Source organism: Allobosea sp. AK1 (assembly GCF_006714945.1).
Classification (GTDB): domain Bacteria; phylum Pseudomonadota; class Alphaproteobacteria; order Rhizobiales; family Beijerinckiaceae; genus Allobosea; species Allobosea robiniae.
This window is the reverse complement of record NZ_VFMG01000001.1, coordinates 333,460-389,739: the sequence shown is the minus strand read 5'-3', so window position 1 is coordinate 389,739 and position 56,280 is coordinate 333,460. Positions and strand designations below refer to the sequence as shown.

The window sequence follows — 56,280 nt, the reverse complement described above, 5'->3', positions numbered from 1 at the left end:
GGCCACCAGGACCGGATAGGTCGCATTCGGCGGACCTTGTTTGCGTTATGTCAAAGACGGCTGCGAAAGGGCAGCGCAGTGTGGCCCTTGACATGGACAGCACCCGGGAATCCATATTCTCTTTAGTCAATCTCTCAACACGAGCCGGTGCGATATGCGGCCGGCCGAAAGGGGTGGAGATGACGATCGAGACCGCGAAGACGGGCGGCCCGGAGGCCGCGCCCGAGAAGCCGACACGTCGCGCCGAACTCCTCGCCTTCCTGACGCTGGCTGTGCTGATCTGGCCGGTCGTGGCGGTCGGCGTCGTCGGCGGTTACGGCTTCCTCGTCTGGATGTCGCAAATCGTCCTCGGCCCGCCCGGGCCTCCGCGTTGAGGAGGCGGGCATGGGCGAGAATGCCATCGATCTCGGGCGGCGACGTTTCCTGACAGGCCGCTCCGCGCAGCCGCAGCCTCAAGGCGTGCGGCCGCCGTGGTCGCGCGCGGCTTCGGTCGCGGCGGCCTGCACCAGCTGCGGTGCCTGCGTGCCGGCCTGTCCGCAGCACATCATAGCGCAGGATGCCGGAGGCCGGCCGATCCTGAGCTTCGCCGAGAGCGAGTGCAGCTTCTGCGGCGCCTGTGCGGAAGCTTGCCCCGAGCCGGTCTTCGATCGCCTGCTGCCCGCCTTCGAGCACGTTGCGGCGGTCGGCGCCGATTGCTTCGCCGGACGGGGCATCGTCTGCCAGAGCTGCGGCGATGCCTGCCCGGAGAGCGCGATCCGTTTCCGGCCGCGGCTCGGCGGCCCGGCCTTGCCGGAGATCGCGGCCGATCGTTGCAATGGTTGCGGCGCTTGCATCGCCGCCTGTCCGGCACAGGCCATCGCGGTCAGTGCGCATTCGGCGGAGGCCGCCCATGCCTGAGCGTCCGCGCCAGCGCTTCCATCACATTTCGAGCGCCGTCGTCTCGGCCCTGCCGGCCAAGGTCGAGGTCGTGCTCGCCAGCATCGCAGAGCTTCCCGAGACCGAGATCCATCGGGTCGAGAACGGCAAGATCGTCATCGTGCTGGAAGGCTCCAGCACCGGCGTGATCGGCGACCGGCTGGCCGCCATCAGCCTGATCGACGGCGTGCTCTCGGCCAACATGGTGTTCGAGCAGATCGAAGACCTCGAAACCCTCGACGACCCCGGAGTGACCCCATGACCCTGTCCCGTCGCGAGATGCTGAAGGCGCAGGCGGCCGGCGTCGCCGCGCTCGCCGCCAATATGAGCGTGCCCGCCGAGGCCCAGCCGGTTGCGGGCGGCGTCGGCAGCCTGCAGATCAAATGGTCGAAGGCGCCGTGCCGCTTCTGCGGCACCGGCTGCGGCGTCATGGTCGGCGTCAAGGAAGGCAAGGTCATCGCCACCCATGGCGACATGAAGGCCGAGGTCAATCGCGGCCTCAACTGCATCAAGGGCTATTTCCTCTCCAAGATCATGTACGGCAACGACCGGCTGACCCAGCCGCTGCTGCGCAAGAAGAACGGCGTCTACGCCAAGGACGGCGAGTTCACGCCGGTGTCCTGGGAGGAGGCGTTCGACACCATGGCCGCCAAGGCCAAGGAAACGCTCAAGGCGAAGGGGCCGACCGCGCTCGGCATGTTCGGCTCCGGCCAGTGGACGATCTTCGAGGGCTATGCCGCGACCAAGCTGATGCGGGCCGGCTTCCGCTCCAACAATCTCGACCCGAACGCCCGCCACTGCATGGCCTCGGCGGCCTATGCCTTCATGCGCACCTTCGGCATGGACGAGCCGATGGGCTGCTACGACGATTTCGAGCATGCCGACGCCTTCGTGCTCTGGGGCTCGAACATGGCGGAGATGCACCCGATCCTGTGGACGCGGGTGACGGACCGCCGGCTCGGCCAGCCGCATGTCAAGGTTGCGGTGCTCTCGACCTATACCCACCGCAGCTCGGACCTCGCCGACATCCCGATCGTGTTCAAGCCGGGCACGGACCTGGCGATCCTGAATTACATCGCCAACCACATCATCTCGACCGGGCGGGTGAACACCGATTTCGTCGAGAAGCACACCACCTTCGTCAAAGGCGCGACCGAGATCGGCTACGGCCTGCGCCCCGATGATCCGCGCGAGGTCAAGGCACGCAAGGCGGAGGATGTCACGGCGACGACGCCGATCGACTTCGCGGCCTTCGCGGCCTCGGTCAAGGACTACACGCTGGAGAAGGTCTCTGCGCTGACCGGGGTCGAGCCCGGCTTCCTGCAGCAGCTCGCCGAGCTCTATGCCGACCCCAAGCGCAAGGTCATGTCGCTCTGGACCATGGGCTTCAACCAGCATGTGCGCGGCGTCTGGGCCAACCAGATGGTCTACAACCTGCATCTGCTGACGGGGAAGATCTCGGAGCCGGGCAACAGCCCGTTCTCGCTGACCGGCCAGCCCTCGGCCTGCGGCACGGCGCGCGAGGTCGGCACCTTCGCCCATCGGCTGCCGGCCGACATGACGGTGACCAATCCCGAGCATCGCAAGCATGCCGAGGAGATCTGGCGCGTCCCGCACGGGATCATCCCGGAGAAGCCCGGCTACCACGCCGTCGAGCAGGACCGGATGCTCAAGGACGGCAAGCTCAATTTCTACTGGATCCAGGTCAACAACAACCTGCAAGCCTCGCCGAACAGCAGCAACGAGGCCTATCCGGGCTATCGCAACCCCGACAACTTCATCGTCGTCTCCGATGCCTATCCGACGGTGACGGCGATGGCCGCCGACCTGATCCTGCCCGCCGCGATGTGGGTCGAGAAGGAGGGCGCCTACGGCAATGCCGAGCGGCGCACCCATGTCTGGCACCAGCTCGTCAATGCGCCGGGCGAGGCGCGCTCGGACCTCTGGCAATTGATGGAGTTCTCGAAGCGCTTCACCACCGACGAGGTCTGGCCGGCGGAGATCCTCGACGCCAACCCGAACTACAAGGGCAAGACGCTCTTCGACGTGCTCTATCGCAACGGCAATGTCGACAAGTTCGATGTCTCCGAGATCGATCCGGGCTATGAGAACCGGGAGGCGAAGGCCTTCGGCTTCTACGCGCAAAAGGGGCTTTTCGAGGAATATGCCGCCTTCGGCCGCGGTCATGGCCACGATCTCGGGCCCTATGACCTCTACCATCAGGTCCGCGGCCTGCGCTGGCCGGTGGTCGACGGCAAGGAGACGCTCTGGCGCTATCGCGAGGGGCTCGACCCCTATGTGAAGCCGGGCAAGGGCGTCGAGTTCTACGGCAACAAGGACGGCAAGGCCCGGATCATTGCGGTGCCCTACGAGCCGCCGGCGGAATCGCCCGACACCGAATACGATCTCTGGCTCGTCACCGGCCGCGTGCTGGAGCACTGGCATTCCGGCTCGATGACGATGCGGGTGCCGGAACTCTACAAGGCCTTCCCCGGCGCGCGCTGCTTCATGCATCCGGAAGATGCCCGCAAGCGCGGGCTCAACCAGGGCGCCGAGATCCGATTGATCTCGCGCCGCGGCGAGATGCGCACCCGCGTCGAGACGCGCGGGCGCAACCGCATGCCGCCCGGCGTGGTCTTCGTGCCCTGGTTCGATGCCAGCCAGCTCATCAACAAGACGACGCTCGACGCCACCGATCCCATCTCCAAGCAGACGGATTTCAAGAAATGCGCGGTCAAGATCGTTCCGGTCTCGGGCTGATGCGCTCGCGGACCTTGCTCGGGGCGGCCCTCGCGGCCGGCCTCGTCCTCGCCTTCGGTGCCGCCGTCTCGCAGGAGGGCGGTCCGATCAAGATCGTGCCGCGCCTGACCGGCACCGCTGATCCGATGGCGCTCGAACGCGTACCGGCGCTCGGCCGCCCGGTCGTCGACGATGTCCGGCGCATGCGCAACTATCCCGAGCAGCCGCCGGTGATCCCGCATGCGATCGACGGCTACCAGCTCACCCTGAACACCAATCGCTGCATGGACTGCCACAAGCGCGAGTTCACGGAAGGCTCGGGCGCGCCGATGATCAGCGTCACCCATTTCCAGGACCGCGACGGGCAGGTGCTCTCGGACGTGACGCCGCGGCGCTATTTCTGCACGGCCTGCCATGTCCAGCAGACCGATGTCCCGCCCCTGGTCCAGAATCGGTTCCAGGACGCCAAAGACATCGGCCGGAAGCCATAGGCGCGCATCATGGCCAGGCTCAAATCCTTCATTCTCTGGTGCTGGGGCGTCGTCGTCAGCTTCTGGCGCATCATCAGCCGGCCGAGCGCCTATCTGCCGCTCGGCCTGCTGACGCTCGGCGGCTTCGTCGGCGGCGTGCTGTTCTGGGGCGGCTTCAACACGGCGCTGGAAGTCACCAACACCGAGAAGTTCTGCACCTCCTGTCACGAGATGCGCGACAACGTCTATCAGGAGCTGCAGTCGACGGTGCATTTCTCCAATCGTTCGGGCGTGCGCGCGACCTGCCCGGACTGCCATGTCCCGCATAACTGGACCGACAAGATCGCCCGCAAGATGCAGGCCTCGAAGGAGGTCTGGGGCAAGATCTTCGGGACGATCTCGACGCGCGAGAAATTCCTCAACATGCGCCTCGAACTCGCCAAGCACGAATGGTCGCGGTTGAAGGCGAACGACTCGCTGGAATGCCGCAACTGCCACTCCTCCGTCGCGATGGACTTCACCAAGCAGACCCGCCGCGCCGCCGAGATCCACAGCCGCTTCCTGACCACCGGCGAGAAGACCTGCATCGACTGCCACAAGGGCATCGCGCATCTGCTGCCGGACATGACGGGAATCGAACCCGGCTGGAAGGACGCGCCCGAGCTGCAGGGCAAGGGCAGCGCCTCCTGGCATGGGCCGGAGCGCGCCGTCCGCACCTATCTCGCGGAGATCGAGACACGGTGAGATTCCGTTCCGCTGACGACCGCGTGGCGTGCCCTGCGTCAATTTTGCCTAGGGCATTATGTCCGATCTCCAGATCGGCAAATCAGGTATCTGAGATGATTCTTTTATGCGATATCCGTCGCGAAGGCACGGGGCCGTCGGCCCGCGCCAGTCATGGAGAAGGTGAGCGATGATTGCGGCACTCACTGTCGCTGAGCGGCAGCGCGCCATATCGATCTCGGCGCTTCTGGCGCTGTGCGGGTTTGCCATGGCGATCGCCGGCCGTGACGACCTGTTCGCCGTGCATGGCGCGATCATCCTGCTGTTCGGGCTCGGCTGCATCGGCCTTGTCATGTCGAGCTATTTCGCGCCGGAGCCGTCCGACGAGCGCCTGACGCGCTATTACGACGATCCGACGCGGGTCGGCATCGTGCTCTCGCTCGGCTGGGCCGTGGCCGGCATGTTCTTCGGCGTCTGGGTTGCGGCGCTCCTGGCCTGGCCGGATCTCACCTTCGATGCGGGATGGGCGAGCTTCGGCCGCCTGCGGCCGGTCCATACCTCGGGCGTGATCTTCGGCTTCGGCGGCAATGCCCTGATCGCGACCTCCTTCCACGTCCTGCAGCGGACAACGCGGGCGCGCCTGCCGGACCAGTTCAGCCCCTGGTTCGTGCTGATCGGCTACAACCTGTTCTGCGTGCTGGCGGCTACCGGCTACCTGATGGGCATCACCCAGTCGAAGGAATATGCCGAGCCGGAATGGTATGCCGATATCTGGCTGGTCATCGTCTGGGTCACCTATTTCCTGATCTACATCCGCACGCTGCAGCGGCGGAAGGAGCCGCATATCTACGTCGCCAACTGGTACTACATGGCCTTCATCCTGGTCGTGGCGGTGCTGCACATCGTCAACAACCTGGCGGTGCCGATCTCCTTCGGCGAGGCCAAGAGCTATTCGCTGTTCTCCGGCGTGCAGGATGCGATGACGCAGTGGTGGTACGGCCACAACGCGGTCGCCTTCTTCCTGACCTCCGGCTTCCTCGGGATGATGTACTACTACCTGCCGAAGCGGGCAGGGCGGCCGATCTACTCCTACAGGCTGTCGATCATCAGCTTCTGGGGCATCACCTTCATGTATATGTGGGCGGGCTCGCACCACCTGCACTACACGGCGCTGCCGCAATGGGTGCAGACGCTGGGCATGACCTTCTCGGTCGTCCTGCTGGTGCCGTCCTGGGCTTCGGCCGGCAATGCGCTGGCGACGCTCAACGGCGCCTGGGGCAAGGTCCGCGACGACGCGACGCTGCGCTTCATGATGGTCGCCGCGGTGTTCTACGGGCTCTCGACCTTCGAAGGCTCGTTCATGGCGATCCGGGCGGTCAACTCGCTCTCGCACTATACCGACTGGACGGTCGGCCATGTTCATGCCGGCGCGCTCGGCTGGGTGGCGATGATCACCTTCGGCTCGCTCTACGCGCTGGTGCCGTGGATGTGGAAGGTCGAGCGGATGTATTCGCCCAAGCTGATCGAGGTCCATTTCTGGCTCGCTCTGGCCGGGACCGTCATCTACGTCTTCGCGATGTGGAACTCGGGCATCATCCAGGGCCTGATGTGGCGCACCTATAACGACAGCGGCACGCTGGCCTATTCCTTCATCGACAGCCTGGTCGCGATGCATCCCTATTACATCGCGCGCACCGTCGGCGGGCTGCTGTTCCTGATCGGTGCGATCGTGGCCTCCTACAATGTCTGGATGACGATCCGGATGTCCCGTTCGCAGGCTGCGGCGGGCGCCGGCGACAGCGACCTGCCGGCGCTCCAGGGCGCTGCGCTTCAGGCGGGGGAGTAAGCCGATGCGCGAGTTCTTTCATCGTAAGCTCGAACGCAGCGCGATCGGCTTCGTCCTCGCCATCATCGGCGTCTCCGCGATCGGCGGTTTCGTCGAGATCGCGCCGCTCTTCACCATCGGCGAGACCGTTGAGAAGGCGCCGGACATGCGCGTCTACACGCCGCTCGAACTGGCGGGGCGCAACATCTACATCCGCGAGGGCTGCTATGCCTGCCACAGCCAGATGATCCGGACGCTGCGCGACGAGGTCGAACGCTACGGGCCGTATTCCCTCGCGGTCGAGTCGAAATACGACCATCCGATGCTCTGGGGCTCCAAGCGCACGGGGCCGGATATCGCCCGGCTCGGCGGCAAGTATTCCGATGCCTGGCATGTCGCGCATCTGATCAACCCGCGCGATGTCGTGCCGCAATCGGTGATGCCGAAATACGGCTGGCTGATGCGCAACGAGCTGAAGACCGAGGATCTCGGCCGGCATCTCAAGGCGCAGCGCGCGGTCGGCGTGCCCTATACCGATGCGCAGATCGCCAATGCCGGCACGGATGCCTATGGCCAGGCGAGCCCCGACAGCGCCTATGCGGGCGGCGTCAGCGAGCGCTATGGCGAGGCGACGAACGTGCGCGCCTTCGACGGCGAGCCGGGGCGCCTGACCGAGATGGATGCGGTGGTCGCCTATCTCCAGGTGCTGGGCCGCCTGACCGATGCTGCGCAGAAGCAGACCGCCGCGGCGGAGAAGTGAGACGATGGATGTCGATCACCACACGCTTGTCGGTTTCGCCAAGAGCTGGGGGCTGTTCTACCTCGTGGCCATGGCGATCGGCGTGCTGATCTACGCGCTGTGGCCGTCGAACCGGAAGCGCTTCGATCGGGCCAAGAAGAGCATTTTCGACAAAGACGATAGGCCGGGGGACTGAGCGATGGCAGATGCGAGGCGCGACCCCGCCACGGGGACAATCACGACGGGCCATGAGTGGAACGGCATCGAGGAACTCGACACGCCGATTCCGCGCGTGGTGCTGTTCTTCCTGGCCGTCACGACCCTGTTCTCGATCGGCTACTGGCTGCTGATGCCGGCCTGGCCGCTGGGCGTGACCTATACCAAGGGCTTGCTCGGCATCGACCAGCGCCAGGTCGTGGCCGAGCAGGTGCGCGATGCCGCCACTGAGCGGGCGAGCTGGACCGCGAAGCTCGACAAGGCCTCCTTCGCCGAGATCGCCGCCGATCCTCAGCTGATGCGCCATGTCCGCGATACCGGCCGCACGCTCTTCGAGGATAACTGCGCGGTCTGTCATGGCGTGCAGGGGAAGGGAGGCCCGGGCTTCCCCAATCTCGCCGCCGGCTCCTGGCTCTGGGGCGGCAGCCCGGAGGCGATCGCCGAGACGATCCGCGTCGGCATCAACGGCACGGCAAAGGACACCCGCACCGGGCAGATGATGGCTTTCGGCCGCGACGGCATTCTCCAGCGCGAGCAGGTCCTGGCCGTCGCCTCTTATGTCCGCTCGCTGTCGGGCCAGAAGCTCGACGCGGCCGAGCAGGCGCGCGTGCCGGCGGGCAAGGAGGTCTTCGCGGCGAATTGCGTCGCCTGCCATGGCGAAAACGCCAAGGGCCAGCATGATCTCGGCGCCCCGGACCTGACCGACGCCAACTGGATCTATGGTGGCGACCTGCAATCGGTCGTGAACAGCATCCATGGTGGGCGGCAGGGCCATATGCCGAGCTGGGAAGGCCGGCTCCCGCCGACCGATATCAAGCTGCTGGCGCTCTATGTCGGCACGCTCGGTGAGGCGAAGCGATGAGCGCTTCAGCAGACGGCGAAACACGGGGCCGCGGTGGGCGGAAAGCCTTCTGGCTCGCGCTCGCCGGGGTGCTGGCGGGCGGGCTGATCCTCGCCAACGCCCATCTGGTCTATGTCGCCATAGGCTCGCAGCCGGACTGCGTGCCGCATGCAAAATCGGCGGGCGAGGCGGGCGGGTTCCGCGCCGCGCGCCCGTCCTGCTGAGGGAGGAGAAGCACATGGCTGCGATCGGGAACGGCCAGGAGATGCCGCTGCCTCTCTCCGCCCAGCGGCGGCGCAACCTGCCGGCGGGTGCGGCCCTGTCCTGGCTCGGCGCGGGCTGGCGCGATCTCTGGCGCAATCCGGGGCCGAGCCTGCTCTACGGGCTCGCGGTCTTCGCGGTCTCCGCCGTGATCGTCTGGGGGCTATTCCGGCTCGGGCTCGACTACATCCTGTTCCCGGCGCTGGCGGGCTTCATGGTGATGGGGCCGCTGTTGGCGATCGGGCTCTACCAGAAAAGCCGCGCGATCGAGCAGGGCGAGCCGGTCAGCCTCTCCCGGATGATCTTCGTCAAGGCGGCCTCGGGCGGGCAGGTCTGGTACACGGGCGCGATCCTCTCGCTGCTGATGCTGGTCTGGATGCGGGCGGCCGTGATCATCTACGCGCTGTTCTTCGGGCTCAGGCCATTCCCGGGCCTCCACGAGGTCGCGGCCATGCTGTTCGGAACGCCGATCGGCTGGGCGATGCTGCTGGTCGGCACCGTGGTCGGCGGGCTGTTCGCGGCCTTCTCCTTCGCGATCAGCGCCTTCGCGATCCCGATGCTGCTGGATGAGCGGGTCGATGCCTTCACCGCGATGGGCACCAGCATCTCGATGGTCTGGCGGAACCTGCCGGTGATGATCGCCTGGGGGGCGATCGTGCTTGCCCTGTTCCTTGTCTCGGTCGCGACCGGGCTTCTCGGCCTGATCGTGGTCTTCCCGCTGCTCGGTCACGCGACCTGGCACAGCTATCGGGCGCTCAGGTGAGCTGCTGCGCGCCGCCGCTGACTCTGGACGGCGCGTCCGACCCGTCGGCGGCGCGGCAGGAAATCCGCCTCGCCAGCCGCGATCTCGGCAATGGCCTGCGCCAGAGCGACCTCTCGGTGCCCGGCCTGCATTGTGCCGCCTGCATCCGGGCGGTCGAGACCGGCGTTGCCCGGCTGCCGGGCGTGGCGCAGGTCAGGGTCAATCTCTCGACCCGTCGCGCAGCGGTGCAATGGCGGGGCGAGGAAGCGCCTGACCTGCTGACGGCGCTCGCCGAACTCGGCTATCCCGGCCATCTCTTCGAGAGCGAGGCGGAGGGCACGGACCCTGAGCGCGACCGGCTGATCCGGGCGCTGGCGGTCGCCGGCTTCTGCGCCATGAACATCATGCTGCTCTCGGTCTCGGTCTGGTCGGGGGCGGAGCCCGAGACGCGGCAGGCCTTCCACTGGATTTCGGGCGCGCTGGCCTTGCCCTGCCTGATCTTTTCCGGCCGCATCTTCTTCTCCTCGGCCTGGGCGGTGCTGCGGCGCGGCCGCACCAACATGGACGTGCCGATCTCGATCGGTATCTGCCTCGCCTTTGCTCTCAGCCTCTACGACACGATCCATGACGGTCCGCATGCCTATTTCGACGCGGCGACCTCGCTGATCTTCTTCCTGCTGATCGGCCGCACGCTCGACCACCTGATGCATGAGAAGGCGCGCGCTGCCGTGCGCGGCCTGATGCGGCTGGCGCCGCGCGGCGCGACCGTGCTCGATACCGATGGCGGGCGGAGCTATCTGCCGCTGGCCGAGGTGGCGCCGGGCATGCGGATCGCGCTCACGGCCGGCGAACGCGTCCCCGTCGACGGCATCGTGGAGGAGGGCGCTTCCGAGCTCGATTGCGCCATCGCCACCGGCGAGAGCGCTCCGCAATCCGTGTCGCCGGGCATGGCGGTGCAGGCCGGGACGCTTAATCTCTCGGGGCCACTGACGATCCTCGCCACGGCCAAAGCCGAGAGCTCCTTCCTGGCCGAGATGGTCCGGTTGATGGAGGCCGCGGAAGGTGGCCGCGCCCGCTATCGCCGCATCGCCGACCGGGCGGCGGCGCTCTATTCGCCGGTGGTCCATGCGACCGCGCTGATCGCCTTCCTCGGCTGGATGATGGCGACCGGCGACTGGCATCGCGCGATCACCATCGCGATCGCCGTGCTGATCATCACCTGCCCCTGCGCGCTGGGACTGGCCGTGCCGATCGTGCAGGTCGTAGCCTCGCGGCGCCTGTTCGAGGCCGGGATCATGGTCAAGGACGGCTCGGCGATCGAGCGCATCGCCGAGATCGACACGGTCGCCTTCGACAAGACCGGCACGCTGACCTTCGGCCAGCCGCAACTGGTCGATCCCGCCGCAATCCCGGCCAGGGATCTGGCCATCGCGGCGGGGATCGCCCGGCGTTCGAGCCACCCGCTCTCCCGCGCCATCGCGGCTGCAGCGCCGGAAGCCGGCCTGGCGCTGACGGACATCCGGGAGCATCCCGGCTTCGGCGTCGAGGCCGAGCTGGAAGGGCATTGCTATCGCCTCGGGCGTGCGGAATGGGCCCTTGCGGAAGCGGGCGGTCAGCCGGAAAGCGGGACGGTGCTGAGCCGCGACGGCGCTTTCGTCGCCCGCTTCGCCTTTGCCGAGACTTTGCGCCCGCAAGCGCGGGCCGCTGTCGATGCCTTGCGGGCCGATGGCCTTTCCATCGCGCTGTTGTCCGGCGACAGATCTGCAGCGGTGCAGCCGATCGCCGGTAGGCTCGGCATCGACGCTGTCTCAGCCGGTCTGCTGCCGGCTGGAAAGGTTGAGCGTCTCGCCGCACTGGCTGCCGAGGATCGCAAGGTGCTGATGGTCGGTGACGGCCTCAACGATGCGCCGGCACTGGCCGCGGCGCATGCCTCGATGGCGCCGGCTTCGGCCGCAGATATCGGTCGCAACGCCGCGGATTTCGTCTTCCTGCATGACGGGCTCGATGCGGTTCCCACGGCGATTGCCGTCGCGCGGGCGGCAGGGCGGCTGATCAGGCAGAATTTCGCCCTGGCGATCCTCTACAACGCGCTGGCCCTGCCAGTTGCCATCGCGGGTTACGTGACGCCGCTGATCGCGGCGCTCGCCATGTCGCTGTCCTCGATCCTCGTCGTGGCCAACGCCCTGCGCCTCGATGCGGGCAAGGCGCAGGTTCGTGCCGGGACCGATACGCGGCAGGCCGGAAAGCTTGCCCCGGCCTGCGAACCCGGCGAATGAGCAGCCTGGTCTTCCTCGTTCCGTTGGCGCTGGTGCTTGGCGGGGCGGCGCTCGCCGCCTTCCTGTGGTCGCTGCGTAGCGGCCAGTATGACGATCTCGACGGTGCCGCCGAGCGGATCCTGCTCGATGAGGACGAAGGTGCTCTGGATGCGGCCGGCCCTTCGGTGCAGAAGGAGCCGGAACGATCGACGCGCCGGAGCGAAATGCCATGACCACCGGTGAAGCCTTGCCCGAGCTTCCCTTCGTCCGGGATGCGGACGGCTCCTTCGTGCTCGATGCTGCGCGCTTGGCGAAGCGCTTCGGCTGGTCGGCGGAGGAATTGCGAGACCTGATGCGCCGCGGGCTGGTGACGAGCCGGGTCGAGCGCGGCGAGGCGGAGGACGAGGGGCGCTGGCGCCTCTCGGTCCGTTGCGGCAACCGCTGCTGGCAAGCCGTCGTCCAGCCCGATGGCACGGTTGCGGACGAGCAGCTTGATTTCGTTCCGCCGCAAGGCCGCCGCGAGCGGCGCTGACCGAAAGCCTGCGGCCCGGCTTATGCCCGGCGCGCGGGTCGGCTGACCGGAGCCTTGCTATACATTTCAGGCCGCCATCCCGATAATGACCGCTCAGCAGGGTGAATCGCATCGGCAGTCGCCGGTCTTCGCTGTCCCTGCGCTTTCTCGACGAGGGAACGATGCGTCTTCTCCACCTTGCCCCGGCCACGGCCCTCCTTGCGGCACTCGGCGGTTGCGTCTCCAGCGAGCCGGTCGCTTATTCGGAACCCCCCGTGGTGCAAAGCATGACCTTCCAGCCGCAGCAGCGCAGCTATCTCGATGCCGGCCCGGCTCCGGCACGCCTGAGCGGGCCCGGCAATACGCGCGATAGCCAGACGGGCTTCGCCGGACGTTCCGACAGCTTCGGCGGCGGCGTGCTGCCCTCGTTCTGAGGCGGCGGGCGAGCCAAGCTCCGCCGCGATCAGCCTGCCTCCTGCTTCGACGGCTCAGGGCGAGCCGATCGAGAGCAGGGTGCCCGCCATCTCCCTGATCATCGCGAGAGCTTCGGCCTGGGGGCCGTCCTGCGTGCCCGCGCGGGAGATCGCGTAGGCCGGCATGATGAAATGAGGCGCGTCCTCGACGAGATGCAGCGTTCCGGCCGCGAGATGCGGGGCGATGATGCGTGCAGGAAAATAGCCGGAGCCGCCATGCTCCAGGATATGCTGCAGCCCCAGCCAGCCGACATTGGCGCTGAGCAGCGCGCCGCCGAAATCGGGGAAGCTCGCGCTGTGGCGCGCCTGGAATTCCGAGCCCCAGTCGACGAGGACATAGCCGGACTGCGGCTCGGGCGCGGATTGCGCATCCGTCGCAATCATGACCAGGCGGTCGTCGAACAGATGCTCGACCTTCAGGCCCGGGCGGCTCTGCGGTGTGTACATCACGCCGATATCGAGGCGCCCCTCGATCAGCCCGTGCATCAGCTCCGGCTCGAGCGCACTCTCGATCCGGATCGACACGTCGGGCCGGGCCCGCTGCATCGACGGTAGCCAGCGCAGCAGGAACTCCTCCCAAAGGCCGATCCGGCCGCCGACTGCCAGCGTTCCGGCCGCGCCCTCGGGCAGCCCGATATCGTGATGCGCCTGCACCACCGTCTGGACCAGCGTCGCGGCATGACGCTGGAAGCGGTGCCCGGCCGCCGTCAAGGTCGTTCCGGCCTTGTTGCGGACGAACAGCCGGCAGCGCAATTGCTCCTCCAGCACGTTGATCCGCGTGCTCACCGTCGACTGGCTGACATGAAGCCGGTCCGCCGCGCCGCTGAAATTGCCGGCCGAGACCACCGTCAGAAAGGTTCGTGCCAGTTCCGTATCCATATCGGCCGTCTTTTAAATCTATAAACCCGATACGTAAGTTTATAATTATTCGTTTGTCAAAATCATCTGCCTGCATGAGCCTGCGATTCAAGCAGATCGTAGAGATCGCAGGGGAAAAGCATTGGAGCGGCATCTGGCCTGGGATGGCGATATCGCCGCCCGCATCATCTCGGAATGGAAATCCCGCGAGGGCGCCTTGCTGCCGATCCTGCACGCGCTGCAGGAGGAGTTCGGCTATATCCATCCGGCAGCCACGGCCCTCGTGGCGGATGCGCTGAATATCGGGCGCGCCGAAGTCCATGGCGTCATCACCTTCTATCCGGATTTCCGGCAGGCACCGCCTGCGGCCCATAGCCTGAAGCTGTGCCGGGCCGAGGCCTGCCAGTCCCAAGGTGCGGAGCGGCTGGCGCGACAGGCTCAGGAGGCGCTGGGCATCGGCTTCGGCGGCACCAGCGCGGATGGCAAGGTCCAGCTCGAAGCGGTCTATTGCCTGGGACTCTGCTCTGTCGCCCCATCCGCGATGCTCGACGGCCGGATCGTCGGGCGGCTCGACGACGGCAAGCTCGCCTCGCTGCTGACGGAGGCCGGACAATGACGCCGCGGTTCTTCATCCCCTGCGACGCGGCGGCCATCGCGGTCGATGCCGATCGCGTGGCGGAGGCTTTGCAGGTGGCGGCGAGTGCGCGCGGGGTCGCCATCGACATCGTCCGCACCGGCTCGCGCGGGCTGCACTGGCTGGAGCCGCTGGTCGAATACGCCACCCGCGACGGCCGCATCGGCTATGGCCCGGTCGCTCCGGGCGATGCCGCCGGCGTGCTCGATGCTGCCCTGGCCGGCACGAGCCATCCGCTGTGCCATGGCCTGACGGAGGCGCTGCCCTTCTTCGCGAAGCAGACCCGGCTGACCTTCGCGCGCTGCGGCACCGTCGATCCCCGTTCCCTGGAGGACTATATCGCCCATGGCGGCTATCGCGGGCTGGCCGCTGCGCTCGATGCCGGCCCAGCGGCGACCGTCGCGGCCGTCACGGAGTCCGGCCTGCGCGGACGCGGCGGCGCCGGCTTTCCGACCGGCATCAAATGGGACACCGTCGCGAAGGCGGAAGGCGAGCGGAAATACATCGTCTGCAATGCCGATGAAGGCGATAGCGGCACCTTCGCCGACCGCATGATCATGGAGGGCGACCCCTTCGTCCTGATCGAAGGCATGACCATTGCCGCCATCGCCGTCGGCGCGACCTATGGCTACATCTATGTCCGCTCGGAATATCCTCACGCGATCGCCGCGCTGGAGCATGCGCTGGGCGAGGCGCGCCGGAAGGGCATGCTGGGTGCGGCGATCGCGGGCTCGTCCCATGGCTTCGACATGGAGGTCCGGGTCGGCGCCGGTGCCTATGTCTGCGGCGAGGAGACCGCTCTTCTCGACAGTCTTGAGGGGCGCCGCGGCGTCGTTCGGGCCAAGCCGCCGCTGCCGGCACATAAGGGGCTCTTCGGCTGCCCCACCGCCATCAACAACGTGCTCTCGCTCGCGAGCGTGCCGATCATCCTCGACAAGGGCGCGGCGTTCTATCGCGATTTCGGCATGGGCCGCTCGCGCGGCACGATGCCGATCCAGCTCGCCGGGAATATCCGCCATCCCGGCCTGTTCGAGGTCGGCTTCGGCATCACGCTCGGCGAACTCGTCGACGAGATCGGCGGCGGCACGGCCAGCGGCCGGCCGGTGCGCGCGGTCCAGGTCGGCGGGCCGCTCGGCGCCTATTTCCCGCGAGAGCTGTTCGACACGCCGTTCGACTACGAGGCCTTCGCGGCGCGCGACGGCCTGATCGGCCATGGCGGCATCGTGGTCTTCGACGACAGCGTCGACATGGCCCGGCAGGCGCGTTTCGCGATGGAGTTCTGCGCGGTCGAATCCTGCGGGAAATGCACGCCCTGCCGTGTCGGTTCGACCCGTGGCGTCGAGGTGATCGACCGCGTCATCGCCGGCGAGCAGCGCGCCGCCAACCTGACGGTGCTCGAAGACCTCTGCCACACCATGAAGCTCGGTTCGCTCTGCGCGCTCGGCGGGTTCACGCCCTATCCGGTGATGAGCGCGCTCACCCATTTCCCGGAAGATTTCGGCGTCACGCCGCCCAGCCGCCAGGCGGCGGAGTGAAGGAGGTCGCCATGCAGCTCGTCCAGGAAACCGACTATGGCACGCCGGCTTCCAAGGCGAGCGCCATGGTCACCCTCACCATCGACGGCCGCAGCGCGACGGTGCCGGCCGGCACCTCGATCATGCGCGCGGCGATGGAGATCGGCACCGAGATCCCCAAGCTCTGTGCGACCGACATGCTCGACGCCTTCGGCTCCTGCCGGCTCTGTCTGATCGAGATCGAGGGCCGCAACGGCACGCCGGCCTCCTGCACGACGCCGGTCGCGGAGGGGCTGGTGGTGCATACGCGCTCGGAGCGGCTCGACCGTTTGCGCAAGGGCGTCATGGAGCTTTATGTCTCCGACCATCCGGTCGCGGCGCTCGACCCGGTCGGGCAGGGCGATATCGCGCTGCTCGACACGGTCGCGGAGGTCGGGTTGACGGAAGTTCGCTACGGCTTCGACGGCGCTCGCCACCGCGATACCGGGCTCGACGAATCCAATCCCTATTTCAGCTACGACCCCGCCAAATGCATCGTCTGCTCGCGCTGCGTACGGGCCTGCGAGGATGTGCAGGGCACCTTCGCGCTGACCATTACCGGCCGCGGCTTCGAATCCGTGATGGCGGCCGGCACCGACCAGTCCTTCCTGGAGTCGGACTGCGTTTCCTGCGGCGCCTGCGTGCAGGCCTGCCCGACGGGCTCGCTGATCGAGAAAGCCGTCATTGCCAAGGGCAAGCCGGAATGGTCGACGGTCACGACCTGCGCCTATTGCGGCGTCGGCTGCTCGTTCAAGGCCGAGATGCGCGGCGACGAGGTCGTCCGCATGATCCCCTACAAGGACGGCAAGGCCAATCACGGCCACTCTTGCGTCAAGGGCCGCTTCGCCTGGGGCTATGCCAACCACAAGGAACGCATCCTCAACCCTATGATCCGGGAGAAGATCACCGACCCCTGGCGCGAGGTGTCCTGGGAGGAGGCGATCGCCCATACGGCGAGCGAGTTCAAGCGCATCCAGGCCAAATACGGCACCGGTTCGATCGGCGGCCTGACCTCGTCGCGCTGCACTGATGAGGAGACCTTCCTGGTCCAGAAGCTGGTGCGCGCCGGCTTCGGCAACAACAATGTCGATACCTGCGCCCGCGTCTGCCATTCGCCGACCGGTTACGGCCTGAGCACGACCTTCGGCACCTCGGCCGGCACGCAGGATTTCGATTCCGTCGAGCAGACCGACGTGATGCTCCTGATGGGCGCCAACCCGACCGATGCGCATCCCGTCTTCGGCTCGCGGATGAAGCAGCGCCTGCGCGAGGGCGCCAAGCTCATCGTCATCGATCCCCGCCGGATCGAACTGGTGCGCGCGCCCCATGTCGAGGCGGCCTACCACCTGCCGGTGCTGCCCGGCACCAATGTCGCGATCCTGACCGCGCTTGCCCATGTCGTCGTCACCGAGGGGCTGGTCGACGAGGCCTTCGTGCGCGAGCGCTGCGAATGGGATGCCTTCCAGGACTGGGCCGCCTTCGTCGCCGAGGAGCGCAACAGCCCGGAGGCGCTCTCGAAGGTCACCGGTGTCGCGGCCGCCGATATCCGCGGCGCGGCGCGCCTGTTCGCCACCGGCGGCAATGGCGCGATCTATTACGGGCTCGGCGTCACCGAGCACAGCCAGGGCTCGACCGCCGTGATGGCGATCGCCAATCTCGCCATGGCGACCGGCAATATCGGCCGGCCGGGTGTCGGCGTGAACCCGATGCGCGGGCAGAACAACGTCCAGGGCTCCTGCGACATGGGCTCCTTCCCGCATGAGTTCTCGGGCTATCGCCATGTCTCGAACGATGCGGTGCGCGGCCTGTTCGAGGATGCCTGGGGCACCTGGCTCGACAAGGAGCCGGGCCTGCGCATCAACAACATGCTCGACGCGGCCCTGGATGGCTCCTTCATGGGGCTCTACGTCCAGGGCGAGGACATCATGCAGTCCGACCCCGACACGCGCCATGTCGCAGCGGGCCTGTCGGCGATGGAATGCGTCGTCATGCAGGACCTGTTCCTGAACGAGACGGCGAACTACGCCCATGTCTTCCTGCCCGGCAGCACCTTTCTGGAGAAGGACGGCACCTTCATCAATGCCGAGCGGCGCATCCAGCTCGTGCGCAAGGTGATGGAGCCGAAATCCGGTCTGGCCGACTGGGAGATCACCGCCGCGCTCAGCAATGCGCTGGGCTACCCGATGCATTACGGCCATCCCTCCGAGATCATGGATGAGATCGCGCGATTGACGCCGACCTTCGCCGGCGTCTCCTTCGAGCGTCTTGCCGAGCTCGGCTCGATCCAGTGGCCCTGCAACGAGCAGGCGCCGACCGGCACGCCGGTGATGCACATCGACAAATTCGTGCGTGGCAAGGGCCATTTCGTCATCACCGAGTATCTCGCGACCGACGAACGCGTCGGCCCGCGCTATCCGCTGCTGCTGACGACCGGGCGCATCCTCTCGCAATACAATGTCGGCGCGCAGACGCGGCGCACCGAGAATGTCGTCTGGCACAAGGAAGACCTGCTCGAGATCCATCCGCATGACGCGGAGGAGCGCGGCATCGCCGACGGCTCCTGGGTCAGGCTGGCCAGCCGCTCCGGCGAGACCGCCTTGCGGGCGCTGGTGACCGAGCGCGTCGCGCCCGGCGTCGTCTATACGACCTTCCACCACCCGGACACGCAGGCCAACGTCGTCACCACCGATTATTCGGACTGGGCGACCAACTGCCCGGAATACAAATGCACGGCCGTGCAGGTCTCGCCTTCCAATGGACGCTCGGACTGGCAGGAGCGCTATTCCGCCTTCGCCGACAACAGCCGGCGGATCATGCCGCCGGCGGCGGAGTGAGCGCGATGCAGCTCGACCGGCTCATCCACATGGCCAACCAGATCGGCAGCTTCTTCGCGAGCCAGCCCCGGGCCGAAGTGGCCGAGGCGGTTGCGACCCATCTCCGGAAATTCTGGGACCCACGCATGCGCAGCGCCATCTGCGCGCATTTCGACGACGGCGGCAGCGGGCTCGACCCGCTGGTTCGCGATGCCGTCGCGCTGATCGCCACTGAGCGGACGAAAACCGGCTGAAACTCGCCAAAGCGCGAAGCCGAAAACAGGGCAACGACCCGGCTGGAGGAGGAAACGCATGACGACGATCGACCGACGAAACGAATACGCCAAATCGATGATCCCCTTCCTGGATCGCGAGCGAACCATCGCCAAGCCTGGTTACAGCCGCTGGCTGGTGCCGCCGGCGGCACTCTGCGTCCATCTGTGCATCGGCCAGGCCTATGCCTTCAGCGTCTTCAACCTGCCGATGACGCGCCTGATCGGCGTCTCGCAATCAGCCCCGGACGACTGGAAGCTGACCGAGCTCGGCTGGATCTTCTCGATTGCGATGGTGTTCCTCGGGGTGTCGGCCGCCGTCTTCGGGCGCTGGGTCGAGGAGGGCGGACCGCGCAAGGCGATGTTCACCGCTGCGATCTGCTGGGCGAGCGGCTTCCTGATCTCGGCGCTCGGCGTCAAGCTGCACAATCTCTGGCTGATCTATCTCGGCTACGGCGTGATCGGTGGCTGCGCGCTCGGCATCGGCTATATCTCGCCGGTCTCGACATTGATGAAGTGGTTTCCCGATCGGCCCGGCATGGCCACGGGTATGGCGATCATGGGCTTCGGTGGCGGCGCGCTGATCGCCTCGCCGCTCTCGGTCTGGCTGATGAGCAAATTCCAGACGGCGACCGATGTCGGCGTGCTCTGGAGCTTCATCACGCTGGGCTGCGTCTATTTCCTGTTCATGATGTTCGGTGCGCTGACCGTCCGGGTGCCGGCGCCGGGCTGGAAGCCGGAAGGCTATGTGCCGCCGGCGACGGCGAGCAAGCTGATCACCAAGAACGACGTCTTCGTCTACCAGGCGATCAAGACCCCGCAATTCTGGCTGATCTGGACGGTCCTCTTCGTCAACACCACCGCCGGGATCGGCGTGCTCGGGCAGGCCTCGGCGATGAGCCAGGAGATGTTCCCCGGCCGGATCACCCCGGTCGCGGCCGCCGGTCTCGTCGGGCTGATGAGCCTGTTCAACATGGGCGGGCGGTTTAGCTGGGCCTCGCTCTCTGACTATATCGGGCGCAAGAACACCTATTTCTGCTACATGGTGCTGGGCTTCATCCTCTACATCACGGTGCCCTATGCCGGTGGCAGCGGCAATGTCGTGCTGTTCGTCATCTGCTTTCTGATCATCGTCAGCATGTATGGCGGCGGCTTCTCGACCGTGCCGGCCTATCTGCGCGACATGTTCGGCACCCGCTATGTCGGTGCCATCCACGGCATCCTGCTGACGGCATGGTCGGCGGCGGGCATCGCCGGGCCGGTGCTGATCAACTACATCCGCGAATACAATCTCGCGCATGGCGTGCCCAAGGCGCAGGCTTACAATGTTACGATGTACATCATGGCGGGACTGCTCGTGATCGGCTTCATCGCCAATCTCTGCGTCAGGGCGGTCGACAAGCGCCATCACATGGTGAGCGAGGCCGAGCCGTCACGTGGTCTCGATCTGCCGGGCGGTGCCCAGGCCGCGCCCGCACAGGCGTGAGGAGCGGGCCATGCCGATCATAGCACCTCGGGAGCCGCCATTGCGGCTCCTGCTGCTGGCCTGGCTTCGCTATTGGCTTCGGCACGCCATGGCATCGCTTCGGCCGCAGCACAGCGCCACTGGCATCGCTGCCCTGGTTGCAGGTAGCGGCCACCCATCGGGATTCTAAGGCGATTTCTGGATATCCTGAATCCAGAAAGTGATCCAAGCCATTGTTCTTGCTGCATTTCATCCTGCGAAGCCAACGTCCGCTTCGCTCGAAAATGTTCCGAGGAGATCATCATGCAGAGTAACGATAGCGCTCCGACCAGCACCCTTCGCCTCGTCGTGGCCTGGAGCATCGCGGGCATTCCGCTGCTGGGCGGCGTAGCCCAGACGCTGGTCAACGCGATGAAGCTCTTTCAGTAATCCCAACGGTCGGAGCTGCGCATCGTCGCTGCTCCGGCCAAGAACCAAAGCATCGGACTGAATGCCGTATTCAGTCCGATGCTCCAAGCTTTTGATTTGGCATCGGCATTCTCCGAAAACCGCGTTCCACCTTTTGGGCCGATGCTCTCGGCGCTACTCCGGCAGCCGAAGCCCGGCCAGGAAGGTCGCGACGGTCAAAGTCTTGGTCGGCTGAGCCCGGCATTGGCGTTCGACGGCATCCAGCACTTCGCCATCCCCATATCGCGACAATCGCGATGGAGAGCCGTGGCGCAGGGCGTCGATCACCCAGCGGCCGATCAGGCCGTGCATTTCAGCATCCGCGGCTTCGCGCTTCATCCAGGCTTCGCAGGTGATGTAGTCCTGCAGGAATTCGCCCTGGCGCAGCACCTCGCTCGTCGCCGCTGCCGGACAGGCCAGAACCCAAAGAGCCGCCACCGTCGCCAGACGCACCATCCCCCACCCCTTCCGCTCTTCCCAAGGCTGCTTCCGACCTTCCTGTGCCGCCGGCTCCGGACCGGCAGGCTCCCTTGCTTCGCGCCCGTCACCTGACGCGCGCGACGGGGAGCCTCGATGCCTGACGATACGACCTGGGACGGGAGCAGTAGATCAGCGAGCATAGCAAGCTTCGCTTGCGCTGCAACAGCCGAAACCTTCCACGGACGTTGTTACAGGCCGCTCCGGCTTTATCTCGCGTCTGCAATATAGTTTCGACCGTACCGGCAGGAGTATTCAAAATCAGCTTCGACAAGCTTGCCGCGCACGGGCAAGACTGCCTTGCAGATCCATGCCCGAAAGGCCGAAGCCACAACGGCGCTGCGACCGCGCGATCAACCGCACATGGCGGGCTTCGCGCCTTGCGTGCGGAATGCGGTGGAAAGATCGGGCCATCGGCGCAAGCGTCGGCTTCCGGTTTAACCGCGGTTAACCGCCACGGCTGAATATCATCCGATTGGACACCGCTACCACGGGGGGGAGATGGCCAAGGCCCGCGACAACGCCATCACCCGCCGCCCGCTCCGGCGCGTGCAGCCTATGATTGCAGTTGTTGCCGCGGCGCTCGCCTTCGCAGGTTGCGCGGCCCTGGCCCAGACACGCCCCGAGGAGCCGGTCAAACTGCAGATCATCGGCGGGCTCGCCGGCATCACCCAATACACCAAGATCGAGCAACCCTTCTGGCAGTCGGAGATCAATGCGCTGTCGAAGGGGCGCATCACTGCGACGATCCGGCCGCTCGATGCGGGGAGCTTGCGCAACCAGGAGATGCTCCAGCTCCTGCGGCTCGGTGTGGTCTCGTTCGGTACGGCCCAGCTAAGTGCCGTCGCGGGCGACGAGCCGGAGCTGAGTGCCGTCGACCTGCCCCTGTTGAACCCCGATGTCGCGACGCTGCGCCGGACCGTCGCTGCGTTCCGGGAGCATCTGCGCAGCCTGCTGCGTGAGCGCTACGAGATCGAGCTCCTCGGCATCTATGCCTATCCGGCGCAGGTCCTGTTCTGCACCCGGTCCTTCAAGGGGCTCGACGATCTCGCTGGGCGGAAGGTGCGGACTTCCTCCGTCGGGCAATCCGAGCTGATGGCGTCGATGGGGGCGGTGCCGGTGATCCTGCCCTTTGCCGAAATCGTGGCGGCTCTGCGCGACGGGGTCGTCGATTGCGCGATCACCGGCACCTTGAGCGGCTATGAGATCGGCCTGCCGCGCGTCGCCGTGGCGGTGCACGCCCTCGCGCTCAATTGGGGCGTCTCGCTCTTCGGCGCGAACGCGACTTATTTCGATGGTCTGCCCGCGGATGCGCGCGACACCATCCGGCAAGGCGTGGGGCAGCTCGAGGAGCGGATCTGGTCCCAGGCGGAAGCCGATACGCAACGCGGCCTCGCCTGCAATGCCGGGACGGAAATCTGCTCCGGCAAGCCCGGGCGGCCGATGACCGTCGTGCCGGCCCTGCCAGCGGACGCGACGCGCCGGCGCCTCCTCGCCGAGGTCGTCCTGCCGCGCTGGTTCGAGCGTTGCGGGGAGGACTGCGTCGTGGCCTGGAACACCTATCTCAAGCCGCTCCACGCCATCGAACCTCGGACGCCGTGAACTCGCCGCCCCTCGACGAGGACCAATGATCAAGCGCCTTAAACTCATGGTGGTAGCGGGGGCGGCCGTCATCCTGACGGTGGCTGCGATCGGCGCCTCCAATCTGGTTCGCCAGAGGGAGGTGACCGCCTGGCGGGCTGCCGAGCAATCGCTGGAAGGCCAGGCCGTTGCCGCCGAGAATGCGCTCGACCGGCAACTCCTGCAGGTCGATGGCGCGCTGGCGAGCTTTGCAACCCTGTTCGATGTCGCTCAGATCGGCCCCGGCCAAAGGGAGCCCGCCAGCCGCCTGCTTCGGGGCCTCAATTTCCAGACGATGGCGTTTCGCGACCTGCTGCTCGTCGGGCCCGATGGCAGCATCATTGCTTCCGCCAGGTCGAGCGGCGCACGCCATAGCCTGCCGCTGGATGTCGCCATGGTCTCGCGCGCGCCGACGAATCTGATTGGCCCGATTCGAAACGCCGTCACCGGGGACTGGTCGCTTTACGTCGCACGCCGGATTCCCGCGTGGCACGGCGTCGTCCCGGTTGCCGAGGTGCCCCTGCACACGATGATGAAACTCCTGGCGGAGGCCGGTGTCGGCTCCGACACGCGGATTTCGCTCGAACGCGCCGACGGCCAGATCGTCGCGATGCTGCCGCATGACGAATTGCTGATCGGCAAGCCCCGCGTTCCCGCCTTGCCCACGCGAGTGGCGAAGGGCAAGGCTTTCCTGATCGGCGAGAGGGGCAGCGAAACCGCGACCCTGAACGTGGTCAGAGGCTCGCTCTATGGCGATATCCGGCTCGTCTTGAGCGTGAAGAGCACCGAGGCTCTCGCGGATTGGCGCCAGGATCGCGACCGGACGATCACGGCGGCCGTCATTGGGGCGCTGCTTCTGTCGGCCTTTGCCGGAGCGATCCTGCTGGCCATCCACCAGCGCGAACGGGCGGATGCCGAGCGCGGGCGGGCGGCAGTCCTCCTCGACAACGCGATCGAGGCCATGTCCGACGGCTTCGTGATGTGGGACGAGGGCGACCGGCTGGTGACGTGCAACCAGCGCTATCGCGACCTCTATGCGCTGAGCGCGCCCTTCATGACGGCCGGTGCGCATTTCGAGGATATCATCCGCAAAGGGGTCGAGCTCGGCCAATATCCCCAGGCGACCGGCGAGATCGAGGAATTCGTCAGGGATGTCGCGACCTGGCATCGCCAGGGCAGCGGCTCGATCGAGCGCCTGCTGCCGGACGGGCGCTGGCTGCTCATCACGGAAAGGCGGATGAGGGATGGCGGGACGGTCGGAATCCGCACCGATATCACGGCACTCAGGGGGGCGCTCGCGGAGCTGGCTGCCGCCAACACGCGGGCCAACGAGGCGGCCGAAGAGGCACGACAGCAGAACGCGGCTCTCGTTGAGCAGGAACATCGCATCCGTTTCCTGGCCCATCATGACGACCTGACGAGCCTGCAGAACCGCTTCGCCTTCCGCAGCCAGATCACGAAGTCGCTGCTGCGGAAGGAGGGCGGTTCCGCGGTGGCGGCCCTGCTGTTCCTCGACCTCGATCGCTTCAAGGACGTCAACGATACGCTCGGGCATCCCGTCGGCGACCTGCTGCTCCTCTCGGTCGCGGAACGCCTGAAGACCTGTGTGCGGGATACCGAATGCGTCGCCCGCCTGGGTGGAGACGAGTTCGCGGTTCTCAGCCTCGATCCGGGGCAACCGCAGCAGGCCGTGGCGCTCGCGACCCGCATCATCGAGGTTCTCAGCGAGCCTTATGTCCTCAAGGATCGGACGATTTCCATCTCGGCGAGCGTCGGCATCGCCATTGCCGAGAGCTCGGGGTTCGATGCGGATCTGCTCCTGAAACAGGCCGACCTCGCGCTTTACCAGGCCAAGGCCCGGGGACGCGGGGTCTGCTGCGTGTTCACGGCGGAAATGGACGAGCAGTTGCGCGCCCGTCTCGCCCTGGAAATGGATCTGCGCCAGGCTGTCGAAGAGCGGCAGTTCGAGCTGTCCTACCAGCCGATCTTCGATCTGAAATCCAGCAAGCTCTGCGGCTTCGAGGCGTTGCTGCGCTGGCACCACCCGGAACGGGGACTGGTCGGGCCGGCGGAGTTCGTGCCGCTGGCGGAGGAGACGCGACTGATCGTCGATCTCGGAGAATGGGTCCTTCGCCAGGCCTGCATGGACGCGGTCCAGTTGCCGGGCGATCTTCGCATCGCCGTCAACCTGTCGCCGGTGCAATTGATCTTCGGCGATGCGGTGGCGACCGTGCGCGATATCCTCGCCGAGACGGGGCTCGACCCGAGGCGGCTCGAACTCGAGATCACCGAGACTGCGCTGCTCGCCAATGACAATCGCAACCTCGGAACGCTCAGGAGTCTCAAGGAACTCGGCGTCCGAATCGTGCTCGACGATTTCGGCACGGGCTATTCGAGCCTGAGCCACCTGCGGCTCTTCCCGCTGGACAAGGTGAAGATCGACCGTTCCTTCGTGCGCGACATGACCGCCCATTCCGACAGCGCGGCCATCGTTGCGGCCGTCGCGGCGCTGGCGGCCGAACTCGGCATGACCACCACGGCAGAGGGCATCGAGACGCAAGATCAGCTCGATGCGGTCGACCGGGCGGGCTGCACGGAAGCGCAAGGGTATCTGCTGGGGAAACCGCAGCCGATCCTGAAAGCCGTGCATACGACCCTGTTCAGGCGCTCGCCGCGCAACCGCAACCAGGGAAGCCGCGCACGCGACACCTCCGATACGCCGTAGTCCGCTTGAGGCAGCGCTATGGGAGCTTCCTCGCCGGCCTGAGCGGCCCGGCCGGCGGGCGCGATGCCGACGGGAATGATCCCGGATATTCAGGATGGCAGGGGAATGGAGCGGGTACCGGGAATCGAACCCGGGTATTCAGCTTGGAAGGCTGCTGCTCTACCATTGAGCTACACCCGCATCGGGCGCCAAATTCCCCATCGGACCCGTCAGTGTCAAGGGGCGCGGCGTCGTTGTCGGCGTCAGAAGCCGAAGTTGAAGCCGGCCTTGACGATATCGCCTGCGGTACGCGCACGCATGGTCGCGTATTGGGTGGGGGCGAGCCCGGTATAATCCTGCAAGGTCAGCTTCTGGTTGCCGAGATCGTAATGCGTGTAGTCGAGCCGGAGCGTCATGCCCGGCATGATCGCATATTCGATGCCGCCGCCGAGCGCCCAGCCGCTGGCGATACCGGAACGGGAGGCCGTGGCGCCGGAGGCCGTCGCCGGATTGTCGGGCGTGATCGAGCCCTTCTGGTCGACGAGGCCGTAGGCATAGCCACCGCTGCCATAGATCATGAAATCGCCGAGCACGAAGCCGGCGCGGGCGCGGACCGTTCCCAGCATCGAGACCTCGTTCTCGGCGCGCGTGGTGAAGCGGGTCCCGCCGGGATTGGCGGAAATCGTCTGGCTGCCGCCGAGCCGCGTCGCGGACAGGTCGGTTTCGGCGCCGATGACGACTGCGCCGATCTGATAGTTGAAGCCGAACTGCGCGCCGCCGACCATGCCGCTGCCGTCGGGCGACAGGCTGCGCGGCACGGCCGCGGCATTGATCGCGCTGGCGGCGAGGACCGAGGTGCCGGCCACGGTCGCGGTTGTCACGACGGTCGTTGTCGTTGGGAAAGGCGTCGAGTTGGTGGTCGTGGTGGTGCTCGTCGTCGTCGTGGTCGTCGGCGTGAAGGTTGGGCTGCCGAAGGGGCCAGCTACGGTCGTACGGTCACTCTGCCGGCCGCCGCCGAGCGAGCCGCCGACATAGAAGCCGGTCCAGCGTGGGCGCTCCGGAAACAGGGCGGGCAGGTCGGGCGCCATCGCCTGTGGCGCCATCGGAGGCGGCGGCGGGGTGACGGGGGCCCGGCGCGGCATTCCCGTCCGCGCGGGGGAGACGCCGCGCGGCGTATAATCGGCACGGCGCGAGCGGGGCTGCTGGACGGCCGGGCAGACCGGGCAGGTCTGTGCGACCTGCACGCGGTTGCGGCTCGGCGCAGTCGCCGCCAATCGCAGGGCGGCAGCCGTGTGATCCGAGACCGGATAGAGCCGGGCGTAGAGCCTGAAGGATTCGGCATCGCCGGCGAGCACGGCCTCGGCCCAGGCCCGCTCATCCGTCCGCTGGGCGAGGATGCGATTCAGGCGCAGGGCGTTCTGATCTTCGGGATTGATCGCGAGCGCATTGCCGTAGATGTCGCTGCGGTCCCAGGCGATCGCGGTGCGGGCGGCGTCGGCCGGCGACATGCCGCGCAGCGAGGCCAGCGTCGGGCGCGCCGTCAGAGGGACGTTGCCGGCCGTGGCTGCTTGCGCCGCAGGGGCGCCGGCCGGGCGCTGGAAGAAGCTGAACTCCGTGATCAGCGAAGACGTGTCCCAGGGGATCTGGGTGCCGTTGGTGGAATCGTAGACGGCGAGACGGATGCGCCGGAAGATCTGCTCGACGGCCAGACCCGGCTCGCGGGCCTCGCGCAGGAAGGCGGTGGTGAAGGGGCTGTTGGCACCGGTGCCGTCCGCGGCGGTGGAGCCGGGCGATGTGGCGAAGGCGACGAAGGTGCCGCTGCCGGAATCGATGCGGGCGAGGCCGGCTTCGTTGCTGATGCCTTCATTGGCGCCGTCGACGATCTGCAGGGCAAGGCCGCGGGCGACCTGACGGCCGGCAAAGGGATTGTCGCGGCAGGCGTCGAGGATCGCGATCTTGGACTTGGCGCCAGCCCCATCGAGGCGGCGCAGGATGTCGCTCAGCGACAGGGATTGCTCAGCGATATTGGTGCCGATCTGCGGACGGATATCGGTCGGCAGGATGTAGTTGGCGCCGTCGAGCTGCACGGCATGGCCGGCATAATAGACCAGCGCCGTCGCATCAGGACCGCCGCGGCGCACCTTGTCGACGAAGACGTCGAGCGCGCTGCGCAGACCGGCGAGCGAGAGATCGAGCGCCGGCGTGATGTCGAAGCCCGCTTCCTGCAGCATGCTGCGCGTGGCGTTGGCGTCGTTCAGCGCGTTGGGCAGCTTGGTGACATTGGCATAGCCGCCATTGCCAACGACGAAGGCGAAGCGCTTCTGGGCAAAGGCGGGCGTGGCGCCGAGGCCGAACGTGACGAAGACCGCCGCGAGGGCGATGACGAGATACGCATAGGCCCGGGCTTGAATCCGCATGCTGCTTCCCCTGCGCGCGAGAAGAACGACTCGCTGGACCTGTCTGACGCCCACGATTCGAGCAGGCGTCCGCCATATGATGGAGATTCCCAGAAAGCCGGGGGATCAAGCAACATCAAATCGACACGGAAAAAACACGGTTCGGACGTGAGGCGAGGGCCCGATTCCTCAGTATGTGCTTCGCGTTAGCAGCGTCAGTCGTAGCGATTCTTCATGTATAATCGCGCCGGTGTGACTTAATTGCCAGCGTATCGGCGGCCTTGTTCGACCTGCGCTGGAGGCTCAATGTCAGGCGTGGCGCTCCTTCAAATGAATGAGGCGCCGCGACGACGCTTCGGCTCGAATGACGGGGACGGAGCCCGGCGGGAGCGGCCATGACCAGCGATCCAGCCATCAATCCCTATGACGCCGTGGCCTATCCCGGCCACTCCTTCTCGCAGACCCACCCATCGCGATTGGCAACCATCGCGCATTTCCATGGCATGGACCCGGCACTGCCGACGGCCATGCGCGTGCTCGAACTCGGCTGCGGGCGCGGCGGCAACCTCATCCCGATGGCCGCGCAATATCCGGGCAGCCGCTTCCTCGGCATCGACCTCAGCGGCGACTCGATCCGGCAGGCGCATGCCAACGCGTCGGAACTGGGCCTCACCAATCTTGCTTTCGAGCAGCGCGACATCCTCGCGGTGGCCGGGGAGATCGGGACCTTCGACTACATCATCGTCCATGGCGTCTATTCCTGGGTGCCGGATGTCGTGCGCGAACGGATCATCGCCCTGTTCGGGCAATTGCTGGCGCCGCAGGGCGTCGCCTATGTCAGCTACAATGCGCTGCCCGGCTGCCGTCTGCGTGATCTCGCGCGCGACGTCATGCTGTTTGCCGTCAAGGACATCGAGGACCCGCGCGAGCGGGTCAGGGTCGCCCGCGCCGCCCTGAAGGAGATTGCCGAGGCCAGCGACCCGGACAGCTTCCATGGCGCGGCGCTGCGGCAGCGACTGAAGCAGATCGACGAACTGCCCGACAACGTCCTCTATCACGACGATCTCAACCCCGGCGCACGCGCCTTCGCGCTGCATGAGGTGCTGTCGTCTGCCGAGCGGCATGGGCTGCAATTCCTGGCCGAGGCCTCGTTCCCCAACCTCTACGGTGCCGCCAAGGGGCCGGCCCAGCAGATGCTCGACCGGATGCCGCTGGAGCAGATGGCGCTGCGCGAGCAGACGCTCGACCTGCTGATCGGGCGAGCCTTTCGCGAGACGCTGCTGTGCCGGGCGGATATCCCGCTCAGGCGCGGCGTCCGGCCGGGGTCGCTCAAGCCCTATCATCTCGCGGCCAATGCGCGGCTGGCGCCCCCGGCCGAGAAGGAGGCCAAGCCCGGCGTCCAGCGCTTCAGCTTTGACGAAGGCGTGCAACTTGCCGTCGACCTGCCGGTGGGCAAGGCCGCGCTCGCCATCCTGAGCACGATCTGGCCGGCGAGCATCGCCTGGGACGAACTGATGGAGCGCGCATGCCGCGACGCTGCGGGCGAACTCGGGCCAGACCGCGCCCATGAGATCGCCCGGCTCGACGAAGCCCTGATCGCGATCTTCAAAGCAGGATTGCTCGATATCAGGCTGGAGGCGCCGCCGCTGACGACGGCGATCAGCGAGAAACCGGCAGCCAGCGAGATCGCGCGCTGGCAGGCCTCGAGCTCGGCCGAGGTCACGGACCTGCGCCACCGGACCGTTCAGCTCGACGGCGTCGTCGTGCGCAAATTCGTCAGCCTGCTCGACGGTTCGCGTGACCAGCGCATGCTGCTCGACGCGATGAACGCCTTCCTCGACGAGGCCCGTGCCGCCGGCGCGGCCGTGCCAGGCCTGCCGGAGCGGGCGACGGCGGAGGAGGTGGCGATGCATCTGAAGGATGTCGCGCGCCTCGGGCTGCTGCGGGCGTGACGATTGTGAAGAGCCCCACTGAGGGGTAACCTTGCGGCAGGGGCGATGGAGCGCAGGCCAGCGGAATGAGCGAGCGCTTCCGGCAATTCCAGGCGCTGTTCCCGGAGGAGGCTTGCCTCGCCGCGCTGATGCGCCTGCGCCATGGCGGAACGAGCCTGAAATGCCCCGCCTGCGGCCGGCCGGCACAGTTCGAGCCGCGCCCGAAATTGCGCGGTTTCGCCTGCCAGTATTGCAACTACATGATCCATCCGGCCGGGGGGACGCCGCTGGAAAGCCGACGTACGCCGCTGCAGCTTTGGTTCTACGCGCTGAAGGTGGTGTCGGAACAACCGGGCAAGGCTGCCGTCAGTGCGATCGCGCGCGATGCAGGCGTGCCGCAGGTAACGGCGCAGCGCCTTGTCGACGATCTGGCTGCGCTCGCCGGGCGAGGCGACGCGGGTTGGCTGGAGAAGCTGCGGAGCCTGGTGACGGGGAAGCCGGAAGCGGTCGCGGCGCCGGTAGCCGCCAGCCCGTCGCCTCCACGCCCGGCACTGGCCCCGATCGCCTCCGCTCCCGTGCGATCGCCGGTGCCGGAGCCGCCGCGCGCGGCTCCGGCACGGCCGGTTGCCGCCGCCTCCGGTCGATCCCCCGCTCCGCCGCCCGCCACCGCTCCACCGGCTCCTCCGCGAGCCCCATCTGCGACACCTGCAGAGGTTGCCGAACCACCCGATGCCCGGCCGAAGAAAGCCTCTTCCGGGCGCAAGGCGATCGCTGCCGTGGCAGCCGGCGCTGCCTGTGTGACCGCGGCTGTGCTCGGGCTGGCCTATGCGCGGCTCCAGCAGCAGGAGCGGCCGGAGCCGGAGCGCGGGATCGAGATCGCGGCCGTCGAGGCCCCGGCGCTGAAGGCTGCACCGGCCCGGCCGTCGCTGATCCTGTCCTCGGTCGAGCAGGATCTGGAGGGCGCGCGGCAGGCGGCCCAGTTCGCCCTCGACAACGATCCGTCGCTGGCGGCGATCAAGCCGCAGGAAGACGCGCCGGCCCAGCAGGTTCCGGTCAACCAGTTGCAATTGCCATCCAACATCCTGCTGGTGCCGCCGAAGATGCAGAGCGGGCCGCCGCCGGGGCCTGTCTCGCCAAGCGGTGCGCCGCAGCCGCCGCCGCAGATTTCCAGTGGCGACCCCGATCAGGTGCTGACCTTCGGGCCGATCAAGATCCGCCGCCACCTCGTCGACCTGATCGTGCGCGCGAGCAAGGTCGTCGGCGCCGACCCGACCCTGCTGATGGCGGTGGCCGACAAGGAATCCTCGTTCTCGACGGCAGTGAAGGCGCAGACCTCCTCGGCGACCGGTCTCTACCAGTTCATCGAGCAGACCTGGCTTGGCGTAATCTACGAATTCGGGACGAAGCACGGGCTCGCCGCCGACGTGAAGCTGATCGGCAGGTCAGGCCGGCAATTCGTCGTGACCGATGGTTCCCAGCGCCAGCGCATCCTCGACATGCGGCGCGAGCCCTATATCTCGGCGCTGCTGGCGGCCGAGATGCTGAAGCGCGACACGCTCAGGCTGGAGCGGGCGCTCGGGCGCCATCTCACCGGCGGCGAGATCTACCTGATCCACTTCCTCGGTCCCGATGCGGCGCAGACCTTCATCGAGACGATGGAGGAGCAGCCCGGCGTCAAGGCGGCCGAATTGCTGCCCCGGCCGGCACAAGCCAACCGGCCGATCTTCTATGCGGGTTCGGGCGGCGAGACGAAGGTGCTCACCGTCTCCGAGGTCCACAAGAAGTTCAACGACATGATCAAGATCAGGCTCGATCGCTACAGCGCGGTCAGGCCCGGCGGGGGCGGGGGCATCGCCCGGCCGCAACCGAAGAAATGACCTGCTGACGCCGCGCGCGCGCCCGCTCGCGGCCACCGCTCTCCGAGAGCAGCGAAAGGAGAAAACCCATGCCGGCCAACCGTTTCGAGCAAGTCGACGAACCGCCGACCGATGCGATCACGCTCAGGCTGTCGGAGCGCGGCGGGGAGGCCTTCGGGCATGTGCTCTGTCCGGCCGATCTCGCGGGCGGGCATCTGGTCAATGATTTCGTCAGCGATGAACTGGCGGCGAAGGATGCCTTCCGCACCGCGATCCGCCTCGCCAACGAAATCCAGGCGCCGATCGTGGTCGAGGACAAGGCCGGGATCTGGCAGGACGAATGGGGCGTGCTTTATCGGGAGGATTGAGGGGACTTCCCTTCTCCCCTTGCGGGAGAAGGGAAGAGGCCGATCGCCGCCTCACTCGATCCGGAAATACTTGATCCCCAGGCCGAGCTTGCCGCTCTGGCGGGCGAGGTCGAGCTTGAGGTTGGCGAAGAATTCGCTCGCGGGAGACGGATTGGGGCCGGAGAGTGCCGGCAGGGCCTCCTTGGTGACCAGCGCGAGCACGGTCTGCGGGCGGGCCGAGCCGCCGGTCGATTCAAGCTTGAGGTTGAAGATCACCTTGCCGCCCTCGCGTTTCGCGAAGCTGGAGAGGTTGTAGACGAGCCCGTCATCACCGATCAGCACGACGTCGAGGTTCTGGCCGCCGCCGGCCTCGACCGAGCCGTTGAGGATCTCGCCGCTCTTCATGTTGAAGGCGCCGATCTGGATTTTCGGGCTTCGGTCGATGCCGATGCCGGGCCGGCGCAGGAAATCGACCATCGGGCACTGGGCCTCGGTCATCGGTCGCAGGTGGATTTGCGCCTCGAAGCCCTGCGCCGCCTTGAAGGCCCCGTCGAAGGCGACGAAAGGCGCCGAGTTGCTGCCGAAGCCTTCCAGCGTCGCCTTGCGGTCTCCGATTTCGAGCGGCCAGAGGAAGAAGCAGGAGCCGCCATCATAGTCGCGGACATAGCGCTCGATCCGCTCGGCCGGCGTGCGCGGCTCGGGTTCGGGCGCCATCGCGGCGACCTGCGGCGGCGCGACGCTTTGGCTGGCGGGAGGCGGGGGGACCACCACGGTAACGGGTGGCGGCTCCGGCGGCTTGATCTCGATGGCCACGGGCGGCTTGACGGCGGGCTCGGCCACGGGCGGACGCACCGGCGCCTGCTGTTGCGGCGGCTCGGTATTCACGGCGACCTGCGATCCCGACGGCCCGGATGGAGGCCGCTGCGGCCGTGTCGTCTGGGGCGGAGGCGCTTGCGCCGCAGGAGGCTGCGTCACCGGGGGCGGCGCGGGAGGGGGCGTCTCGACGGCGGGGCTGGGCGTCGCGGATGCGGATGGCTGCGCCGGCGCTTCGGTGAGCGCGGGTGGAGCGCTTGTCGCAGGGGGCTGTGCCGCGGGGGCTTCGGTCAAGGCGGGCGGCGCGTTCGTTGCCGGGGTCGGCGCGCTGGTCGAAGGCTGCTCCGCGAGCGGCGGCGGATCGTTGTTCGCGACCCGCGCCGCCTGTCCGCCATCGAGCGTCGTCCAGGCATAGAAGCCGCCGCCCGCCAGCACGGCGAGCGCCGCAATGCCGGCGACGAGCGGCAGGGGCGAGCGCCCGGGCTTGTCCGTAGTCGTATGGCCGGCCGCTGCCTTGGCAGCGGCCTTCCTGCCCGGCGCGGGCGCCTGCCAGGCTGCGACCTCGGCCATGTCGGCAGGGCGGTCCTTCGGGTCTGGCGCCAGCATGCGCGCAAGCAGAGGCCGGATGCGCGCATCGACCCCCGAGAGATCGGGCAGGCGGCGGCGCTTGTCGATGATGTCGACCTGAGAGCCGCCCATGTCGATGGCGCGGCCGCTCAAGGCCTGGGCCAGCACCAGCGCGAAGGAATACATGTCCGAGCGGCCGCTGACCTCGCCGCCAAAGAGGCCGAGCTGCTCGGGCGAGACGTAGTTGTATTTGCCGGCGAAGCCGGAGCCGATCACCGTGCCCTCGCCGAGGATGCTGGAGCGGGCGATGCCGAAATCGATGATCTTGGCGCGGGAGGGATCGCCGCCCGGCAGGATGATGTTGTCGGGCGAGATGTCGCGATGGATGATGCCGAGCCGGTGCGCGGCATGCAGGCCCGGCCCGACGCGCTGGCGCAGGATATCGGCTTCCTCGACGCTGAGCGGCCCCTGCTGGATGCGCTCGGAGAGCGGCTGCCCGTCGACGAACTCCATCGCGAGATAGGGCGTCTCGCTCACCGGATCGATGGCGAAGACGTAGTAGCGGACGATGGCCTCGTTATAGAGGTTGTGCAGGGCCGCCGCCTCGCGACGGAACAGGGCGAGCACGGCGTCGTCGCGCGCCATGTCGGGGCGGATCATCTTGATCGCCACGGCATCGCCGGTCTGGATCGCGCGGCCCTTGTAGACCTCGCCCATGCCGCCGACCGCGATCAGGCTCTCGATCTCGTAGATGCCGTTCAGCTTCGTGCCGATGCGGGCATTGGCGCGGGGCGCGAAGACGGTGCGCTCGGAGTCGTCGCTCATGGCGTGGGGCTCCCTCGCATGGACCGGTTCGGCATCCAGCGTGTCCTTTCATTGGCCCCCTGTCGATAGCGCACGATCACGACGGTGACATTGTCCCGCGCGCCGCGCTCCAGCGTCAGCGCCAGCAGGGCGTCGCAGGCCTCCTGCGCGCCATTGGCCTCGACGGCGGCCAGGATCTCGGCGTCGGCGATATGCTCGGTCAGCCCGTCCGAGCAGAGCAGGAAGGTGTCGCCATCGGCGATCTCGCCGTTCTCGAGGTCGAGTTCCGGCGTGTCGTGCACGCCGATCGCGTGGGTGATGATGTGCCGGCGCGGCGAGCGCTTCGCCTCGTCGCTGGTGAGGAGGCCGCGATCGACCATGTCCTGGACCTCGGTGTGATCGCGCGAGACCTGCGCGATGCGGCCGCTGCGAACGAGGTAGATGCGGCTGTCGCCGGACCAGAGGCAGGCGAAATGGCGCTGATGGATCAGCAGGCAGACCAGCGTCGCGCCCATGGTCGCGCCGCGGCGGCCGATCTCTTCGCGCAATTCGTCATTGGCCTTGAGGATGCCGGCTTCGAGCATGGCGAGCAGGTCGGGCGCCGAGCCGGCGGCACCGACCGCCTCCAGCGCCGCGACCACGGTCGCGCTGGCGAGCGCGCCGTTCTCGTGCCCGCCCATGCCGTCGGCGACCGCCCAGAGGCCGATTTCCGGGCGCAGGATGAAATTGTCCTCGTTGGCCTTGCGGACCTTGCCGGTGTGGCTGATGCAGCCGGTCTCGAAATCCGGATTCCGGCGCTGGGCGTCGTTCATGGCATCGCCCTCATGATCCGGCTCGCTCGGGCGCGAGATGGCCGTCGAAACGGCCGGTGAGCAGGCCGGTGAAGAGATAGGGATCGGGCAAGGCGTGGCCGGTCAGCGCCAGCGGTTCGAAATTGGCGCCGCCCACCGTCCAGAGATAGCACGCATGGGCATAGGACCGGGCATGGTCCTCGACGCGCAAGGCCGCCAGCCGCTCCGGGAAACCGGAGGCGATCGCCGCACTGACGATGGTGCCGTCGGCGAGGCGGACCATGTCCTGTGGTGGCGCGGCGAGGTGATGGTCGTTGGGGACGGGCAGGGCGGAGAGGCGCTGCGCGACGGCCTCAAAGCTCGCCTGCGGCTCCAGCGCCTGCAGCAGGAAATCCTCGATCGCCTCGAACCAAATGTCCTGCGGGTCGAGCTCCGGCGGCGGGATCGCGGCGCCCGGGCCGGCGGCCGCGAAGACCGTCAGCGGGAAATAGCGGCCGACGCCGTCGACCGAAGGCATGAAGGCGCCGGCGACGCTCTGCCCGCCATGGGCGCCGCCGAGCCAGAAGCGCCAGATCGGGGCGTTGAGATAGGCCTCCTGCCAGCGATTGCCGAGTTCGAGCCGGCTCACGGTCAAGCCGCCCTGCAGCCATTTCTCGTAAGTCCCGAGGAAGCCGGAGGGAGCGTTCAGCGCGATGAAGTCGCGCTTGGCCGGGAGCTTGCCGAAGAGGCCGCAGCTCAAGATTCAGATCCCGGTGGGGCAGCGGATTTCCCGCAGCGCCGGCAGGATCAAGGGATTCTTGAGCGAGCCGACGCCGAAGGAATAGCCGACCTGCCGGCCGCCGGCATTCAGGTTGAACCCGACATTGTCGCCCTGCTTCAGCACCGAGCCGGCATCGAGCAGGCGGAAGAAGGACCAGGTGCCTTCCTTCTCGAAGAGCTTGGCCTCGCCGCCCTGCGCGGCGCCGCCTTGCTGGCCGGAGGAGAAGAAGCCGCCGCTGAACATGCCGCCGGAAGTGTTGCTGCTTCCACCAAGCGTCAGCGTCACCGCCGTCTTGCCGACGCCACCGCCCGGCCACATCACCGGGGTCGGCGTGTTGACACCCTGCTGGCTCGTCACGGTGAAGCCGTTGATCTCCAGTTTGGCATTGGCGGCGTCGGCCGAGAGCGCAGTGGGCGTCACCACCATCTGGAAGGAGGGCAGGTTGCCGCCGGTCGGGAAGAAGGCGTCCTTGATCTCGCTGGCGCGCTGGAATTCGCGGAGCGTCGTCGGCGAAAGAGCGCGGGCGACGCGGCTGTCGACGCGCCAGCCCCATTGCGGCTTGGACGTGTCGACGAAAGGCTCCAGCCGCTCCTTGTAGAATTTGTCCATGATCTGGCCGGGCGCGAAGAGCCGGGCGAAATCGGCGAGCGGCACGTCGCGGGCGCTCGCCTTGGTGAAGGGATAGCGGTTGTTCATCACCTCGGTGCAGACGCGGGTGACCTGCTCGGCCAGCGCCTGCCGTAGCAGGGCAACGGTTGCGCCCGTGGCGTCGCCTTCGAAATCGTTGACTGCCTGGATCACCATGCCGTCGAAGGGCGCGGGATAGCGCGAGGAGTTGGCACGCAGCGTCGCGATCAGCGGCACGAGCGCGGCATTGGCCGCCGCCGATTGTGCCGGATTCGTCGCGGCCGTGGCGAGGTTCTGGTTGATCTCCGAGAAGGCCTGGAGGAGCTGGTCCACCGGCCGGCGGCCGAGATCGCCATCGACGAGGACATGGAAGGGCTTGAACTGGCTCTCGATATCGGCGCCGAGCGCGCTATCGGCCCCGCCACCCGCCAAGATGCGATCGACGCCCGGAGCCGCCAGCGGGAGATTGGCGCCGAGACGGCTCAGTGCATTGCTCGCGCGCCGCGCCAGCGTATCGGCGGCGGCCTGCGCCGCGGCCTGTGCAACCGCCTTCTTGGCATTGGGCCGCTCCTTGGTGAGCTGCGTCTCGTCGCGCAGGGATTCCAGCACCTGCTTGAAGGGCGAGGTCGCGGCGCTGATCGCACTGAGCGCGACATAGCGCGGCTTGTCGGCGTTGAGCGGCCGGAGCTTCAGGCGCTTCAGCATGCGCTGCCAGCTCGCGATATAGTCGCGGCTGTAGAGCTTCATCAGGTCAGGGAAGAGCGTGGCGTACTGAGCCGTGATCGCCTGCTGGTCGAGGTTTTCGCCGAGCACCCAGCGCTCCCGCTCGATCTGGTCGCCGATATCGCCGAGCCGGGCGATGAAGGCGTCCTGGAAGCCGTCATAGGTGTAGAAATAGGGCACGCGGATCTGGTCGAGATCTTCCCCGGTGACGCCTTCGAAGACCAGGCGCACATCGGAGCCGCCGCGCTGCGACACGACCCAGTCCTTCTGGCTCTCGCTGCGGGACTGTGTGCGCAGAAGCTCATAGGCGCGTTCGGCGATGCTGAGGCGGCGCAAGGTCCTCTGGCTCTGTTCGATCAGCGACTGGTTGAGCTTGACGATCGGCTCTCCGGTGCCGTCATCGAGGTCGAGCATGGCGGCGAGGTGTTCTTCCAGTGCCTCGCGGCCCTTGGCGTTGGCCGGGCCGGGGAAGAGGTTCTCGGCCCAGTCGAGCCGCATCCAGGACGTGACGAGCTCGCGGTCCAGCTTCGCCTGGCCGCCGACCATCATGTAGACCTTCAGCGCCTCGTAGACGAAGCCGGGATTGTTGGCGTTGGCCTCGAGCTGCTCTTCCAGCCGAAAGATGATGCGCGAGCGCAGCATGCGCTCCAGCGCTTGCTGATAGGTGATTTCGGTCGCGTTCTGCAGGCGGTCGCGCTGGCTGAGCCCGAAAGTGGCGAGCGTCGGCGTCGGCTCGGCCTTCGTCGCATAGCCCGCCGGCATGTTCCGCAGCTTGTGCAGCAGCGGCAGGACGCGGCTGAAATTGCGGTCGGAGATCGTGGTCTCCTGCAGCACGGGGGCCGCAGCGCTGCGATAATCCGAGAGGCCGTAATTGGTCGCGGTGATCAGATCGCTGTTGCGCGAAAAACTCGTCCACCACAGGCCGAGCGCTGCAAGCGAGAGCAGAGCTACCGTGGCGAAGCCGGCGATGCGCAGCGCGGTCGTGCGGCGGGCGGCGCCGAGATCGGTCGAGACCCAGCCGGATTCACCGATCACGACCTTCTGGACCAGCTCGGTCAGGAAATAGCTCTTGCCCTTGCCGGAGAAGGAGGCCGCGCCGGCGTGGTCCGAGCCGAAATTGCGCGAGAGCGCGCCGATCAGCTGGTCGATCGGGGTGCCTTCCTGGGTGCCCGAGGTGAAGTAGAAGCCGCGCAAGGTCGCATTGGCGTGGTAGCGCGTCGGCTCGAAGACGCGGGTCAGGAAATCGACGATGGAGCGCTTCAGCGTCGCCATCTGGCTCGGGAAGCCGAAGATCTGGGCACGCGCGGTCGGGTTGTGTTCGTCCTGGAGCCGATCGGGGAGGCGCTCGTTCAGGCGCTCGATCAGCGCATCATATTCCGGCGGCACGTCGCCGATCATGTTGCGGGTCTTGTCGGCGGTCTGGAAGGTGTGGCCCCAGACCATGCGCCGCTGGGGCTCGGTCAACTGGCCGAAGAACTCGTTGAAGCCGGCGATCAGGTCGGCCTTGGTGAAGATGGCATAGACCGGGAAATCGACCTTCAGCCGCTCGTGCAGTTCGAGCAGGCGGGCGCGGATGGCATCGGCATGGGCGGCGATCTCTTCGGGCGAGGAGGTCAGCAGGTCCTCGACACTGATGGCGACGAGGACACCGTTGATCGGCTGGCGCGGGCGATTGGTCTTGAGCAGGTCGAGGAAGGAAAACCAGCTCGACTTCTCGGCTTTCGTGTCGGTGTCCTGCGTGGTGTAGCGGCCGGCGGTGTCGATCAGCACCGCGTCCTCGGCGAACCACCAGTCGCAATAGCGCGTGCCGCCGGAGCCGGCGACGGCGGCCGGCGTCGCGCCGCGCGCCAGCGGGAATTTCAGGCCGGAATTGACCAAAGCGGTGGTCTTGCCGGCGCCGGGCGGGCCGATGATCACGTACCAGGGCAGGTCGTAGAGATAGTCGCCGCCCTTGCCGCGGGCGCTCTTCAGCGTCGCGAGCGCATCCTTCATCGCGCTGGAGAGGGCGGCGCCGTCGCCGGTCGTCTCCTCCTTCTCCAGTGCTTCGGTCAGCGCTGCGGTCGCCTTGCGACGGCGGATGACGATGACGGCGATCCAGACGAGCGCGCCGAGCAGGAGCAGCACGGCGATGGGCAAGCGGACCCAGAAAGACTCGAACGGCCGGACATCGCCGAACGCGACGAAGGGGCCGCCAAACCAGATCAGCGCGGCGAGCGCGAGCGCGCCGATCAGGATCGCGACGATACGGAGCCAGGTGGCGAGGTTCATGGCTTCGCCCTCCTAGTTCTGACGCTGGATCAGGATCTCGACGCGCCGGTTCTGAGCGCGGCCGTCGGCGGTGTTGTTGGGTGCGATCGGGGCGTCGGCGCCCTTGCCCTCGGTGGTGATCCGATCCGGCTTGCTGAGCTTGGTCTTGAGCACGTCGCCGACGGCCTTGGCGCGGGCCTGCGACAAGACGAGGTTCGACGGGAAACGGGCGGTGCGGATCGGCACGTTGTCGCTATGGCCGACGACCTTGATGGCGCCGCCCTCCTGCTCCAGAACGGCGGCGATGCGCTCGATCAGGGGCTGGAATTCCGTGCGCACGCCCGCCTGGCCCGGCTCGAACAGGGTGATGCCGACGAGGCGAACGATGACGACGTTGGGTGTCACCAGGCAGACGATCGGCGGCTGCACCGCGGCGCAGACCTTGGGCGGCTGCGCCGGCGGCGGGGGAGGCGGCGGCGGGGCCGAGAAGACCTTGCGCATGATGCCGATCTCGCCCTTGGGATGGACCGAGAGCAGGGCGGTCGAGGCCGCCTCGGCATTGCCGGCGAGCAGCGCGCGGAAGACGAAATAGACACCGAGCAGGGCTATGGCTGCGATCGCCGCCACCGACCAGACCGGCACCTTGAAGCCGGCGACCGCCTGCGCAATCGCCTGTCCGCGCCAGCGCGGCGAGAGCTCCGGGTCGGGCTGCTTCACCCGGCGCAAGGTCTCGAACAGGTTGCGCTGGATCGTCTGGAGATTGTTGGCGCCGCCGGCCGAGGTGCGGTGGATGCCCTGGAAGCCTAGCGCCAGGCAGGCATGCATCAGCTCCAGCAGGTCGTAATTGACCGATGGATCGGCCTTGGCCTTGTCGAGCATCTCGAAGAAGCGGACGCCGCCGATGCGCTCGCCGAAAAAGCGCGAGAGCATGCTGTACTGCGTCCAGACATGGCGGTCGTCGCCGGGGATGTTCTGGACGATGTCGTCGGCGCTGGCGGCAATGACGTATTTCGCGGTCTGGGCGGTCTCGGCCGAGACGCCTGCGGCGCGGACCTCATGCTCGAAGGCCTCGATGGACTCGCCGACCTGGCCTAGGAGCTGGGCGAAGGGCGCGTTGGAGAGGTTCGCGCGCATTCGCCCGAGCAGGAGCAGGAGCGGGCCGGCAGCGCGCAGCAGCGGATTGGCGTTCGGCGTCAGGAGCTGGTCGCGGCGCGGCAGGGACTGGCCGCCGCCGGCCGGAGGCGGAGGCGCCTGCTGGCGCTGCGGGATCGGCGCAGCTTGAGACATCCATTCGTCGCCGGTGCCGGGCACGCCGGGCGAGGGCACCTGCGGCGGCTGATAGGGCTGAGGCGCCTGCGGAGCGGCCGGTGCCGGCGCGGCGGGAGCGGGTGGCAGGGGCGCGCGACGCCCGCCGGGGTTCGGCCTGATGATCGTTCGTTCGGAGCGGCCGAACGGATCTGAAGGCGAACCCGGATCGCTCATCGCCTGCCCTCCAGAACGGCCCAGAGCTCGAGTTCGAGATCGGGCCAGTCACCGGAAAAATGCATGCCGATCGAACTCGCCGTCGAGAATTCCGGCCAGAGCGGCGAGGTGCGGTCGAGATAGAAATAGACATGGTCCGTCAGCGCGCGGATCTGCGGCGGCGGCGTCGGCAGATGGACGAGATTGATGCCCGGCAGATGGGCATGGACGATCTCGTTCATCTTGGTGTTGGGGCCGATCTTGAAGAGCTGGGGGAACTGCGCCTGGATTTCGGTCAGGGGCCGGCGTGCCGCGACTTCCAGCACCAGCGTCGCATTGCGCACCAGGCTGCGGTCGCGGATCGTCGACATGAAGGCGTTCTGGGCGCGCTCGACGATCTCCAGCCGGATCGCGCGGCGGCCGAGATTGGCCGAGAGGAAGTCCTGGATGTCGCGCACCACCGGCGCGAAGCAGTTCTCCAGGTCGTCGTGATCATAGGCCGGGTAATCGCGGGCGCGGCGTTCGGCCGTGGTGAAGGTGGCAAGCTCGCCGGCGAGCGCGAGGAAGGCCGAGAACAGCCGCTCGGGATGGACGAAGCGCGAGCGGCGCATGTGCTTCAGCACGGGGATGCTGCGGTTGAGGAGCTGGAGCACGAAATAATCGGCGCTCTGCAGGCCGCCGCCTGCCGTCGGATCGGCGGCGTAGCGGGCGAGTTCCTCCAGCTTGTTGTCGATCCAGCCGATGACGCGATCGAGCCAGCCCTCGATCACCGGATAGGCCGAGCAGACCAGCACGGGCGGGGCGAATTTCTCGTCGAAGAGGATGGCGCGGTCGCGCACTTCGAGGATGCGGCCGAGTGCCAGGCCGACATAGCCAGCCTTCGAGGTCTTGCGCAGCTCCAGCGTCAGGCGCGGATGGGCGACGTCGATCTCTTCCTCGGTCCGCAGCGAGGCGGTGGAATCGATCAGCATCTCGTTCGCGGGAACGTAGCGGCTGGCCGAGCCGTTCAGCGTGTCCTCGACCTCGCGGGTATTGGCGGCGGCGAGCGGCAGCGAGAGCCAGACGATCTGGCCGGCGGCATTCTCCGGCACCTCGATCGCGGCTGGCAGCGGGCTGTTATCGGGCAGTGCGAAGGGCGTGCCGTCCGGCATCACGCCGACGGCGCGGCGCAGGCCGATGCGGCTCTGCTGGGCGAGGTCGCGGTCGATCTCCAGCACCGAGAAGCCCCATGGATAGGGCGTGACGTTCCTGACGCGGCTTTCCAGCAGGTTTTCGAGATAGCGGTCGCTCTGCTGGAAGTGGTGCGGCCTGAGAAACAGTCCTTCCGACCAGACGACCTTGCTGTACCACGACATTCCGGTCTCGCTCACTCGAAGGCAGGCTGGGCGAGCTTACTACGGGTCCTACCCAAGCGTCACCAAACGAATGCTAGCGCGTCGCGCGCGTGTCGCCGTCATTGACTTGAAGGATGCGGCGGAGCGATTTTCAAGGCAGTGCTCGGAAGTACGAATCCGTTTGAGCAGGGGAGGCCCGCATGCCCAAGGGACCGGCCGCACGCATCATGGACCCGGTGCTGCACCCGCTGCCGGGCATGCTCCAGCCCGGCCCGGGCAGCACGAACGTGATCATCGGCGGGATGCTGGCCTGGCGCGGTGTGCCGGCTGCGGCGGCTGCTGCGATCCAGGGGGCCAAGGCGACTTCCGATGCGGCGCTGCAGGCGGCTCAGGCTGCCACCGTCGCCGCCGCCGGTACGCCGGGAGCGCCGGCCGCCATCGCCGCCGAGGAAACCGCCAAGAACACGGCCGCCGCCAGCATGGGCTCGATGATCACAGGCGCGGCAGGCGGAGCCGACATCCATATCTGCCTGACACCGCTCGGCCCGTCGCCGCTGCCGACGCATGGGCCCGGCGTCGTCATCGACGGCTCGCAGACCGTGCTGATCAACAACCTGCCGGCCTGCCGCCTGGGGGATACGATCATCGAGGCGCTGGGGCCGCCCAACAAGATCATGATGGGGCTGCCGACGGTGATCATCGGCGGCTGATGACAGATTGATTCAAAGCAGCGGTGGAAGCTGCTGAGACTGAATCGTTTTCTCGCTGCGAGGGATGATGGCGAAGGGCAGGCGGACGGTTCCGGATCGGGCGGAGGCGAAGAGCGAGCGCTTTCGCCACAAGATCGTGCAGCGCCTGTCCTCGGACCAGCGGCGGGCGGTGAACCACGGGCTCGCCCGCAACGGGCGCGTCGCTGAAACTCTTTGCTTCATGGCACTGATCCGCGATCCCGCCCGGCGCAAGCGCCCGATCCTGCCGGTGCCCAACGTGAGCTGCACGGCGGCGGTGCGCCAGTTCTTCCGGGCCGATGACGGCGAGCAGGCGGCGCATCTCCTGCCCGGCCAGATCTCGATCGACGGCGCCTTTCCCTGGCTGTTCCTGGCAGGGCCGGCGGCGCGGCAGCTCGAGAATTTGTTCGGCTATGTCGAGCCGTTGCGGGCCGACTACAACAAGGCCGATTCCGCTGCCGAGGCGAACGGGCTGACCGATGCCTTCGCCGATGCCTGCCGGCGGGTGCTGACGAGCAAGGGCGAGGCTGTTGCCGATATCGTCGCGGCCTATGAGCAGGTCTGGCAGCCGGGCGCGCTCGCCGCCTTCGCTGCGGCCGAAGCGCAGAAGCGCAGCAAGCCGACCCCGCCCCCGATCGAGCGCGGTGTCGGCATGGAATACGGCATGATCCTGAATTTCGAGGAGCGGATGGCCGCCTTCGAGGACGACTCGATCTGGGCGACCTATGAGCAGCTCAGCATCCTCGGCTATTACAAGGTCGCGATGGAAGACGCGCCGCGTCAGCTCCAGCCGCGCGCCATTCGGGAGATCCTGGCGCTGCCGCCGGCTTGACCGGGCAGGGCTGGCGGGCCAAGCGGGCTTCTCCATTTCTCCCGCGACAGGATGCAAAGCCCATGACCATCGAACGCATCGGACTGGCTGCCCGCTACTGCGACGCCGCCATCTTCAACGGCATCATCTTCCTCGCCGGCCATGTCGCCGAGAAGACCGAGGGCGCTTCGCTGACCGAGCAGACCGAGGAGGTTCTCGCTCTGCTGGAGGATACGCTGGCGCAGGCCGGCAGCCGCAAGGAGCGCATCCTCAGCGTCCAGATCTTCCTCACCGATATCAGCAAGATCGGCGAGATGAACGTGGTCTGGGACAAGTGGGTCGCGAAGGGGCATTCCCCGGCGCGTGCGACCGTCGAGGCGAAGCTGGCCTCGCCCGGCTACGCCATCGAGATCACCGCGGTCGCGGCGAAGGGGTAGCTCGCTCCGGTTGCGTCATGGTCGGGCTTGTCCCGATCATCCACGCCTTCGCTGGTCGAAGCTCGTGTTCAAGACGTGGATGCTCGCCACGAGGGCGAGCATGACGGCGGGGCTCGTCACTTCCCGCCGCGGTCGTAGCACTCGGCGAAATAGATCATGAAGGCGTCGACGAGACCGTTCTCATAAGGAGCGGTCTTGGCGTCCCAACGCGCGACATAGGCCTCCCACATCTTCGCCTTGCGCGAGCCGATCAGCCCGCCGATGCCGCCATCCTGCGCCGTGGCCTCGGTGATCGCCTGCGGGTCGAGATCCTCGACCAGCATTTTCAGCGCGTGCTGCATGGCCGAGTAGGTCTTGATCTGGTGAGCCTTGAGGTCGCGAAAACTCTCGTCGAAGGCGCGCCTGGCATCGAGATAGCCGCTGCGCGGCTGGCCGAAGATCAGTTGCAGGGCGTCGTCGACCGTCGGCGAGAATTTCAGCGGGTTGTTGTCCTGTGCCTGGATCATCGTCTGGCTGGTGCTGCGGGCGATGCGCTTGGTCTCGGCACGGGCGGCGAGCAGGCCCTTCAGCTCCTCGGCGATCAGACGCATCAGGCCGCCGAGCTGCTCGGCGAAGGCGCCGGGGTCCTGCGTCGCCAGCGCCTGCGGCGAGACGCCGGCACCCTTCGCGAAGCGCTGCATGAACTCGCCCATCGAGATCGGTGCGGCTGCGCCCGGCTGCGCCGCGGGCTCGGCCGGGAAGGCCGGGGCGGGGGGAGGCGGGATGGCGGGCACCGGAGGCGGCTCGGCCGGGGTCTCGGGCGGAACCGGATCCTCGGTAGGCTCGTCCCAGGGGTTGGCGTCCGCAGCGCTGCTTGCCGGAGGCCGGCGCGGGGTCGGCATCGCCACCACGGGCTCCTGCGCCGGTGCGGGTGGCGGCTGGAGCGGCGCCCAGGCGAAATCGTCGGTCCGCGCGGCGGGCGGCGCCCAATCCTGCGGAGGCGGCGCTGACCGTTCGGCGCTCGGGGCCGGGATGTCGGTTGCCCAGTCGATGAAACCGGCATGGACCGGCCTGGCATGGCTCGGCGGCATCAGGTCGCGGCGCGGAATCGGCGGGGCGGCTTCCTCGCTCGGTGCCCAGAGCAAGTCGGGCTGCGCGGCATAAGGTGGCGGTGGGGCAGCCGTTTCCGAGGCCTGTCCGGCCTCCTCGTCGATGACGACGGCGATCAGGTAATGGCCGATCTCGAGCCGGTCGCCGTTCTGGAGCCGGTAGGGCGACTGGACGCGATGCTCGCCGCCATTGACGAAGGTGCCGTTGGTCGAGATGTCGCGCAGCCACCAGCCGCCGTCGCGGAAGCGGATCTCGCAATGGCGGCCGGAGACGGCGCGCGAGGGATCGGGCAGGGCCCAGTCGAGATGCTGGTCGCGGCCGATATCGAGGCCGCGTCCGCCGCTGGTGGTCACGCTGAGCGGGCCGCCATCGGGCAGCGAGGTCTCGTTCTCGATCGTCAGTGTCAGCGCCATCGCGGACGTCCCGTTACAGCCCGAGCGGAAGGATCAGCGCTTGCCGGCATCGTCTTCAGCCAAACGAATGCATGCTTCGACGCAGGCGCGCAATGCACCGTCGCGCTCGCGCGCCGGCAGGCGGTTGATCGCGTTGAGCACCGCGATCCGCGCCATCTTGGCCGTCAGGTCGGGCGGCGTCGGGATAGGGTGGCTTTCCGACATGCTGCCGCCGGAATAGCCGGCCGCCCAGGCGGCGAAGGTGCCCGGCCTTGCGCTGTCGCCGGCTTGCGCCTGCCGCAATGCCTCGAAACGTGTCTTGTCGCCGGGCTCGCGCACCCAGGCTTCGGCCGCCGCGAGGCCGGGGTCCTGCGTGCCGGGCGGCTGCATGGAACGGACGGCCTGCACGGCCCACCACACCGTCTCGCGCCGCGGCAGCAGGAAGGCGCAGAAGCCGGCCGCCTCCATCGGCGCCGGCCCCCTGACGAGGCGGCCGAGGAAAGCCAGCGGTGGCTCGGTGGTCGGCGCCATCGTCACGGCCTGATGGGCGGACGGATAGGTCTCGAACACTTCGCGGGCGGTGCTGAAGCGCAGGCGTGACATGGAAGCTCCGGCCGTTTTGTCGTTATCGGTATTCCGCTCAGTTGATGTTCACCATCGGTGCCTTGACGACGAGCATGCCGTCGCTCTTCACCTCGGTCAGCGCCTGGCTATGGATCGTGATGGTCGGCGATTTGATCTCGATGCTGCCGGGCGTCATCTTGATCGTGCTTCCGCCGACCTTCAGATTGATCTCCGTCAGCGCTTCGATGTCGAGCTTGCCGTTCTGGACGTCGAGCTTGTCGTCGCCCTTCTTGAGCGTGGTCTCGCGCGAATAGCCGCCGCCGTCGTAGCGCTCGCCGATATCACGGGTCTCGATGTTGTTGACCGTGATCTTGTGGTCCTTCTCGGTCCTGATCTCCAGGACCTCCTGATCCTTGCGGTCCTCGAACTTGATCTCGTTATAGGTGTCGGAAAAGCCGGCTCCATCGGTCGACTCCGACTTGAGGCCGGACTGCGTCTTGTTCGCCGGCAGTTCATAGGGCGGCTTGTGCTGGTCGTTGACGACGGCGCCGACGACCAGCGGCAGGTCCGGATTGCCCTCGATATATTCGACGATCACCTCCTGGCCGATGCGCGGGATGACCTGGCCGCCCCAGCCCTTGCCGGCCCACATCTGCGCCACGCGGGTGCGGCAGGAGGTCGAGCTATCCTCTCGGTCCCAATGGAAGCGCAGCCAGATGCGGCCGTATTCGTCGACGTCGATATCGCCTTCCTCGCCCTTGTTCTTCTCACCGACGACCTTGGCGGTGTGCGGCCCGTAGACGGTGGGGCGGGGCGTCACGATCGGCGCGCGGAAGCGCTTGTCGCTTTTCTGGAGCTCGTAGGAGCCGTGATAGAGCGCCTCGTCCCGGCGCCCCGACGAGCGATAGCTCTGGATGCCGAAGGCATGGGTCGCGCGGACCACGACATATTCGCTGTTCTCGGCGCCGGTGGGGTGGTCGGAGAGCTTCATCAGCGCGCCGGGATAGAGGCTGGCGGCATCGCCGGCGGCATAGCGGCGTTCGTCCTGCGCCTGCTCGGCCTGCGCCATCACGCGGGCGAAATGCTCGCCCTGGTCACGCTTGGTATAGGCGGCCGGGTAGTCGTAGGCCTCATAGGACTTGGCCTTGGGGAATCCCTCCTCGGCACGGGCGGTGAGATCGGATTCGGATTTCTCGAAATCATAGTCCTTGAGCTCGAACTTGCCGGTGCGCAGGCGACGGATCGTCGACCAGCTCGTCAGATGCTCGACGGCGCTGCGCGGGAAGCGGCTGCCCTGCGGAACGAAGGCGTAGCCGGAAGCATCGCCCTGGAAGCTCGGCTCGGCCGCCGCCTGGACCTGGTCATGGGCGGAGCGGGAATCGCAGAGGACCAGCTTGTGGTCGCCGTCGCTGTGCTTGAAATAGTAGTAGATGCCGTACTGCTCCATCAGTCGCAGCACGAAATCGAGGTCGGTCTCGCGATACTGGACGCAGTAGTCAATCGGCTGGAGCGTCTCGCTGGTGCGGTCGTCGAAGCTCGCTGAGCCTTCCTTCTTGAAAATCTCCTTGATGATGTCGAGGGCGGTCTTGTTCTTGAAGATCCGGCAATCCGCCCGCTGCGAGAGCAGCCAGAGCCACGGCTTGAGCGTGAAGCGGTAGATGTAGAGATCATCCTGCTTGCCGAGCCATTGCGCATCGACCAGCGTGCCGTTCAGCACACGCTCGCTCTTGTTCTTGAGCGTGAATTTGATCGAGCATTTCTCGCTCATGATGCTTTGCAGGTCAGCGTTGTCGGTCTTGCTGACTGTTTCGATATTATAAGTGAACAATTCGCTCAAAGCCTCGCTGGCTTCGAACTTGATAAGTGTAAATTCGTCTTTTCCCGTCGGCGTTGAGAAAGACGCAGTTCTTTGATCTTGCCCAAGAGCAGAAGACATCAACTGAACCTTTCGATTCGCGCTTTTATTTTTATCTTGACGTAGGTGATTTCTGGAGTCATCCTTCCATCCCTAAGTCCTTATCTGCCAGACGGCGAAACTCAGCGGGAGTGTTCCCATGCGCAAGCAGCCCGGCTTCACTGCCTTTGTCGCTCTGACCGGCGCTATGGTTCTGTCCATGGCGAACGGGGCCGGGGCGCAGACCTACAAGGCCGATGACATCGTCAAGCATTTCGGGCCGGGCATCGCGCCCAAGCCCGGCATCTCGCGGGGGCTGTGCGTCGGCACGGAAGCCGAATGCGCCAGGGCCGGGCAGGTGGTCGAGCCGGCCAGGCCGGTCAGCGCCTTCGATCTCGTCGTGAAGTTCAAATACAATTCCGACGAGCTGGAGCCCGAGGCCAAGCTTAATCTCGACGAGTTCGCCAAGGCGCTGAAGACGCCGCAGCTCTCGCAGCGGACCTTCATGGTCGAGGGGCATACCGACGCCGCCGGCAGTGCCTCCTACAATCTCAACCTGTCGCAGCGCCGGGCGCAGGCCGTCGTCCGTTATCTCGGCGGGCACGGGGTGAATGCCGCCAAGCTGGTGGCCAAGGGCTACGGGCAGAGCAAGCCTATCGCGGCCGATCCCTTGTCCGGCGACAACCGCCGGGTCGAGACCCGCCTGCGCGGCGAATAAAACACGATACGGAACGGCCGCGGCGATCCCGGCCGTGACCGGGCCGCCGCTCCTGTGAGCGGGGAAAGCGATGGCGGGCCTGAATTTCGCCGACCTGACGAAACCGGTTTCGGCTGACGAGCCCTGCGGCCCGGATCTCGAGGACGATCCCGATTTCATGAACGCCACGGCGCGGCTCGAGGTCGCGCTGCCGGTCTCGTATTTCCGCCGTGACGACGACGGGCGCCAGATCGCCTTCGATCGGGCGAACATCGAGTTTCCGCCGGCCTTTGCCGAGCTCGGCAAGCTGCTGGAGCGTTCGCGCGACCTCAGGATCCTCGTGCTCGCGGCCAAGCTTACGATCCTCAACCGCGACGTGCCGGGATTCACCGCCAGCCTGTCAGCCATGGCCGATCTCCTCGGCAGCTACTGGGAGGAGGTGCATCCCAGGGCGCTGGACGGCGACTTCGTGATGCGCGAGGTCGCCCTGCAGGGGCTCGACGAACTGGCGACGGTGGTGCTGCCGCTGCAGCACGCGCCGCTCTTCGTCAGCCGGCGGATCGGACCGTTCATGTTCCGCAGCCAGCTCGTCGCGAGCGGCGAGACGAAGCTCGTCGACGGCGAGCAGCATCCCGATGCTGGAACGATCCAGGCGGTGCTGGGCGAGGTCGAAGCGGACGAACTCGTCGCGATTCTCGGCCAGGTGAATGCCGGGCGCGACGCGCTCACGCGCCTGCGGACGATCTGGCTGGAGAAGGTCGGTGTCGATCATCCCCTCGGCTTTCCGCGCCTGGCGACGCTGCTGGACCAGATCGCCGCCTTTCTCGACGCCGCGGTCGTACGGCGTGTCCCGGGCCATCAGGCGTCGGGGCCGGAGCCCGTGGCGGCCGGCCCGCAAGGGTCGGCAGCAAACACCGCAACCTTCGGTCCTGGCAGCGTTTCGAGCATCCTTCATGTGGAGGATACGCTGGGAGCCTGCCTCGGCTACTTTCGCAGAACCGAGCCTTCGAGCCCGGCCGTCCTGCTGATCGGGCAGGCGCAGCAGCTGATCGGAAAGTCGTTGATCGAGGTCATCCAGATCATGTTCCCCGACCAGGTCGACAAGGCGGTCTTCGAGATCGGCGACCAGCGCCGGTTCCGGTTGCCGCTGGAGCGCCTGCCGGTGCCGGACGGCACCGAAGCGGAGAGCGAATACGAAGCGGGGGACGGCTACGACAGCGATGCCGAAGCCGGTGAAGATGCTTCCGAGGCAGGTGGCGACGGGGAGAGCGCGACCGAGGCGGCCGAGGCCGTTGCCGCGCCGAACCCGGTGCCATCCGCGATCGTGATCGGCAGCCGCGCGGATGCGGTCGGCGCGATGAAGGCGGTCGCCGCCTTCTACCGCCAGGTCGAGCCCTCGCACCCGACGCCGCTCCTGATGGACAAGGCCTGTGCTCTGGCGCAGCATGATTTCATGTCGCTTCTCGGCAGCATCCTGCCAGATGTCGTGCCGGTTCCGGAGGCTGACAGCTAGGGAAGTTTTTCGTCATTGCCTTGAACCTCCCGTCACAGTCGCGAGACTATATCGATGACGGGTGAAAACGGATAGGATGTCACGTTACGTCGGCGTGGCACGAATGCAGAGGGGCACGTCACATGGCCGGAGATTCTGGACAGAAGTTCATCCGCCGCAACAGGCCGCCTCGGGTGCATATCACCTACGAGGACCCCTACAATGCGGAGCAGAAGGTCGAGCTGCCCTTCGTCATGGGCGTGATGGCCGATCTGTCGGGCAACGCCTCGGCGATCGAGAAGCCGGAGATCTCGCAGCGCAAGTTCCTCGACTTCGACATGGATAATTTCGATCAGCGCATGGCCGCGATCGAGCCGGCCGTGTCCTTCAACGTGTCCAACAAGCTCGGCGAGGACAGCAGTGAGAAGCTCTCGGTGGCGTTGAAGTTCTCGAAGTTCGAGGATTTCAGCCCGGCCGCCATCGCCCGCCAGATCCCGGCGACGGCGAAGCTGCTGGAGGCGCGCGAGCAGCTCGCCAACCTGCTGCGCTACATGGACGGCAAGATGGCCGCCAGCGACCAGATCAAGGCGCTGTTGGCCGATCCCCAGCTGATGGCGGCGCTGAAGGACCAGCTCGGCAAGGGCGAACCTTCGGAAGACAAGACGGCGAACTGAGGGCAGGGCGCGGGCTCAGCCCCCGGGGAGCTGCGCGAAGGAGCGGGAGCCGCTCTTTCACAGGAGCGATGCTCCGGATGGTGTGAAGCGATCCCGTCCGCATCAGGTGGGATCGGGGGCCTGCAGGCGGTTAAGCGAGCGAGGCGGCAATGGCAGCGGAAGCACAAACCCAACAGCCCGGCGGGGCAGCAGTCGAAACGCGCGAGATCGACGATTTCTCGGCGATCCTGAAACAAAGTTTCAAGCCCAAGACCGAGCGTGCGGCGACCGAAGTCGAGAATGCGGTCGCGACCCTGGTCAACCAGGCGCTGGCGGACCAGACCCTGATCAAGGGCGACGTCATCGACACGATCGAGGAGATGATCGCCCGGCTCGACGCCAAGCTGACCGAGCAGATGAACGCGGTGCTGCACGCACCGGAGTTCCAGAAGATCGAAAGCGCCTGGCGCGGCCTCAACTACCTCGTCTTCAATTCCGAGACGGACGCGCAGTTGAAGATCAAGGTGATGAACGTCTCGAAGGGCGAGCTCTACCGCAATCTCAAGACCTATCCCGGCGCGCGCTGGGACCAGAGCCCCCTGTTCAAGCAGGTCTATGAGCAGGAATTCGGCCAGCTCGGCGGCCAGCCCTTCGGCTGCCTGGTCGGCGACTATCATTTCAGCCATGTCCCGACCGACGTGCAGCTCCTGCGCGATCTGTCGAAGGTGGCGGCGGCGGCGCATGCGCCTTTCTTCGCAGGGGCCGAGCCGACCCTGATGGGCATGGATGCCTGGACCGAGCTGTCCAATCCGCGCGATCTCAGCAAGGTCTTCGACACGCCCGACTACGCGGCCTGGAAGGGCCTGCGCGACGCGGCCGATTCCCGTTATGTGGGCCTGTGCCTGCCGCGGGTGCTGTCCCGGGTGCCGTATGGCGCCAAGTCCGAGCCGGTCGAGGAGTTCGCCTTCGAGGAGGATACCGACGGGCACAAGGGCGAGAACTACGCCTGGATGAACGCGGCCTATGCGATGGCGGTCAACGTCAACCGCGCGTTCAAGGAATATGGCTGGTGCACGCGCATCCGCGGCGTCCAGTCGGGCGGCGAGGTGCTCAACCTGCCGACCCATACCTTCCCGACGGATGACGGCGGCATCGACCTGAAATGCCCGACCGAGATCGCGATCAGCGACCGGCGCGAGGCCGAGCTGGCGAAATCCGGCCTGATCCCGCTGATCCATCGCAAGAACACCGACAAGGCCGCCTTCATCGGCGCCCAGTCGCTCTACAAGCCGAAGGCCTATTCGGGGCCGGACGGCGTGGCGGCCACCGCGTCGGACAACCTGTCGTCGCGGCTGCCCTACATGTTCGCAGTCTCGCGCTTCGCGCACTACCTGAAGTGCATGGTTCGCGACAAGATCGGCTCCTACAAGGAAAAGGAGCCGCTGCGCCGCTGGCTGCAGGAGTGGATCACCGACTATGTCGATGGCGATCCGGTCAATTCCAGCGAAGAAACGAAGGCGCGGCGCCCGCTCTCCGATGCGCGCATCGACGTTTTCGAGGACGAGGAGAACCCCGGCTACTACTCGGCCAAGTTCTATCTGCGGCCGCACTTCCAGCTCGAAGGCATGGATATCGGTCTGAGCCTGGTCTCGCGACTGCCAGCTCCCAAGCAGTGACCGTCACCTGAATACCAGGTGACGGCGACAACGAGAATCTTCGACGCGCCGACCGCTTGAGGGCGGCGCGACAGGAGAAGTGTGTCCACAGCGGGCCCGCATCCGCGAGCCCACAGCAATCCTACTCTGGAGGTAAAAATGGCTAGCGACTTCCTGCTCGAGATCGACGGCATCAAGGGCGAAAGCAAGGATTCCAAGCACAAGGACACGATCGAGGTCGATTCATTCTCCTGGGGCATCAGCAATGCGGGCTCGCATGCGTCCAACGCCGGCGGCGGCGCCGGCAAGGCGAGCTTCCAGGACATCCACTTCACCTGCTCGGTCGGCAAGGCCTCGACGAACCTGGCGCTGTCCTGCGCCGGCGGCAAGCACATCAAGAAAGCGGTGCTCTTCGTCCGCAAGCAGGGCGAGACGCAGCAGGACTATTACGTGCTGACGCTGGAGGACCTGATCGTGTCGAGCTACCAATCCGGCGACGCCGCCGGCGGCTCCAGCATTCCGACCGACCAGTTCTCGCTGAACTACGCCAAGATCAAATACGAGTACAAGGCGCAGAAGGCCGATGGTTCGCTCGAGGCGCCGAGCACCATGACCTGGGATATCAAGACCCACACCAAGTGAGTTGAAGATCACCGGCTCCGGCATTTGCCGGGGCCGGTGCCTTGCCGACGGTGCGATAGGCCATGGCAGATCCGATCTCGAAGAAGCGGCTGCGGCCGCCTTTGATGTTCGCATTCCGGGAGGCGCATCTTGAAAAGGATGCGAGGACCGCGCTCGACCTTCGGGACGAGGGCGGCGAACGCGTGATTGCGCCGCGCCGCGCGGCGCCGCGCGCCGCGATCACCGAACAGAAGCTGCGCCGCGAGATCGCGCTGGATCTCGACGCGCTGGTCAACACCATCAATCTGGGCTCGTCGCTCGATCTCTCCGAACTGGAACATGTGCGCCGCTCCGTGCTCAACCACGGCTTCCCGGACATGACGCGGCTGTCGATCGACGAGCATCGCGTCGATGCCATCCGGGACGATCTGGCCAATGTGCTGGTCGGTTACGAGCCGCGCCTGATCCGCAATTCGGTCGCCGTCGAGCGCGACGAAACGCTGGACCCGGCCGAGCTCAAGATCCGCTTCCTCGTGCGCGCCGATCTCAATTGCGAGCCGCTGAATATTCCGGTCCAATTCGTCGCCGATCTCGAGCTCGATACCGGCAAGATCGCCATCAAGGGGCGGTGAGGTGGTGAGGCGATGAACCAGGAGTTTCTCGATCTCTACAACCAGGAACTCCGGCTCTTCATGGAGCACAGCAAGGAGTTCGCGGAGGAGTATCCGGGCATTGCCGAGCGACTTGGCGGGCTCGCCGGCGAGCGCATGGACCCGATGGTCGGCGGCCTGCTGGAGGGCGCGGCCTTTCTCGCCGCCCGCGTCCAGCTCAAGCTCCGGCACGAGTTTCCCGAGTTCACCAACAACCTGATCGAGCAGCTTCTGCCGAACTATCTCGCGCCGACGCCCTCGGCGCTGCTGGCCGGCGTGGTGCCGACCTATTCCGATCCGGCCCTTCGCGAGGGCATGCGGATCGCGCGCGGTTCCTATATCGACGCGACCTATCTGGAGCGCGAGCGGCGGGTCGCCTGCCGCTACCGGTTGGGTGGTGACGTCACGCTCTGGCCCTTCGAGATCACGGGGGCCGAATACATTCCGGCGCCGGGGCCGCTGCAGGCGCTGGGCCTGCGCACCGGGCCGCGGGCGCTATCGGGCCTGCGCATCTCCCTGAACCATCGGGTCATGGCTGACCCCGAGCAGGAGCCTTCTGCGGCGCAGGCGCTGAAGAATCCGGCGAGCTGGTTCGCCGGTTGCCGCACCCGCGATCTGCCCTTCCATCTGCTCGGGGCCGAGGGTGACGCCGTCGCGCTTTACGAGCAGTTATTCTCGAACTGCATCGGCATCCATTTCCGCCATCTTGATGCGTTCGGCGATCCGGTGGTGACGCCGGGCGACGGCTGCCGGCTCGAACAGATCGGTTTCGACGAGGACGAGGCGCTGCTGCCGGCCGATACCCGTGTCTTCCGCGGCTTTGACCTGTTGCGCGAATTGTTCTGGTTCCCGCGCAAATTCCTCGGCTTCCGGCTGGAGGGGCTCAGCCGCATCATGCCGAAGCTCCAGGCCAAGGCGGTCGACGTGATCTTCGTCTTCGACGAGGTCAATACGCGGCTCCCGGGTGCCGTCCGCAAGGAGATGTTCGCGCTCTATGCGGCGCCGGCGATCAACCTGTTCGAGAAGACGACGGATCGCATCCCGGTACGGACGAACCAGCACGAATTCCATGTCGTGCCGGACCGCAGCCGCGCGCTCGACTATGAGCCGCACAGCATCCTCTCGGTCCATGCGCATTATGCCGGCGGGCGCGAGAAGCAGCCGGTCCACCCGCTTTATTCCTCGCCGGAAGGGGCCTCGCCGACGCAAGGGCTGCACTATACGCAGCGGCGCCTGCCGCGGCGCCGTTCCTCGGCCGAGCGCCGGCAGGGCAAGGCTTCCGATTATACGGGCACGGAGATGTTCATCTCGCTGGTCGAGCCGGCGGGCGTCACCGACACCGCTTCGGTGGCGGAGCTCAGCGTGCGCGCGCTCTGCTCCAACCGGCATCTGACCGAGCATTTGCCGACCGGTCAGGGTGGCGCCGATTTCCGCCTGATCGACAATGTCTCGCTCGACATCGCCTGCCTCGCCGGGCCGACGCCGCCGCGCGAACCGGTCGTTTCCCAGCTCAAGCTGCGCTCGGAGACCGCGAGCACCGGGGTCGTGACCTGGCGGCTGGTCAACCTGATCAGCCTGAACCATCTCGGCCTCGTCCAGCGCGGAGCCGGGGAGAACGGCGAGGCGCTGCGCGAACTGCTCTCGCTCTTCGCCGATCTCGCCGACAGCGCCACCGAGCGGCGCATCCGCGGCATCAAGAGCGTCGATAGTCGCGCGGTCGTGCGCCGTTTCCCGCAGCGGGCGGGGACCGGTGCGGCACGCGGGCTCGAAATCACGGTGCTGCTCGACGAGAAGGCGTTCGAGGGCTCCGGCGTCTTTCTGTTGGGGGCGGTGCTCGACCGCTTCTTCGCGGAATACGCGGCGATGAACCATTTCACCCAGACGGTGATCCGCACCGTCGAGCGTGGCGAGGTGATGCGCTTTCCGCCGCGCGCCGGTGCGAGGCGCATCCTGTGAGCGAGGACGCCGCCACCCCGCTGGAAAAGGCGCCAAACTACCAGGCGCAGCTCGAGGCCGAGCCCTGGCGCTTCGATTTCTACGCGGTGATGCGCCGGCTGGAGCGCAGCTTTCCCGACCGGCCGCGCGTGGGCGACGTCGCCTCGCGGCGCGACGAGTATGTCGCGCTGGGCGAGCAGCCTTATCTCGACTTCCCGGCATCGAGCCTGGCCGAGGCTGGTCGCGATGGGCAGGGGCGGCTGCGGCTCTTCGTCAAGTTCCTCGGCCTGCTCGGACCGCAGGGGCCGTTGCCGCTGGCGACGACCGAGGAAAGCTACCACTGGACGCTGGTGCGCGACGACGCCTTCCCACGCTTCCTCGACATCTTCAACCACCGCTTCCTGCAGCTCTTCTATCGCGCCTGGGCCGATTCACGCCCCATAGCCCAGCAT

50 protein-coding genes and 1 tRNA gene (1 of these 51 only partly in view) are annotated in these 56,280 nt (G+C 66.9%); 38 read left to right on the top strand and 13 right to left on the bottom strand.

Annotated elements, in window-relative coordinates; all coding sequences use genetic code 11:
- The first annotated feature begins 179 nt into the window (after nucleotides 1-179).
- The 16 genes from napE (at nucleotide 180) to FHT98_RS26070 (ending at nucleotide 12,671) form a co-directional block, all read left to right on the top strand.
- Complete coding sequence (gene napE, locus FHT98_RS01950; protein ID WP_061967144.1) at nucleotides 180-374, top strand: periplasmic nitrate reductase, NapE protein; 195 nt, start codon at nucleotides 180-182, stop codon at nucleotides 372-374.
- Between the two features lie 10 nt (nucleotides 375-384).
- On the top strand, nucleotides 385-897 hold the full coding sequence (napF, locus tag FHT98_RS01945) for a ferredoxin-type protein NapF (RefSeq protein WP_091861418.1): 513 nt from the start codon (nucleotides 385-387) through the stop codon (nucleotides 895-897).
- Nucleotides 890-1,177 carry a chaperone NapD gene (locus FHT98_RS01940; RefSeq protein ID WP_091861415.1) on the top strand — a complete coding sequence of 96 codons (288 nt, stop codon included), beginning with the start codon at nucleotides 890-892 and terminating at the stop codon, nucleotides 1,175-1,177. Before napF ends, FHT98_RS01940 begins: the two co-directional genes overlap by 8 nt.
- Nucleotides 1,174-3,675, top strand: a complete 2,502-nt coding sequence (gene napA, locus FHT98_RS01935) for a periplasmic nitrate reductase subunit alpha (protein WP_061967149.1) — start codon at nucleotides 1,174-1,176, stop codon at nucleotides 3,673-3,675. Before FHT98_RS01940 ends, napA begins: the two co-directional genes overlap by 4 nt.
- Nucleotides 3,642-4,145: a nitrate reductase cytochrome c-type subunit gene (locus FHT98_RS01930; protein ID WP_091861412.1), complete on the top strand. Its 504-nt coding sequence runs from the start codon at nucleotides 3,642-3,644 to the stop codon at nucleotides 4,143-4,145. Before napA ends, FHT98_RS01930 begins: the two co-directional genes overlap by 34 nt.
- Nucleotides 4,146-4,154: 9 nt before the next feature.
- On the top strand, nucleotides 4,155-4,868 hold the full coding sequence (locus FHT98_RS01925) for a NapC/NirT family cytochrome c (protein WP_061967153.1): 714 nt from the start codon (nucleotides 4,155-4,157) through the stop codon (nucleotides 4,866-4,868).
- Nucleotides 4,869-5,037: 169 nt separating this feature from the next.
- Nucleotides 5,038-6,693: a cytochrome-c oxidase, cbb3-type subunit I gene (gene ccoN, locus FHT98_RS01920; RefSeq protein WP_142112022.1), complete on the top strand. Its 1,656-nt coding sequence runs from the start codon at nucleotides 5,038-5,040 to the stop codon at nucleotides 6,691-6,693.
- A gap of 4 nt (nucleotides 6,694-6,697) precedes the next feature.
- On the top strand, nucleotides 6,698-7,432 hold the full coding sequence (ccoO, locus tag FHT98_RS01915; protein WP_091861406.1) for a cytochrome-c oxidase, cbb3-type subunit II: 735 nt from the start codon (nucleotides 6,698-6,700) through the stop codon (nucleotides 7,430-7,432).
- Between the two features lie 4 nt (nucleotides 7,433-7,436).
- Nucleotides 7,437-7,607: a cbb3-type cytochrome c oxidase subunit 3 gene (locus FHT98_RS01910; protein WP_061967157.1), complete on the top strand. Its 171-nt coding sequence runs from the start codon at nucleotides 7,437-7,439 to the stop codon at nucleotides 7,605-7,607.
- A 3-nt stretch (nucleotides 7,608-7,610) separates the two neighbouring features.
- Nucleotides 7,611-8,489, top strand: coding sequence for a cytochrome-c oxidase, cbb3-type subunit III (ccoP, locus tag FHT98_RS01905; protein WP_142112020.1), 879 nt, complete (start codon nucleotides 7,611-7,613; stop codon nucleotides 8,487-8,489).
- Entirely contained in the window at nucleotides 8,486-8,692 is a 207-nt protein-coding gene (locus tag FHT98_RS01900) for a hypothetical protein (RefSeq protein WP_142112019.1), read from the top strand. The genes ccoP and FHT98_RS01900 overlap by 4 nt, the downstream gene beginning before the upstream one ends.
- Before the next feature lie 14 nt (nucleotides 8,693-8,706).
- Nucleotides 8,707-9,492, top strand: coding sequence for a DUF2189 domain-containing protein (locus FHT98_RS01895; RefSeq protein WP_210184337.1), 786 nt, complete (start codon nucleotides 8,707-8,709; stop codon nucleotides 9,490-9,492).
- Nucleotides 9,489-11,747: a heavy metal translocating P-type ATPase gene (locus FHT98_RS01890; RefSeq protein ID WP_142112017.1), complete on the top strand. Its 2,259-nt coding sequence runs from the start codon at nucleotides 9,489-9,491 to the stop codon at nucleotides 11,745-11,747. Before FHT98_RS01895 ends, FHT98_RS01890 begins: the two co-directional genes overlap by 4 nt.
- Nucleotides 11,744-11,959 carry a cbb3-type cytochrome oxidase assembly protein CcoS gene (ccoS, locus tag FHT98_RS01885; protein WP_142112015.1) on the top strand — a complete coding sequence of 72 codons (216 nt, stop codon included), beginning with the start codon at nucleotides 11,744-11,746 and terminating at the stop codon, nucleotides 11,957-11,959. The genes FHT98_RS01890 and ccoS overlap by 4 nt, the downstream gene beginning before the upstream one ends.
- On the top strand, nucleotides 11,956-12,258 hold the full coding sequence (locus FHT98_RS01880; RefSeq protein ID WP_142112013.1) for a DUF6522 family protein: 303 nt from the start codon (nucleotides 11,956-11,958) through the stop codon (nucleotides 12,256-12,258). The genes ccoS and FHT98_RS01880 overlap by 4 nt, the downstream gene beginning before the upstream one ends.
- A gap of 161 nt (nucleotides 12,259-12,419) precedes the next feature.
- A complete protein-coding gene (locus FHT98_RS26070) occupies nucleotides 12,420-12,671 on the top strand; it encodes a hypothetical protein (protein WP_162260089.1) in 252 nt (83 codons plus the stop codon).
- 54 nt (nucleotides 12,672-12,725) lie between these two features.
- Here FHT98_RS26070 and FHT98_RS01875 read toward each other — a convergent pair whose 3' ends face one another.
- On the bottom strand, nucleotides 12,726-13,589 hold the full coding sequence (locus tag FHT98_RS01875) for a LysR family transcriptional regulator (protein WP_061967170.1): 864 nt from the start codon (nucleotides 13,587-13,589) through the stop codon (nucleotides 12,726-12,728).
- A gap of 121 nt (nucleotides 13,590-13,710) precedes the next feature.
- Between FHT98_RS01875 and FHT98_RS01870 the strand changes: the two genes are divergently transcribed.
- The 6 genes from FHT98_RS01870 (at nucleotide 13,711) to FHT98_RS26595 (ending at nucleotide 20,734) form a co-directional block, all read left to right on the top strand.
- The gene (locus FHT98_RS01870; protein WP_113587794.1) at nucleotides 13,711-14,184 is read left to right on the top strand and encodes a formate dehydrogenase subunit gamma; all 474 of its coding nucleotides are present in this window, start codon (nucleotides 13,711-13,713) and stop codon (nucleotides 14,182-14,184) included.
- The gene (locus FHT98_RS01865) at nucleotides 14,181-15,737 is read left to right on the top strand and encodes a formate dehydrogenase beta subunit (RefSeq protein ID WP_142112011.1); all 1,557 of its coding nucleotides are present in this window, start codon (nucleotides 14,181-14,183) and stop codon (nucleotides 15,735-15,737) included. The genes FHT98_RS01870 and FHT98_RS01865 overlap by 4 nt, the downstream gene beginning before the upstream one ends.
- Before the next feature lie 11 nt (nucleotides 15,738-15,748).
- Complete coding sequence (gene fdhF / locus FHT98_RS01860; protein WP_142112009.1) at nucleotides 15,749-18,589, top strand: formate dehydrogenase subunit alpha; 2,841 nt, start codon at nucleotides 15,749-15,751, stop codon at nucleotides 18,587-18,589.
- Between the two features lie 5 nt (nucleotides 18,590-18,594).
- A complete protein-coding gene (locus tag FHT98_RS01855; RefSeq protein ID WP_061967178.1) occupies nucleotides 18,595-18,822 on the top strand; it encodes a formate dehydrogenase subunit delta in 228 nt (75 codons plus the stop codon).
- A 58-nt stretch (nucleotides 18,823-18,880) separates the two neighbouring features.
- Nucleotides 18,881-20,326 (top strand): L-lactate MFS transporter, encoded by a 1,446-nt coding sequence (locus FHT98_RS01850; protein ID WP_061967180.1) that lies wholly within the window; start codon nucleotides 18,881-18,883, stop codon nucleotides 20,324-20,326.
- Nucleotides 20,327-20,608: 282 nt separating this feature from the next.
- Nucleotides 20,609-20,734 carry an MFS transporter small subunit gene (locus FHT98_RS26595; RefSeq protein ID WP_274532868.1) on the top strand — a complete coding sequence of 42 codons (126 nt, stop codon included), beginning with the start codon at nucleotides 20,609-20,611 and terminating at the stop codon, nucleotides 20,732-20,734.
- A gap of 153 nt (nucleotides 20,735-20,887) precedes the next feature.
- Here FHT98_RS26595 and FHT98_RS01845 read toward each other — a convergent pair whose 3' ends face one another.
- Complete coding sequence (locus FHT98_RS01845) at nucleotides 20,888-21,208, bottom strand: hypothetical protein (protein ID WP_142112006.1); 321 nt, start codon at nucleotides 21,206-21,208, stop codon at nucleotides 20,888-20,890.
- A gap of 522 nt (nucleotides 21,209-21,730) precedes the next feature.
- On the opposite strand from FHT98_RS01845, the gene FHT98_RS01840 reads away from it, so the two are divergent.
- Together FHT98_RS01840 and FHT98_RS01835 are read left to right on the top strand one after the other, a co-directional pair.
- The gene (locus FHT98_RS01840) at nucleotides 21,731-22,831 is read left to right on the top strand and encodes a TRAP transporter substrate-binding protein (RefSeq protein ID WP_061967183.1); all 1,101 of its coding nucleotides are present in this window, start codon (nucleotides 21,731-21,733) and stop codon (nucleotides 22,829-22,831) included.
- 25 nt (nucleotides 22,832-22,856) lie between these two features.
- Nucleotides 22,857-25,574 (top strand): bifunctional diguanylate cyclase/phosphodiesterase, encoded by a 2,718-nt coding sequence (locus FHT98_RS01835; protein ID WP_142112004.1) that lies wholly within the window; start codon nucleotides 22,857-22,859, stop codon nucleotides 25,572-25,574.
- A 106-nt stretch (nucleotides 25,575-25,680) separates the two neighbouring features.
- Here FHT98_RS01835 and FHT98_RS01830 read toward each other — a convergent pair.
- Nucleotides 25,681-25,754 (bottom strand) — tRNA-Gly (locus FHT98_RS01830).
- Between the two features lie 62 nt (nucleotides 25,755-25,816).
- Nucleotides 25,817-27,970 (bottom strand): caspase family protein, encoded by a 2,154-nt coding sequence (locus tag FHT98_RS01825; RefSeq protein ID WP_142112002.1) that lies wholly within the window; start codon nucleotides 27,968-27,970, stop codon nucleotides 25,817-25,819.
- A 374-nt stretch (nucleotides 27,971-28,344) separates the two neighbouring features.
- Here FHT98_RS01825 and FHT98_RS01820 point away from each other — a divergent pair, with 374 nt between their 5' ends.
- From FHT98_RS01820 to FHT98_RS01810, 3 genes are all read left to right on the top strand, one after another.
- Nucleotides 28,345-29,901: a methyltransferase domain-containing protein gene (locus FHT98_RS01820; protein ID WP_142112000.1), complete on the top strand. Its 1,557-nt coding sequence runs from the start codon at nucleotides 28,345-28,347 to the stop codon at nucleotides 29,899-29,901.
- 65 nt (nucleotides 29,902-29,966) lie between these two features.
- Complete coding sequence (locus tag FHT98_RS01815; protein ID WP_142111998.1) at nucleotides 29,967-31,757, top strand: transglycosylase SLT domain-containing protein; 1,791 nt, start codon at nucleotides 29,967-29,969, stop codon at nucleotides 31,755-31,757.
- Nucleotides 31,758-31,825: 68 nt separating this feature from the next.
- On the top strand, nucleotides 31,826-32,104 hold the full coding sequence (locus FHT98_RS01810; RefSeq protein WP_061967191.1) for a hypothetical protein: 279 nt from the start codon (nucleotides 31,826-31,828) through the stop codon (nucleotides 32,102-32,104).
- Between the two features lie 51 nt (nucleotides 32,105-32,155).
- Here FHT98_RS01810 and FHT98_RS26340 read toward each other — a convergent pair whose 3' ends face one another.
- From FHT98_RS26340 to tssK, 6 genes are read right to left on the bottom strand one after another with little or no spacing between them, the layout of a single operon-like run.
- The gene (locus FHT98_RS26340; RefSeq protein WP_210244318.1) at nucleotides 32,156-34,288 is read right to left on the bottom strand and encodes a serine/threonine protein kinase; all 2,133 of its coding nucleotides are present in this window, start codon (nucleotides 34,286-34,288) and stop codon (nucleotides 32,156-32,158) included.
- Nucleotides 34,285-35,079, bottom strand: coding sequence for a PP2C family protein-serine/threonine phosphatase (locus FHT98_RS01800; protein WP_142111996.1), 795 nt, complete (start codon nucleotides 35,077-35,079; stop codon nucleotides 34,285-34,287). The genes FHT98_RS26340 and FHT98_RS01800 overlap by 4 nt, the downstream gene beginning before the upstream one ends.
- Before the next feature lie 10 nt (nucleotides 35,080-35,089).
- Nucleotides 35,090-35,797, bottom strand: coding sequence for a type VI secretion system-associated protein TagF (tagF, locus tag FHT98_RS01795; RefSeq protein ID WP_142111994.1), 708 nt, complete (start codon nucleotides 35,795-35,797; stop codon nucleotides 35,090-35,092).
- A 3-nt stretch (nucleotides 35,798-35,800) separates the two neighbouring features.
- Nucleotides 35,801-39,436 (bottom strand): type VI secretion system membrane subunit TssM, encoded by a 3,636-nt coding sequence (gene tssM, locus FHT98_RS01790; RefSeq protein WP_142111992.1) that lies wholly within the window; start codon nucleotides 39,434-39,436, stop codon nucleotides 35,801-35,803.
- Nucleotides 39,437-39,448: 12 nt separating this feature from the next.
- On the bottom strand, nucleotides 39,449-40,897 hold the full coding sequence (gene tssL, locus FHT98_RS01785; protein ID WP_142111990.1) for a type VI secretion system protein TssL, long form: 1,449 nt from the start codon (nucleotides 40,895-40,897) through the stop codon (nucleotides 39,449-39,451).
- Nucleotides 40,894-42,231, bottom strand: coding sequence for a type VI secretion system baseplate subunit TssK (tssK, locus tag FHT98_RS01780; protein ID WP_142111988.1), 1,338 nt, complete (start codon nucleotides 42,229-42,231; stop codon nucleotides 40,894-40,896). The genes tssL and tssK overlap by 4 nt, the downstream gene beginning before the upstream one ends.
- A 179-nt stretch (nucleotides 42,232-42,410) precedes the next feature.
- On the opposite strand from tssK, the gene FHT98_RS01775 reads away from it, so the two are divergent.
- The 3 genes from FHT98_RS01775 (at nucleotide 42,411) to FHT98_RS01765 (ending at nucleotide 44,186) form a co-directional block, all read left to right on the top strand.
- The gene (locus FHT98_RS01775) at nucleotides 42,411-42,920 is read left to right on the top strand and encodes a PAAR domain-containing protein (RefSeq protein WP_142111987.1); all 510 of its coding nucleotides are present in this window, start codon (nucleotides 42,411-42,413) and stop codon (nucleotides 42,918-42,920) included.
- Between the two features lie 67 nt (nucleotides 42,921-42,987).
- Entirely contained in the window at nucleotides 42,988-43,770 is a 783-nt protein-coding gene (locus tag FHT98_RS01770) for a hypothetical protein (RefSeq protein WP_142111985.1), read from the top strand.
- A 62-nt stretch (nucleotides 43,771-43,832) separates the two neighbouring features.
- Complete coding sequence (locus tag FHT98_RS01765; RefSeq protein WP_142111983.1) at nucleotides 43,833-44,186, top strand: RidA family protein; 354 nt, start codon at nucleotides 43,833-43,835, stop codon at nucleotides 44,184-44,186.
- 116 nt (nucleotides 44,187-44,302) lie between these two features.
- Here FHT98_RS01765 and tagH read toward each other — a convergent pair whose 3' ends face one another.
- The 3 genes from tagH to FHT98_RS01750 are packed head-to-tail and all read right to left on the bottom strand — an operon-like array spanning nucleotide 44,303 to nucleotide 48,167.
- Nucleotides 44,303-45,688 carry a type VI secretion system-associated FHA domain protein TagH gene (gene tagH, locus FHT98_RS01760; protein WP_142111980.1) on the bottom strand — a complete coding sequence of 462 codons (1,386 nt, stop codon included), beginning with the start codon at nucleotides 45,686-45,688 and terminating at the stop codon, nucleotides 44,303-44,305.
- A gap of 33 nt (nucleotides 45,689-45,721) precedes the next feature.
- Nucleotides 45,722-46,270: a DUF6931 family protein gene (locus tag FHT98_RS01755; RefSeq protein ID WP_091861336.1), complete on the bottom strand. Its 549-nt coding sequence runs from the start codon at nucleotides 46,268-46,270 to the stop codon at nucleotides 45,722-45,724.
- A 37-nt stretch (nucleotides 46,271-46,307) separates the two neighbouring features.
- Nucleotides 46,308-48,167: a type VI secretion system Vgr family protein gene (locus tag FHT98_RS01750; protein ID WP_142111977.1), complete on the bottom strand. Its 1,860-nt coding sequence runs from the start codon at nucleotides 48,165-48,167 to the stop codon at nucleotides 46,308-46,310.
- Nucleotides 48,168-48,285: 118 nt separating this feature from the next.
- On the opposite strand from FHT98_RS01750, the gene FHT98_RS01745 reads away from it, so the two are divergent.
- The 8 genes from FHT98_RS01745 to tssG all read left to right on the top strand — a co-directional run.
- A complete protein-coding gene (locus FHT98_RS01745; RefSeq protein ID WP_061967214.1) occupies nucleotides 48,286-48,843 on the top strand; it encodes an OmpA family protein in 558 nt (185 codons plus the stop codon).
- A gap of 70 nt (nucleotides 48,844-48,913) precedes the next feature.
- Complete coding sequence (locus FHT98_RS01740) at nucleotides 48,914-50,335, top strand: type VI secretion system protein TssA (RefSeq protein ID WP_142111975.1); 1,422 nt, start codon at nucleotides 48,914-48,916, stop codon at nucleotides 50,333-50,335.
- 122 nt (nucleotides 50,336-50,457) lie between these two features.
- Entirely contained in the window at nucleotides 50,458-50,988 is a 531-nt protein-coding gene (gene tssB / locus FHT98_RS01735; protein WP_082617389.1) for a type VI secretion system contractile sheath small subunit, read from the top strand.
- A gap of 149 nt (nucleotides 50,989-51,137) precedes the next feature.
- Entirely contained in the window at nucleotides 51,138-52,643 is a 1,506-nt protein-coding gene (tssC, locus tag FHT98_RS01730; protein WP_061967218.1) for a type VI secretion system contractile sheath large subunit, read from the top strand.
- 138 nt (nucleotides 52,644-52,781) lie between these two features.
- Entirely contained in the window at nucleotides 52,782-53,264 is a 483-nt protein-coding gene (locus tag FHT98_RS01725; RefSeq protein ID WP_061967219.1) for an Hcp family type VI secretion system effector, read from the top strand.
- A gap of 62 nt (nucleotides 53,265-53,326) precedes the next feature.
- Nucleotides 53,327-53,875 (top strand): type VI secretion system baseplate subunit TssE, encoded by a 549-nt coding sequence (locus tag FHT98_RS01720; protein ID WP_248309124.1) that lies wholly within the window; start codon nucleotides 53,327-53,329, stop codon nucleotides 53,873-53,875.
- 12 nt (nucleotides 53,876-53,887) lie between these two features.
- Nucleotides 53,888-55,849, top strand: a complete 1,962-nt coding sequence (gene tssF / locus FHT98_RS01715) for a type VI secretion system baseplate subunit TssF (protein WP_142111973.1) — start codon at nucleotides 53,888-53,890, stop codon at nucleotides 55,847-55,849.
- On the top strand, nucleotides 55,846-56,280 hold the 5' end (the start) of the coding sequence (gene tssG, locus FHT98_RS01710) for a type VI secretion system baseplate subunit TssG (RefSeq protein WP_465246901.1). It continues 630 nt past the right edge of the window; the window shows 435 of its 1,065 coding nt (coding positions 1-435); its start codon is at nucleotides 55,846-55,848; the stop codon falls past the right edge of the window. Before tssF ends, tssG begins: the two co-directional genes overlap by 4 nt.

Excerpts from the sequence above, each read along its gene's own strand:
- napE (WP_061967144.1), top strand. The coding sequence starts at position 180 with ATGACGATCGAGACCGCGAAGACGGGCGGCCCGGAGGCCGCGCCCGAG.
- napF (WP_091861418.1), top strand. The coding sequence starts at position 385 with ATGGGCGAGAATGCCATCGATCTCGGGCGGCGACGTTTCCTGACAGGC.
- FHT98_RS01940 (WP_091861415.1), top strand. The coding sequence starts at position 890 with ATGCCTGAGCGTCCGCGCCAGCGCTTCCATCACATTTCGAGCGCCGTC.
- napA (WP_061967149.1), top strand. The coding sequence starts at position 1,174 with ATGACCCTGTCCCGTCGCGAGATGCTGAAGGCGCAGGCGGCCGGCGTC.
- FHT98_RS01930 (WP_091861412.1), top strand. The coding sequence starts at position 3,642 with ATGCGCGGTCAAGATCGTTCCGGTCTCGGGCTGATGCGCTCGCGGACC.
- FHT98_RS01925 (WP_061967153.1), top strand. The coding sequence starts at position 4,155 with ATGGCCAGGCTCAAATCCTTCATTCTCTGGTGCTGGGGCGTCGTCGTC.
- ccoN (WP_142112022.1), top strand. The coding sequence starts at position 5,038 with ATGATTGCGGCACTCACTGTCGCTGAGCGGCAGCGCGCCATATCGATC.
- ccoO (WP_091861406.1), top strand. The coding sequence starts at position 6,698 with ATGCGCGAGTTCTTTCATCGTAAGCTCGAACGCAGCGCGATCGGCTTC.
- FHT98_RS01910 (WP_061967157.1), top strand. The coding sequence starts at position 7,437 with ATGGATGTCGATCACCACACGCTTGTCGGTTTCGCCAAGAGCTGGGGG.
- ccoP (WP_142112020.1), top strand. The coding sequence starts at position 7,611 with ATGGCAGATGCGAGGCGCGACCCCGCCACGGGGACAATCACGACGGGC.
- FHT98_RS01900 (WP_142112019.1), top strand. The coding sequence starts at position 8,486 with ATGAGCGCTTCAGCAGACGGCGAAACACGGGGCCGCGGTGGGCGGAAA.
- FHT98_RS01895 (WP_210184337.1), top strand. The coding sequence starts at position 8,707 with ATGGCTGCGATCGGGAACGGCCAGGAGATGCCGCTGCCTCTCTCCGCC.
- ccoS (WP_142112015.1), top strand. The coding sequence starts at position 11,744 with ATGAGCAGCCTGGTCTTCCTCGTTCCGTTGGCGCTGGTGCTTGGCGGG.
- FHT98_RS01880 (WP_142112013.1), top strand. The coding sequence starts at position 11,956 with ATGACCACCGGTGAAGCCTTGCCCGAGCTTCCCTTCGTCCGGGATGCG.
- FHT98_RS26070 (WP_162260089.1), top strand. The coding sequence starts at position 12,420 with ATGCGTCTTCTCCACCTTGCCCCGGCCACGGCCCTCCTTGCGGCACTC.
- FHT98_RS01875 (WP_061967170.1), bottom strand. The coding sequence starts at position 13,589 with ATGGATACGGAACTGGCACGAACCTTTCTGACGGTGGTCTCGGCCGGC.
- FHT98_RS01865 (WP_142112011.1), top strand. The coding sequence starts at position 14,181 with ATGACGCCGCGGTTCTTCATCCCCTGCGACGCGGCGGCCATCGCGGTC.
- fdhF (WP_142112009.1), top strand. The coding sequence starts at position 15,749 with ATGCAGCTCGTCCAGGAAACCGACTATGGCACGCCGGCTTCCAAGGCG.
- FHT98_RS01855 (WP_061967178.1), top strand. The coding sequence starts at position 18,595 with ATGCAGCTCGACCGGCTCATCCACATGGCCAACCAGATCGGCAGCTTC.
- FHT98_RS01850 (WP_061967180.1), top strand. The coding sequence starts at position 18,881 with ATGACGACGATCGACCGACGAAACGAATACGCCAAATCGATGATCCCC.
- FHT98_RS26595 (WP_274532868.1), top strand. The coding sequence starts at position 20,609 with ATGCAGAGTAACGATAGCGCTCCGACCAGCACCCTTCGCCTCGTCGTG.
- FHT98_RS01845 (WP_142112006.1), bottom strand. The coding sequence starts at position 21,208 with ATGGTGCGTCTGGCGACGGTGGCGGCTCTTTGGGTTCTGGCCTGTCCG.
- FHT98_RS01840 (WP_061967183.1), top strand. The coding sequence starts at position 21,731 with ATGGCCAAGGCCCGCGACAACGCCATCACCCGCCGCCCGCTCCGGCGC.
- FHT98_RS01835 (WP_142112004.1), top strand. The coding sequence starts at position 22,857 with ATGATCAAGCGCCTTAAACTCATGGTGGTAGCGGGGGCGGCCGTCATC.
- FHT98_RS01825 (WP_142112002.1), bottom strand. The coding sequence starts at position 27,970 with ATGCGGATTCAAGCCCGGGCCTATGCGTATCTCGTCATCGCCCTCGCG.
- FHT98_RS01820 (WP_142112000.1), top strand. The coding sequence starts at position 28,345 with ATGACCAGCGATCCAGCCATCAATCCCTATGACGCCGTGGCCTATCCC.
- FHT98_RS01815 (WP_142111998.1), top strand. The coding sequence starts at position 29,967 with ATGAGCGAGCGCTTCCGGCAATTCCAGGCGCTGTTCCCGGAGGAGGCT.
- FHT98_RS01810 (WP_061967191.1), top strand. The coding sequence starts at position 31,826 with ATGCCGGCCAACCGTTTCGAGCAAGTCGACGAACCGCCGACCGATGCG.
- FHT98_RS26340 (WP_210244318.1), bottom strand. The coding sequence starts at position 34,288 with ATGAGCGACGACTCCGAGCGCACCGTCTTCGCGCCCCGCGCCAATGCC.
- FHT98_RS01800 (WP_142111996.1), bottom strand. The coding sequence starts at position 35,079 with ATGAACGACGCCCAGCGCCGGAATCCGGATTTCGAGACCGGCTGCATC.
- tssM (WP_142111992.1), bottom strand. The coding sequence starts at position 39,436 with ATGAACCTCGCCACCTGGCTCCGTATCGTCGCGATCCTGATCGGCGCG.
- tssL (WP_142111990.1), bottom strand. The coding sequence starts at position 40,897 with ATGAGCGATCCGGGTTCGCCTTCAGATCCGTTCGGCCGCTCCGAACGA.
- tssK (WP_142111988.1), bottom strand. The coding sequence starts at position 42,231 with ATGTCGTGGTACAGCAAGGTCGTCTGGTCGGAAGGACTGTTTCTCAGG.
- FHT98_RS01775 (WP_142111987.1), top strand. The coding sequence starts at position 42,411 with ATGCCCAAGGGACCGGCCGCACGCATCATGGACCCGGTGCTGCACCCG.
- FHT98_RS01770 (WP_142111985.1), top strand. The coding sequence starts at position 42,988 with ATGGCGAAGGGCAGGCGGACGGTTCCGGATCGGGCGGAGGCGAAGAGC.
- FHT98_RS01765 (WP_142111983.1), top strand. The coding sequence starts at position 43,833 with ATGACCATCGAACGCATCGGACTGGCTGCCCGCTACTGCGACGCCGCC.
- tagH (WP_142111980.1), bottom strand. The coding sequence starts at position 45,688 with ATGGCGCTGACACTGACGATCGAGAACGAGACCTCGCTGCCCGATGGC.
- FHT98_RS01755 (WP_091861336.1), bottom strand. The coding sequence starts at position 46,270 with ATGTCACGCCTGCGCTTCAGCACCGCCCGCGAAGTGTTCGAGACCTAT.
- FHT98_RS01750 (WP_142111977.1), bottom strand. The coding sequence starts at position 48,167 with ATGTCTTCTGCTCTTGGGCAAGATCAAAGAACTGCGTCTTTCTCAACG.
- FHT98_RS01745 (WP_061967214.1), top strand. The coding sequence starts at position 48,286 with ATGCGCAAGCAGCCCGGCTTCACTGCCTTTGTCGCTCTGACCGGCGCT.
- FHT98_RS01740 (WP_142111975.1), top strand. The coding sequence starts at position 48,914 with ATGGCGGGCCTGAATTTCGCCGACCTGACGAAACCGGTTTCGGCTGAC.
- tssB (WP_082617389.1), top strand. The coding sequence starts at position 50,458 with ATGGCCGGAGATTCTGGACAGAAGTTCATCCGCCGCAACAGGCCGCCT.
- tssC (WP_061967218.1), top strand. The coding sequence starts at position 51,138 with ATGGCAGCGGAAGCACAAACCCAACAGCCCGGCGGGGCAGCAGTCGAA.
- FHT98_RS01725 (WP_061967219.1), top strand. The coding sequence starts at position 52,782 with ATGGCTAGCGACTTCCTGCTCGAGATCGACGGCATCAAGGGCGAAAGC.
- FHT98_RS01720 (WP_248309124.1), top strand. The coding sequence starts at position 53,327 with ATGGCAGATCCGATCTCGAAGAAGCGGCTGCGGCCGCCTTTGATGTTC.
- tssF (WP_142111973.1), top strand. The coding sequence starts at position 53,888 with ATGAACCAGGAGTTTCTCGATCTCTACAACCAGGAACTCCGGCTCTTC.